General features: G+C 71.7%; 37 protein-coding genes. 18 read left to right on the top strand and 19 right to left on the bottom strand.

All coding sequences use genetic code 11. The annotated features are described in order from the left end of the window. From HMPREF3159_RS07130 to HMPREF3159_RS07140, 3 genes are all read left to right on the top strand, one after another. On the top strand, positions 1 to 220 hold a 220-nt coding region (locus HMPREF3159_RS07130), incomplete at its 5' end, for a DAK2 domain-containing protein (protein WP_141748117.1). A gap of 314 nt (positions 221 to 534) precedes the next feature. Further along, the gene (locus HMPREF3159_RS07135; RefSeq protein WP_168165395.1) at positions 535 to 1200 is read left to right on the top strand and encodes a PIN domain-containing protein; all 666 of its coding nucleotides are present in this window, start codon (positions 535 to 537) and stop codon (positions 1198 to 1200) included. A 119-nt stretch (positions 1201 to 1319) separates the two neighbouring features. Next, the gene (locus HMPREF3159_RS07140) at positions 1320 to 2162 is read left to right on the top strand and encodes a sulfite exporter TauE/SafE family protein (protein WP_070500369.1); all 843 of its coding nucleotides are present in this window, start codon (positions 1320 to 1322) and stop codon (positions 2160 to 2162) included. A gap of 33 nt (positions 2163 to 2195) precedes the next feature. Here HMPREF3159_RS07140 and HMPREF3159_RS07145 read toward each other — a convergent pair whose 3' ends face one another. Together HMPREF3159_RS07145 and HMPREF3159_RS07150 are read right to left on the bottom strand one after the other, a co-directional pair. Beyond that, on the bottom strand, positions 2196 to 2978 hold the full coding sequence (locus HMPREF3159_RS07145; protein WP_070500371.1) for a hypothetical protein: 783 nt from the start codon (positions 2976 to 2978) through the stop codon (positions 2196 to 2198). Positions 2979 to 3223: 245 nt separating this feature from the next. Then, positions 3224 to 4258: a helix-turn-helix transcriptional regulator gene (locus HMPREF3159_RS07150; protein WP_070500373.1), complete on the bottom strand. Its 1035-nt coding sequence runs from the start codon at positions 4256 to 4258 to the stop codon at positions 3224 to 3226. Positions 4259 to 4393: 135 nt separating this feature from the next. Here HMPREF3159_RS07150 and HMPREF3159_RS07155 point away from each other — a divergent pair, with 135 nt between their 5' ends. The 3 genes from HMPREF3159_RS07155 (at position 4394) to mgtE (ending at position 8436) form a co-directional block, all read left to right on the top strand. After that, the gene (locus HMPREF3159_RS07155) at positions 4394 to 4969 is read left to right on the top strand and encodes a mycothiol transferase (protein ID WP_070500375.1); all 576 of its coding nucleotides are present in this window, start codon (positions 4394 to 4396) and stop codon (positions 4967 to 4969) included. A gap of 319 nt (positions 4970 to 5288) precedes the next feature. Next, the gene (locus HMPREF3159_RS07160) at positions 5289 to 7013 is read left to right on the top strand and encodes an MMPL family transporter (protein WP_246821537.1); all 1725 of its coding nucleotides are present in this window, start codon (positions 5289 to 5291) and stop codon (positions 7011 to 7013) included. A gap of 67 nt (positions 7014 to 7080) precedes the next feature. After that, positions 7081 to 8436, top strand: a complete 1356-nt coding sequence (mgtE, locus tag HMPREF3159_RS07165) for a magnesium transporter (RefSeq protein ID WP_070500377.1) — start codon at positions 7081 to 7083, stop codon at positions 8434 to 8436. Positions 8437 to 8445: 9 nt separating this feature from the next. Here the strand turns inward: mgtE and HMPREF3159_RS07170 are convergent, their stop codons facing one another. Continuing rightward, positions 8446 to 9237, bottom strand: coding sequence for an IclR family transcriptional regulator (locus HMPREF3159_RS07170; RefSeq protein ID WP_070500379.1), 792 nt, complete (start codon positions 9235 to 9237; stop codon positions 8446 to 8448). 322 nt (positions 9238 to 9559) lie between these two features. Between HMPREF3159_RS07170 and HMPREF3159_RS07175 the strand changes: the two genes are divergently transcribed. From HMPREF3159_RS07175 to HMPREF3159_RS07195, 5 genes are all read left to right on the top strand, one after another. Next, positions 9560 to 10600: a TRAP transporter substrate-binding protein gene (locus tag HMPREF3159_RS07175; protein ID WP_070500381.1), complete on the top strand. Its 1041-nt coding sequence runs from the start codon at positions 9560 to 9562 to the stop codon at positions 10598 to 10600. Between the two features lie 12 nt (positions 10601 to 10612). After that, positions 10613 to 11116 carry a TRAP transporter small permease gene (locus tag HMPREF3159_RS07180; protein ID WP_070500383.1) on the top strand — a complete coding sequence of 168 codons (504 nt, stop codon included), beginning with the start codon at positions 10613 to 10615 and terminating at the stop codon, positions 11114 to 11116. 8 nt (positions 11117 to 11124) lie between these two features. After that, entirely contained in the window at positions 11125 to 12426 is a 1302-nt protein-coding gene (locus HMPREF3159_RS07185; protein WP_070500385.1) for a TRAP transporter large permease, read from the top strand. 32 nt (positions 12427 to 12458) lie between these two features. Further along, positions 12459 to 13295, top strand: a complete 837-nt coding sequence (gene kduI, locus HMPREF3159_RS07190) for a 5-dehydro-4-deoxy-D-glucuronate isomerase (RefSeq protein ID WP_070500387.1) — start codon at positions 12459 to 12461, stop codon at positions 13293 to 13295. A 72-nt stretch (positions 13296 to 13367) separates the two neighbouring features. Further along, positions 13368 to 14366, top strand: a complete 999-nt coding sequence (locus tag HMPREF3159_RS07195; protein ID WP_070500389.1) for a C-terminal binding protein — start codon at positions 13368 to 13370, stop codon at positions 14364 to 14366. Positions 14367 to 14441: 75 nt separating this feature from the next. On the opposite strand, the gene HMPREF3159_RS07200 is transcribed toward HMPREF3159_RS07195, so the two are convergent. Together HMPREF3159_RS07200 and HMPREF3159_RS07205 are read right to left on the bottom strand one after the other, a co-directional pair. Then, positions 14442 to 15851, bottom strand: coding sequence for a GntP family permease (locus HMPREF3159_RS07200; RefSeq protein WP_070500391.1), 1410 nt, complete (start codon positions 15849 to 15851; stop codon positions 14442 to 14444). A gap of 60 nt (positions 15852 to 15911) precedes the next feature. Next, positions 15912 to 16700 carry an SDR family NAD(P)-dependent oxidoreductase gene (locus tag HMPREF3159_RS07205; RefSeq protein ID WP_070500393.1) on the bottom strand — a complete coding sequence of 263 codons (789 nt, stop codon included), beginning with the start codon at positions 16698 to 16700 and terminating at the stop codon, positions 15912 to 15914. A gap of 105 nt (positions 16701 to 16805) precedes the next feature. Here HMPREF3159_RS07205 and HMPREF3159_RS17040 point away from each other — a divergent pair, with 105 nt between their 5' ends. After that, complete coding sequence (locus HMPREF3159_RS17040) at positions 16806 to 17723, top strand: NAD(P)-dependent oxidoreductase (protein WP_070500395.1); 918 nt, start codon at positions 16806 to 16808, stop codon at positions 17721 to 17723. Then, positions 17713 to 18375, top strand: coding sequence for a GntR family transcriptional regulator (locus HMPREF3159_RS07215; RefSeq protein ID WP_070500397.1), 663 nt, complete (start codon positions 17713 to 17715; stop codon positions 18373 to 18375). Before HMPREF3159_RS17040 ends, HMPREF3159_RS07215 begins: the two co-directional genes overlap by 11 nt. Positions 18376 to 18417: 42 nt before the next feature. Here HMPREF3159_RS07215 and HMPREF3159_RS07220 read toward each other — a convergent pair whose 3' ends face one another. The 6 genes from HMPREF3159_RS07220 to HMPREF3159_RS07245 all read right to left on the bottom strand — a co-directional run bounded on the left by HMPREF3159_RS07220 (position 18418) and on the right by HMPREF3159_RS07245 (position 24734). Then, positions 18418 to 19383 carry a sugar kinase gene (locus HMPREF3159_RS07220; protein WP_070500399.1) on the bottom strand — a complete coding sequence of 322 codons (966 nt, stop codon included), beginning with the start codon at positions 19381 to 19383 and terminating at the stop codon, positions 18418 to 18420. Beyond that, positions 19380 to 20033 carry a bifunctional 4-hydroxy-2-oxoglutarate aldolase/2-dehydro-3-deoxy-phosphogluconate aldolase gene (locus HMPREF3159_RS07225; protein ID WP_070500401.1) on the bottom strand — a complete coding sequence of 218 codons (654 nt, stop codon included), beginning with the start codon at positions 20031 to 20033 and terminating at the stop codon, positions 19380 to 19382. Before HMPREF3159_RS07225 ends, HMPREF3159_RS07220 begins: the two co-directional genes overlap by 4 nt. 38 nt (positions 20034 to 20071) lie before the next feature. Beyond that, on the bottom strand, positions 20072 to 21076 hold the full coding sequence (locus HMPREF3159_RS07230; protein ID WP_070500402.1) for an L-idonate 5-dehydrogenase: 1005 nt from the start codon (positions 21074 to 21076) through the stop codon (positions 20072 to 20074). Then, positions 21076 to 22599 carry a mannitol dehydrogenase family protein gene (locus tag HMPREF3159_RS07235; RefSeq protein ID WP_210388852.1) on the bottom strand — a complete coding sequence of 508 codons (1524 nt, stop codon included), beginning with the start codon at positions 22597 to 22599 and terminating at the stop codon, positions 21076 to 21078. Before HMPREF3159_RS07235 ends, HMPREF3159_RS07230 begins: the two co-directional genes overlap by 1 nt. Positions 22600 to 22862: 263 nt before the next feature. Further along, positions 22863 to 24152 carry an MFS transporter gene (locus HMPREF3159_RS07240; protein ID WP_070500404.1) on the bottom strand — a complete coding sequence of 430 codons (1290 nt, stop codon included), beginning with the start codon at positions 24150 to 24152 and terminating at the stop codon, positions 22863 to 22865. A 48-nt stretch (positions 24153 to 24200) separates the two neighbouring features. Next, entirely contained in the window at positions 24201 to 24734 is a 534-nt protein-coding gene (locus HMPREF3159_RS07245) for a MarR family winged helix-turn-helix transcriptional regulator (protein ID WP_246821539.1), read from the bottom strand. A 325-nt stretch (positions 24735 to 25059) separates the two neighbouring features. On the opposite strand from HMPREF3159_RS07245, the gene HMPREF3159_RS07250 reads away from it, so the two are divergent. After that, positions 25060 to 26634, top strand: a complete 1575-nt coding sequence (locus tag HMPREF3159_RS07250) for an HNH endonuclease signature motif containing protein (RefSeq protein ID WP_070500405.1) — start codon at positions 25060 to 25062, stop codon at positions 26632 to 26634. Positions 26635 to 26874: 240 nt separating this feature from the next. On the opposite strand, the gene HMPREF3159_RS07255 is transcribed toward HMPREF3159_RS07250, so the two are convergent. Continuing rightward, positions 26875 to 27963, bottom strand: coding sequence for a Gfo/Idh/MocA family protein (locus HMPREF3159_RS07255; RefSeq protein ID WP_083305849.1), 1089 nt, complete (start codon positions 27961 to 27963; stop codon positions 26875 to 26877). Positions 27964 to 28251: 288 nt separating this feature from the next. Between HMPREF3159_RS07255 and HMPREF3159_RS07260 the strand changes: the two genes are divergently transcribed. Both HMPREF3159_RS07260 and HMPREF3159_RS07265 read left to right on the top strand, forming a co-directional pair. Continuing rightward, on the top strand, positions 28252 to 29829 hold the full coding sequence (locus HMPREF3159_RS07260) for an aspartate:alanine exchanger family transporter (RefSeq protein ID WP_070500407.1): 1578 nt from the start codon (positions 28252 to 28254) through the stop codon (positions 29827 to 29829). Between the two features lie 9 nt (positions 29830 to 29838). Then, entirely contained in the window at positions 29839 to 30513 is a 675-nt protein-coding gene (locus HMPREF3159_RS07265) for a maleylpyruvate isomerase N-terminal domain-containing protein (protein WP_070500409.1), read from the top strand. A gap of 12 nt (positions 30514 to 30525) precedes the next feature. Here HMPREF3159_RS07265 and HMPREF3159_RS07270 read toward each other — a convergent pair whose 3' ends face one another. From HMPREF3159_RS07270 to HMPREF3159_RS07285, 4 genes are all read right to left on the bottom strand, one after another. After that, complete coding sequence (locus HMPREF3159_RS07270) at positions 30526 to 31614, bottom strand: Gfo/Idh/MocA family protein (RefSeq protein ID WP_070500410.1); 1089 nt, start codon at positions 31612 to 31614, stop codon at positions 30526 to 30528. Beyond that, positions 31611 to 32372 (bottom strand): ThuA domain-containing protein, encoded by a 762-nt coding sequence (locus tag HMPREF3159_RS07275; protein ID WP_070500412.1) that lies wholly within the window; start codon positions 32370 to 32372, stop codon positions 31611 to 31613. Before HMPREF3159_RS07275 ends, HMPREF3159_RS07270 begins: the two co-directional genes overlap by 4 nt. Next, positions 32369 to 33586 (bottom strand): Gfo/Idh/MocA family protein, encoded by a 1218-nt coding sequence (locus tag HMPREF3159_RS07280; protein WP_083305850.1) that lies wholly within the window; start codon positions 33584 to 33586, stop codon positions 32369 to 32371. Before HMPREF3159_RS07280 ends, HMPREF3159_RS07275 begins: the two co-directional genes overlap by 4 nt. Before the next feature lie 101 nt (positions 33587 to 33687). Beyond that, the gene (locus HMPREF3159_RS07285) at positions 33688 to 34854 is read right to left on the bottom strand and encodes an ROK family transcriptional regulator (protein WP_070500413.1); all 1167 of its coding nucleotides are present in this window, start codon (positions 34852 to 34854) and stop codon (positions 33688 to 33690) included. Positions 34855 to 35059: 205 nt separating this feature from the next. On the opposite strand from HMPREF3159_RS07285, the gene xylA reads away from it, so the two are divergent. Continuing rightward, on the top strand, positions 35060 to 36253 hold the full coding sequence (gene xylA, locus HMPREF3159_RS07290; RefSeq protein ID WP_070500415.1) for a xylose isomerase: 1194 nt from the start codon (positions 35060 to 35062) through the stop codon (positions 36251 to 36253). 176 nt (positions 36254 to 36429) lie between these two features. Then, entirely contained in the window at positions 36430 to 37821 is a 1392-nt protein-coding gene (gene xylB / locus HMPREF3159_RS07295; protein WP_070500417.1) for a xylulokinase, read from the top strand. Positions 37822 to 37829: 8 nt separating this feature from the next. Here xylB and HMPREF3159_RS07300 read toward each other — a convergent pair whose 3' ends face one another. The 3 genes from HMPREF3159_RS07300 to HMPREF3159_RS07310 all read right to left on the bottom strand — a co-directional run. Then, entirely contained in the window at positions 37830 to 38678 is an 849-nt protein-coding gene (locus HMPREF3159_RS07300; protein WP_083305851.1) for an endonuclease/exonuclease/phosphatase family protein, read from the bottom strand. 110 nt (positions 38679 to 38788) lie between these two features. Then, positions 38789 to 39691 carry a MurR/RpiR family transcriptional regulator gene (locus HMPREF3159_RS07305; protein ID WP_070500419.1) on the bottom strand — a complete coding sequence of 301 codons (903 nt, stop codon included), beginning with the start codon at positions 39689 to 39691 and terminating at the stop codon, positions 38789 to 38791. Between the two features lie 119 nt (positions 39692 to 39810). After that, the coding region (locus tag HMPREF3159_RS07310; protein WP_210388853.1) for a carbohydrate ABC transporter permease at positions 39811 to 40742 on the bottom strand (932 nt) is incomplete at its 5' end.

Here is a 40742-nt window from a genome sequence, read left to right on the forward strand (position 1 = left end):
CGACGCCGCGCACGCGCTCGGCGCCGCCGAGAAGGCCGCGATCGACGCCGCGAAGGGCACCGCCGAGCTCACCGCCCGCCGCGGCCGCGCCAGCTACGTCGGCGACAGCGCCAAGGGCGTCATGGACCCCGGTGCCTGCGCGATGGCGCTGGTCATCGGCGCGCTTCGCGCCGCGGTCGGGGCCGACGGGGGAGAGGTCCGCGTCGACTGGATCGGGTGAGAGCGACGGAGCGTCACTCGACACCGTGAGGTGACAAGGGGAGCTCTGCACAGCTCTGGGAGGTAGCCCTGGTCGGGCAGACCGTCGTTGTTGATGTTCGAGAACGCCTCCATGCCGATGGGGTCGAGTTCCCGGTCGACGCTGGATCGTGTGAACCTCTGTCCACCCCCGGCGCCGGCGCTTGACAGAGTCGGCGCCGGGCGGGGTACAGTCCAGCCATTGCTCCCCGCCGTCTTCGGATTGGCGGGGTTTTTTTATCCTGAGGAGTGCCGATGCTGTCACCCATGCCAGGTCCGAGGTTTCTTCGAGCCTCGGTGATCATCGACTACCAGAACGTGCACCTGACAGCTCGTGATGTCTTCGCCCCGGGGCAACCCGCCCATGTCGCCGTCATCGATCCGATGAGCTTCGCGCGCCGTGCTGTGAGTGAGAGGAACTCGAAGCAGCGGGAGGGATACCCGCACGCTCGGTGCTCGCGTGTCGTCGTGTATCGAGGGCTTCCTCATGCTGATTACGATCCGGCACAGAACGCGATCTGCATGGCGCAGGCGAAGGAGTGGCGTGCATCTGGCGCGTTCGTCGAGCTCAGGGACCTGAAGTATTCGTTCCAGCGTGGCGCGGACCACCGGCCGGTCCAGGACATCAACGGTAAGAAGATCCCGAACGGACCCGGCAAGGAGAAGGGGATCGATGTGCTCTGCGCCCTAGCTTGCGTGAGGGAGGCTCGACGACCCGACGTGGACCTAGTGATCCTCGCGTCGCGGGACACGGATCTGGTTCCCGCTCTCGACGAGGTCTTCGACATGTCGATCGCGGACCCTGGCAACTGCGCCAAGATCGAGACCGCGACGTGGTACCTGAAAGGCGGGAGAATGTTCGGCAGTCTGCGGCCGACTGGGTCGAGGAAGATCTGGAACACGAATCTGGACCAGTCCTGCTTCGAGGCATCCCTCGACCGTCGGGACTACCGCAGCGGCTGATCCTTGTTCGCCCGCCTTCGCGACCTGGTCGCATCTTGGGCCTGTGACCTTGTCGTCGAGCCGCGTCGTCCCGGACACCTCGCGCACCGCAGACTCGCCCGCTGGTAGGTTCGCTCTTCGTGTCCGACCTCGCCGCCCTGCTCCCCGATCTGAGCACCAGCTCCTGGCTGCTGGTGGTGCTCGGCGCGCTCATCGTCGGCTTCTCCAAGACCGCGCTGCCCGGCGCAGGCACCCTCGCTGCGGGTGCGTTCGCGCTGGCCATGCCCGCGAAGGAGTCGACCGCCGCGCTCCTGCTGCTGCTGATCCTCGGCGACATGACCGCGCTATGGGTCTACCGGCGGGAACCGGACTGGCGCACCCTCGTGCGCCTCCTGCCCAGCGCCATGGTCGGCGTGATCATCGGCGTGTTCTTCTTCGCCGCGGTCGACGACACCGCTGTGCGCGTCACCATCGGCGTGATCCTGCTGGCGCTGGTCACCCTCACCCTCGTCCGCCGCGTTCAGGCCGCCCGGCGCACCGCGGCGGAGCCGGAGGCGTCGGACCACTCTTCGGCCCCCGGGCCCGCGACCGGCGCCGAGTCCGAGGGCGGCAGCCGCAAGGGCGCCGCCGCGACCGCGCAGGGCGTCGGCTACGGCCTGCTCGGCGGCTTCACCACCATGGTCGCCAACGCCGCCGGGCCCGTCATGTCGCTGTACCTGCTGATGATGCGGATGCCGGTGCTGACCTTCCTGGGCACCTCGGCGTGGTTCTTCGCCGCGATCAACCTGTTCAAGCTGCCCTTCTCCGCGGGGCTCGGCCTGTTGACCGCCGAGACCCTCGCGATGGACGCGCTGCTCGTGCCGGTCGTGCTGCTGGCCGCCTTCGCGGGAGCGAAGGTCGCCCGTCGCATCTCCCAGTCGGTCTTCGACAAGCTCGTGCTGGGCCTGACGGTGCTCGCCGCGATCGGCCTGCTCATCCCCTGACCAGGGTCCGGTTGCTCGCGGAGGCCCCGGCCCTCACGGGATCTCGTCGGCCGTCAGGCCGGCGGTGAAGCCCCAGTCCCGCAGGTCCTCGTCGCTCGCCGCGAAGAGCACCTCCCGCACCTCGACCCGCCGCGGCTCCCCGCCGTGCTCCTCGAGCTCCGCCGTCCACACCGGTTCTTCCCGGTTGAAGTAGTGCGTCGCGGTGGTCTGGTCCAGCAGCAGCGCCGAGTCCGGGCCGCAGTGGAGCCAGGACTGCCGGCCCGCGCGGTGCTCGAGGTCGTCGCGCGGCACGGCTCCGCACTGCGTCCCGTCGGCCAGCACCACGACCAGCGGGTTCGGCATCTCCGAGGCGTGGGAGGTGAAGCCGACGAGCATCGAGGAGCGGATCCGGGCCGCAGAGCGGGTGAGCGGATCGCGCACGCACAGCGCCTCCCCGGCCTGCCCTCCCTCGACGGCGCGGCAGACCAGCAGTCGCTTGTCCGCGCTGCCGCAGCGGAAGAAGTCCTCGCCGACCGCCCAATCCGTCGCCCGCGGCAGGCTGCCCGCGCAGGCGTTCCCGGGAAGGTCGACGATCTCCCAGGTCGAATCCGGCCAGACCCCGGCCACCCGGGTGCGGGTCAGCGGCGGGGATTCCGCAGTGGGCCTCAGGCTCGCAGCGGGCTCCTCGTGTTGCCCGGCCGACGGGGTCGTCGGGGACGGGTCGGGGGCGAGCGGCACCTCCTGGGGCGCGTCCTGGCGGACGGCGATCGTCGCCGGGGCGGACGTGGACTCGGTCGCCTCCGGGGCCGCAGGCCCCGCGAGGCACCCTGCGAGCACGGCCCCCAGTAGCAGCGCACCGCTCAGCGCGAGGGCGCGCCCGGCGGCGGCAGGGTGTATGGGGGCGGCCGGGCGTCGGGACGCGGCCGGGCGCCGGGGCGCGGCGGGGGACGGCGAGGAGCGGCACGGGGTCATGGCGCATCGAGTCCGTTCGGAGGGGTCCTCTCCCTCGGGGAAAGGCGATCCGCTGCCGCCCCCGGGGATCATGACCAGGATAGATCGCGCCCGCCGCAGGACACAGGGGCCTACCGCTCGGATACCGGCCCGGTCGCCCCGGGCCCGGTCCCCGACGGCCCTGTCCCTGTCGGCGCGGTCGCTCCCGGCCCGGTCGACCCCGGCCCGGCCGACGCCGCCCAGCGGCCGAGCCGTCGGATCTCCTCCAGCAGCTCGGGAGGGTCGATGACCTCGACCGGCGCGCCGACCCGAGCCAGGTGCAGCGCCACCCAGGTCAGGTCGTCGGCGCCGGTGCGGAGCACGCAGGCGTCCTCCCCGTCGGCCTCGAGCGTGCCGGAGCGTGCCGGGATGTGGGGTGCGATCTCGTCGCACGGGGCCAGGATCCGCACGGTGCAGGCGGTGGGATAGGCGCTGACGGTGATCGACTCCCGCACCGCGGCCTCGATGTCCGGGACGGGGCGGTCGGTGATCGGCAGGGTCGAGGCGCTCACCTCGTGCATGCGGTCCAAGCGGAAGGTGCGCCAGTCCTGCCTCTCCAGGTCCCAGGCGAAGAGGTACCAGCGCCCCTCCATCGACAGCACCCGGCGCGGCTCGAGCCGCCGCTCGAACCGCTCCCCGTCGGCCCGTTCGTAATCCACCCGCACCCGCACCCCGTCCCGCACCGCGGTGACCAGGGACAGCAGCACCTCGGACCGCGCATCGGGGGAGTGGTGGGAGATCACGCCCGTCGCCTGGGTGACCGCGCCGACCTCTGCGCGCACCGGCGCGGGCAGGATCCGGTCCAGCGCCGCCAGCGCCCGCAGCGCCTCCTCGTCCAGCCCCTCGAGGCCCGAGGACGCGGCGAGCCGCAGGCCGACGGCGACCGCGACCGCCTCCGGGGAGCGCAGCAGCAGCGGAGGCAGGGCCCGGCCCGCGCCGAGCTGATACCCGCCGCCGTGCCCGGCCGAGGTCAGCACCGGATAGCCCATCTGCCGCAGCCGATCCACGTCCCGGCGGACGGTCCGCGTGGTCACTCCCATCTCGTCGGCCAGCTCGGGCCCGGTCCACACCGAGCGCGACTGCAGGATCGCCAGCAGACGCAGCGCCCTCGTGGTCACGTCGCTCATCGCGCCTCCTCGTCCCGCGTCGACCGCTGTCCGGTCCTGGTGGTGCACAGTTTGCCCCGCTTCGCGGACAGGATCTGTCCGCATCGGTGCGGAGGGTGGGTCCTGTCAGCATCCGCACCCACCGAGGAGCACCCCATGCCTTTCCTGACCCCGGAGGCCACCGGCGAGAACGACAGCCTCGCCACCTTCGCCCAGCAGCAGATCGAGCAGGTCGCCACCGCTCTCCACGGGCTCGACCAGGAGCAGCTCGCCCTGGTCCCGAGCGCCTCCGGGATGAGCCTCGGTGCGCTCGCCCGCCACGTCCTGCTGATCGCGGGCGGCGCGGCGCTGTCCATCGCCGCCGCCCCCGGACCGGGCGCCGACCCCGAGCGCGCCCCGGAGCAGCTGGAGGCCGAGGGCGGGCTCGCCCCCGACGCCCTGCGCCCCGAGGACACCCCGGAGTCCCTCATCGCGCAGCTGCACCAGGTGGGGGAGGAGCTCGCCGCCGCGATCCGCGCCGCCGACCTCGACATGCTCGCGCCCGTTCCCGACGCGCCCTGGTTCGAGGGGCGCACCCGCTGGAGCCTGCGCTGGTACGCCCTGCACCAGATCGAGGAGAACGCCCGGCACGCCGGCCACGCCGACATCCTGCGCGAGAGCATCGACGGGAAAGGCGCCTACGAGCTCAACGCGCTCGCCGCCGGCCAGGAGCGGCCGCCGGCGGGGTGGTGAGCCCGTCCCCGGACCCGCTCTCCGGCCGGCCCGGGGACGAGGAGGACCTCCAGGTCGCTGCCGGCGAGGCCGAGGGGCCGTGGGCCGGGTACTCGCGCGCCACCCTCGCCGCTATCGGACGCCCTCGGCCGCAAGGAGGTCATACTGACGGGCCTCGCGATCTGCATCGTGGCGATGTTCGGGGCGGTGATCGCCACCGGGCTCGGGCGCTCGTCGCTCTGCGGAGCCTGCAGGGCGTCTGGGGCGGTGCGGCCACGATCGTCTTCCGCGTCGTGGTGCGGGGTCGAAGGTCGGGTCCAGGCCCTTCTTCACCCTCGTGATGAACGCGCTGTTCTCCGGCGCGATCGCCCCGCTGATCACCGGTAGTCTCACCGTGGTGGCGCTCGCCGCGCTCGGCTGCGGGATCGACGGCGTGCTGCTGCTGGTCGCACTCGCGGCGGTGCTGGTCATCCTGGTGCTCGTCTACCGCTCGGTGATCCTCCCCATCGCGGTCCTGCTGACCAGCGTTCTCGCGCTCTCCGCCGCGCTGCTCGCCATCTGGTGGCTCGCGAAGGCCGGAGTCCTCCTCCTCAGCGGACAGACGCAGGGGATCCTGTTCATCCTCGTCATCGGCGCGGCGACCGACTACTCCCTTCTCTACGTCGCACGATATCGCGAGGCTCTGCGGGAGAACCGGAGCAAGCGCATCGCCACCGGCGTCGCGCTCCGCGGCACCATCGAGCCGGTGCTGGCGTCCGGCGGCACCGTGATCGCCGGCCTGCTGTGCCTGCTGCTGAGCGATCTGCGGTCGAACAGCACCCTCGGGCCGGTCGCGGCGATCGGCATCGCGTTCGCGATGCTGGCTGCTCTGACGTTCCTCCCGGCAGTCCTCTACGCGCTGGGGCGGGTCGCGTTCTGGCCGCGGCGCCCGCACTACGATCCCGAGCTGTCCGCCTCCGGCGCCCAGGCCACCGCACGAGGGGTGTGGGCCGCTGTGGCACGCTTCGTGCGCCGCCACCCCCGACCGATCTGGATCATCACGACCCTGCTGCTGGTCGTCGGTGCATCCGGTCTGACGCAGCTGCGCGCCGACGGCGTCCCGCAGTCGGACCTGGTCCTCGGCGACTCCCAGGCGCGAGATGGTCAGGTCGCGCTCGGCGAGCACTTCCCCGGGGGGTCCGGTTCGCCGGTGTACGTCCTCACGCCCGAAGAGGACATGGAGGAGGTGGCGGGGGTGCTCGCCGGGAGCGAGGCGGTCGATGGAGTGTCGATCACGGTCGACGGCTCCTCGTCCACCACTGCGACCCTGAGCGCTGACGGCGGCATCGAGTCGCTCGTCCCCGGCGAATCCCCGGCGGCGAGGGTCTCCCAGGGCGACGTGCTGATCCAGGCCACCCTGGTGGATGCGGCGGACTCCGAGCAGGCCGCGGAGGACGTGCGCGCGCTCCGCGGGCCGCTGCACGAGATCTCCGAGCAGGTGTACGTGGGAGGGGTCACGGCCACCGCGGTCGACATGAACGACGCGGCCGTCCACGACCGCGATCTCATCATCCCGCTGGTCCTCGGAGTGATCTTCGTGATCCTCGTGCTCCTGCTGCGCTCCCTGCTCGCTCCCTTCCTTCTGATCCTCACGACCGTGCTCTCCTTCGGGACGGCGCTGGGCGTCTCGGCGATCGTCTTCAACCAGATCCTCGACTTCCCGGGCGCGGACGCGGCCGTGCCGCTGTACGGCTTCGTCTTCCTGGTGGCGCTGGGCATCGACTACAACATCTTCCTGATGACACGGGTCAGGGAGGAGGCCAAGGCGCACGGCACACGGGATGGGATCACGCGAGGTCTCGCCATCACGGGCGGCGTGATCACGTCGGCCGGGGTCGTGCTGGCCGCCACGTTCTCAGCGCTCGCCGTCATCCCGATCCTGTTCCTCGCGCAGCTCGCCTTCATCGTCGCGTTCGGAGTGCTGCTCGACACCTTCGTCGTGCGCTCCCTCCTGGTCCCGGCGCTGGCCGACGACATCGGCAAGAGGATCTGGTGGCCGTCTCGCCTCGCGCGGGCGGACGACTAGGCGCATCGCACACCGCGCTCGAGGGGGAGCGGGGCCGGCCCTCGGCCACGTCGGACACAATGGCTCCGTGACCTCCACCGCCGCTCTCGACACCGTCCTCGATCTGCTGCGCAGCGATCCGCAGAGCGAGGCCGAGCTCGAGCACCTCGCCCGAGAGGCGCAGCTCCTGCCCACCGCCGAGCTCGGCTACCTCGTCGACACCCGCCCCGCGACCGAAGCCGCCCTGCTCTTTCGCGTGCTGGACAAGGCCCGCGCGCTCGCCGTCTTCGAGGGCCTCAGCCCCGACCACCAGGCCGAGCTGATCTCCGCCCTGCGCACCCCGCAGGTCGCCGAGATCATCGGAGACCTCGACCCCGACGACCGCGCCTCGCTGTTCGACGAGCTGCCCGCCTCCGTCGCCGAGCGCCTCATGCACGGCCTGGACGCCGACGAGCGGGCGATGACCACCGCCGTTCTCGGCTACCCGCGCCACGCCATCGGGCGCTACATGTCCCCGGAGGTGCTCGCGCTGCGCCCCGAGCAGACCGTCGCCGAGGCGCTCGCCGAGGTGCGCGAGCGCGGCGAGGATGCGGAGACCGTGTACCTCCTGCCCGTCGTGGACTCCTCCCGCGTGCTGCTGGGGGTGGTGGGCCTGCGCCGTCTGCTGCTGACCGATCCGGAGGAGCGCGTGGGCGACATCGCCCACGAAGCCGTCCGCGCCCTGGCGACCGACGACCGGGAGGAGGCCGCCCGGCGGTTCTTCGCCGCGAAGCTGCTGGCCATGCCGATCGTCGACGCGGAGGAGCGGCTCGTCGGCGTGCTCACCGTCGACGACGCGGTGGAGATCATCGAGCGGGAGAACGCGGAGGACTCCGCCCGCACCAGCGGCTCCGAGCCGCTGACCCGCTCCTATCTCGCCACCCCGATCCTGCGCGTGGTCCGCTCGCGCATCGTGTGGCTGCTGGTCCTGGCGGTCTCCGCGATCCTCACCGTGCAGGTGCTGGAGATCTTCGAGGACCGGCTCGATCAGGTGGTCGTGCTCGCCCTGTTCATCCCGCTGCTGACCGGCACCGGAGGGAATACCGGCAACCAGGCCGCGACCACGGTCACGCGCGCGCTCGCCGTGGGGGAGGTGCGCGTGCGGGACCTGCCGCGGGTGGTGTGGAAGGAGCTGCGCGTCGGTGCCGTGCTCGGCGCGGTGCTCGGATCCCTCGGCTTCGTGGTCTCCGGGCTCGTCTACGGCCTGTCGATCGGGATCGTGATGGGGCTGACGCTGCTGTCGATCTGCATCATGGCCGCGATCGTCGGCGGGCTGATGCCGCTGCTCGCCAAGCGGATCGGTGCGGACCCGGCCGTGTTCTCCAACCCGTTCATCTCGACCTTCTGCGATGCGACGGGGCTGATCATCTACTTCACGATCGCGACGGTGGTGCTGGGGCTGTGAGACGAGGCGTCAGCCGAGCGTCGCGACGCTGAACCCCGTCGGCGCGAGCGTCGCCAGCTGCTCCCGCAGGAGCGCACCGACCTCCTCGCGCCGCGCCGCATCCATCCGCTCGATCGGGCCGGTCACGCTCACCGCGAGCGAGCGGCCGCCCGGGCGCACCAGTGCGACGCCGACGCAGGCGATCCCCGCCTCGTTCTCCTCGACCTCGGAGGCCCAGCCGCGCTGCTCCGCCTCGGCGATGACCTCGGCGAGGTGTGCGGGGGTCACGGTGCGGCCGCCATCGGCGCCCTCGCTCGCCCGGGCGTAGGACTCCAGCCCCGCACCGCGGACGCCGTCGGCCGTGAGGATCGCCCGGCCCATCGCGGTGCGGGCCGCGGGGGCCCGGCTGCCCACCCGCGACCACACCCGCAGCGCGCGCTCGGGCTCGACCTTGTCGAGGTAGAGCACATGCGGACCGTCCAGCCGGCCCAGGTGCACCAGCTCCTGGACCTCCTGTGAGATCGCGGCAAGGGCCGGCGCCATGAGGACGGGCAGATTCTCCTCCCGCTCGAAGCGGCTGGCGAGCAGCGGGAGCGCGGCACCCAGGCGGTAGGTCTGGTCCGAGGCGGCCTGCTCGGCGAAGCCGCGATGCATCAGCGCGCGCAGCAGACGGTGCGCCGAGGCCTTGTTCAGGCCGCTCTCGGCGGAGATGTCGCGCAGGGTCATCCCCTCGGGCCCCGCCTCGGCGAGGACCTCGAGCAGGGACAGCGCCTTGTCGACGCTGCCGACGGGGGAGGGGGAGTCCTGAGGCGTCGTCGTCATGGGGTCCATTCTCTCCGGGGTTGCCCCCGCTGGCTCGACGTCGAGAGCTGGATCCTCGAGAGTCGTTGCCGACAGGGTTCCGCGCAGTCTATGCTTGTCACGCATGATGAAACTAGCGTTTCGAAGAGCGGAACGCAAAGCGGTGGAAGCCACTCTGACAACTGCGTCGGGCCGGCGCGAAGCCGTTGCGCCCCAATGACCGCCTCAACTACCTAACGGTTCCGGACCTCGTCGCCCCATCGAGGACGTATCTGCTCGATGTTCGGCGGTGCGGAGTGCTGACGGGGGACGTCACGGATGACGTGCCCGCGAAGGAGACACGATGAAGTGCAAGCTGTGGCTGAGCGGTGTGCTCGCTGCCGCGCTCACGACGCTCACGGGCTGTGCGCAGTTCACCCCCGTCGACGAGAGCGCGATCCTCGAAGGTGGCTCGGGCATCGAGGCCGAGACGGTGTATCGCGTGGCCTTCAACCAGCCCGAGAGCCACCCGCAGTACGTGGCTCTCAGTCATCTCGGCGAACGGATGCGCGACGCGACCGGAGGCGCCTGTGCGCTCGAGGTCTTCCCGAACGAGTCGCTCGGCCCGCAGGCCGACACGATCGAGCTCGTCCAGGCGGGGAGCGTCGACTTCTCGATGGTCGCCGGCTCCCTCATGGAGAACTTCAACCCCGACTTCGTCGTCTTCAACCTGCCCTATGTCTTCGACTCCAAGGAGCATCAGCGCGAGGTCCTCGATGACCCGGAGATCACCGGTGAGCTCTTCAGCTCTCTGGAGGACAAGAACATCACGGTCGTCGCGGGGTTCCATGGCGGCATCCGGAACGTCTACAACTCCGTGAAGCCGGTGGAGACACCGGAGGACCTCGCCGGGATGAAGATCCGAGTGATCGAGTCGGACACGAACATCGCGATGCTGCGACTCATGGGCGGCTCGGGCGCGCCGATGGGACAGGGCGAGGTCTACACGGCGATCCAGTCCGGGATCCTCGAGGGCGCGGAGAACAACGAGTCCATCTACGCGAACCTCTCGCACGACGAGGTCGCGCCGTACTACTCGTACACGCAGCACCTGATATTCCCCGACTACCTCATCTCCAGCCCGGGAACGCTCGACCGCATGGAACCGCAGTGCCGCGAGTTCCTCGAGCAGGACATCCTCGCCACCACCGAGGAGGAGGGCGAGCTCTGGGTCGAGGAGATCGAGCGGTCGCATCAGCTCGCCGAGGAGGCGGGAGCCCAGTTCAACGAGGTCGACCTCGACGCCTTCCGCGAAGCGGTCCAGCCGCTGGTCGACGAGAGCCTCGACAACGACGTGACCCGCCGGCTGTACGACGACGTGCGCGCCGTCGCGGAAGAGGACTGAGAGGACGACGTCATGAACATGCTCAAGGAGAAGCTCGACAGAGCACTGGAATGGGTCTGCTTCGGCCTGTTCGTCGTGCTGGTCGCCACCGTCGCCTGGCAGGTCTTCACCCGTCAGATCCTCAACAGCCCCAGCAGCTGGTCCGAGGAGCTCGCGAAGTACGTCTTCGTCTGGCTCGGCCTCTTCGGGGCCGCGCTGGTCTTCGGGGAGCGTGGGCACATCGCGGTCGACTTCCTCGTCCGGAGGCTCCCGGCTGCGCCGCAGAAGGCCGTCGGAATGCTGAGCCATGTCCTCGTCCTCGCGTTCACGGCGCTCGTGCTCGTCTACGGCGGCAGCTCCATCGCCTCGCTCGCGTGGGAGCAGACCATCCCGGCGCTGCCCGTCTCGGCCGGGCAGATGTATCTCGCGATCCCGGTGTCCGGGGTCCTGACCCTCTTCTACTGCGCCCACCACCTCGTCGAGATCGGGGCGGGTCGCATGGATCCTCTCGAGGCCGAGCAGGCAGAAGCTCTCTAGGAGACATCGTGGACATCACCACCCTCATCGGCCTGATCCTCCTCGTCGGGATCTTCCTGCTCCTCGCCGTGGGCGTCCCCATCGCGGTCGCCGTCGGCATCGCCTCCGGGCTCGCCGCGATCGTCGCCATCGGCCTCGACAACGCGATGCTCACCTCCGCGCAGCAGATGTTCCGAGGAGTCGACTCCTTCGCGCTGCTCGCCATACCGTTCTTCGTGCTCGCGGGCGTCATCATGAACAACGGCGGCATCGCGCTCCGGCTCATCAATGCGGCGAAGGTGCTCGTCGGCTGGGCGCCCGGCTCGCTCATGCAGACGAACGTCGCGGCCAACGCCCTGTTCGGCTCGGTCTCCGGCTCCGCGGTCGCCTCGGTGGCGGCGGTCGGTTCGACGATGGCGCCGCTGCAGGCGAAGGAGGGGTACGACCGCAACGTCGCAGCGGCGACGAACATCGCCTCGGCTCCGTCGGGGATGATCATTCCCCCGAGCAATCTGATGATCGTGTACTCGCTGGTCTCCGCCACGTCGATCGCCGGCCTCTTCGTCGGCGGCTACATCCCCGGCATCCTCTGGGCGCTCGTGTGCATGTTCATCGTGTATATCTATGCCCGGAAGCGGCCGGAGCTTCGGGTCCAGGAGAAGATGTCCTGGGGTCGGCGAGGCAAGATCCTGCTCGACGCGGTGCCCGCGCTGCTGCTGATCGTCATCGTCATCGGCGGCATCCTGGTCGGTGTCTTCACCCCCACCGAGGCGTCGTGCATCGCTGTGCTCTACGCGCTGGTCCTGTCCTTCATCTACAAGGCGATCAAGATCTCGGACCTCAAGCCGATCTTCCTCGACGCTGCCCGGACCACCTCGGTCGTGCTCTACCTGATCGCCGTCTCCAGCGTCATGAGCTGGGTCATGTCCTACGCGCGGATCCCCGCGCTGGTCGCCGACGGCCTCTTCGCCATCAGCGAGAACCCGTACGTGATCCTCGGGCTCATCATCGCCGGACTCCTCGTCGTGGGGGCCTTCATGGACGCGACCCCGGCGGTGCTGATCTTCGCCCCGATCCTCCTCCCGGTGGTGACCGCCTTCGGCATGGATCCGCTCCACTTCGGAGTGTTCATGGTGATGGCGCTGTCGATCGGCACGATCACGCCGCCGGTGGGGCCGGTCCTCTTCGTGGGCGTTCGCGTGGCCAATCGCCGGATCGAGGACGTGATCCGCCATCTGGTGCCGTTCTTCATCGCGCTCGTCGTCCTGCTGAGCGTGGTCGCCTACACGCCGTCCCTCTCCACCTGGCTGCCCGGACTGCTGGGCCTCTGACAGCCGTCACCACTCACCACAGGAGCAGAACCATGAACATCGTCGACCAGCGCTACGCGACCCATCCCGGCGACATCCCGCGGATGGACACCTCGGAGCTGCGCGAGAGATACCTGGTGGAAGACCTCTTCGGCCCGGGCGAGGTGCGCGCGGTCTACACCCACCACGACCGTGTGGTGCTCGTGGGCATCGCGCCCACGGACGAGCCGCTGGCCCTGGAGGGGTTCCCGGAGATCCGCTCGGAGGAGTTCTTCGAGCATCGCGAGGCGGGGATCGTGAACGTCGGAGGAGGCGGCACGGTGAAGGTCGACGGCACGACGTACGAGCTCGCCCACGGGGCCTGCCTCTACATCGGGCGCGGCGCCTCCACGGTGACGTTCTCCTCCGGGGCGGCGGCCGACGCGCGCTTCTACGTCTTCTCCGCCCCCGCCCATGCCTCGCACCCGACCACGCTCGTCGCCCCGGGGGAGGGGAACGTTCGCGAGCTCGGTGATCCGCTGACCTCGAACCGTCGCACGCTGAATCAGTACATCCATGAGGGCGGAGTTCAGTCCTGCCAGGTCGTCATGGGCGTGACCACTCTCCATCCCGGCTCGATGTGGAACACCATGCCCGCGCACACGCATGATCGTCGTACCGAGTGCTACCTCTACTTCGACCTCCCCGAGGAGGCGCGCGTCATCCACCTCCTCGGTCGCCCCGACGAGACCCGGCACATGACCGTCGCCGATCAGCAGGCCGTCATCTCCCCGAGCTGGTCCGTGCACTCCGGAGTGGGGACGTCCGCCTACTCGTTCGTCTGGGCGATGGCCGGGGAGAACAAGTCCTTCGACGACATGGACACCTTCCCGGTGTCGGAGATGCGCTGACCGACCTGTGCAGATGGGGCGGGCCCTATGCCTGCTCATGCCCCGCACGAATCACGAGAGAGGAACCTCCACATGACGAACCGCACGGTGGTCATCACCGAGTGCGACCACGATGCCTTCGAGCCCGAGATCACGGTGGCCGCCGAGCGCGGCCTGGAGCTCCGCATCGAGCAGTCGACCCCAGAGATGCTGGTCGGCAACATCCGGGACGCGGACGGGATCCTCGTGCAGTACGCGCAGATCACCGCAGAGGTGATGGACGGAGCCCCGAATCTTCGCGCCATCGGCCGGTACGGGGTGGGCGTCGACACCGTCGACATCGACGCCGCGACCGCCAGAGGCATCGCCGTCACGAACGTGCCCGACTACGGGACCGAGGCCGTCTCCGATCACGCGATCGGGCTCGCGGTCTCGCTGGCTCGGGGCATCCCGCTCCTGGATCGCAGCCTTCGCGCGGGCACCTACGACGTCAACCTGGCGAAGCCGATCTTCGGCATGCGGGATCGCGTGTTCGGCGTGCTCGGACTGGGGCTGATCGGGACCGCGACGGCGCGCAAGGCCGCCGGACTCGGATACGAGGTCATCGGATACGACAGCAGCACAACCCCGGGGGGTCGGAAGAACGGCATCCAGACGGTGTCCTTCGAGGACCTGATCGAGCGGTCCCAGGTGCTCTCCGTCCACGTCCCGCTGACGGACGAGACCCGCGGGCTGATCGGCGCGAAGGAGCTCGCCGCGATGCGGGACGACGCCGTGATCATCAATACGGCTCGTGGCGGCATCATCGACACGGACGCGCTCGTCGAGGCGCTGCGGGACGGTGACATCCTCGGTGCCGGCATCGACTGCCACGAGCAGGAGCCCCTGCCGGCGACGCACCCCATCGCCGCGCTCGACAACGTCGTGCTCACGCCCCATGCCGCCTGGTACACGGAGCAGTCCTACACCGAGCTCAAGCGACGCACCCTGGAGGGCGTCGCCGACGTGCTCGCCGGACGGAGGCCCAGGAACCTCGTGAACCCCGAGGTCCTCGAGCATCCGCGCTTCGCGACGGTGGCCGCGCAGAGCTGAGCCGCTGTCGAGGTGAACGCGCGAAGAGGCGCCCCCGCGGATGTCGCGGAGGCGCCTCTTCTCGTACGGAGCAGGTCAGACGAGGGAGACGATCCCGTAGATGACCAGGACCAGCACGAACCCGGTGAGGGACTCGATGGTCTGCTGCACGGTCCAGGTGCGGAGGGTCGTCTTCACGTCCATTCGAAGGAGCCTGGAGACCAGCCAGAACCCTGAATCGTTGACGTGTCCCGCCAGCACGGAGCCGGCGGCCAGGGCGAGCACGATGCACGCCACCTGCAGCTGACTCAGATCGCTCGCGAGCACTCCGGGCGCGACCAGCGCTGCAGCTGTGGTCAGGGCGACCGTGGCCGATCCCTGGGCGACGCGGATCGCCGCGGCGATGATGTAGGCCGCGAGGATCAGCGGAATGCCGAGCGCCGAGAGCGAGTCGGCGATCGCGTCACCGATCCCGGTGGCTCGCAGCACGCCGCCGAACATGCCTCCCGCGCCGGTGATGAGGATGACCGAGCAGACCGGGCCGAGCGCGTTGTCCAGCGTCCGCTCGATCGCCGTGCCGCTCTGTCCGCGGCGGAAGCCTAGTAGGAGCGTCGTGGCGATGACCGCGATCAGCAGGGCCACCGGGGTCTGGCCGAGCATGCGCAGAGTTTCGACCCAGCTGGCCTCGGCATCCACCACGCCGGCGGTGCCCAGGGCGTCCAGGCCGGTGTTGAGGAGGATCAGGAAGAGCGGGAGCAGCAGGAGGAACACCACGGTCCCCGCCCCCGGGGGATTCTCGATCTCCTCCTCCTCGCCGGTCATCTCGCCGAACACTGCATCCGGGACGTCCACGAAGAAGCGCCGCGCGACGACCTTCCCCCAGAGGTGGCCGGAGACCCACCAGATCGGGAACACGACGAGAAGACCGAGCAGCAGGACGTACCCGAGGTTCGCCTCGACGAACTCCGTCGCGGCGACAGGGCCCGGGTGCGGCGGCAGGAACACGTGCATGGTGGACAGTGCGGCCGCCACCGGGAGCCCGACGGCGAGCAGGTTCATTCCGAGCCGCCGCGCGACGGCGTAGACGATCGGGATCATCAGCACGAAACCGGCATCCATGAAGATGGGGAAGCCGATGAACAGCGAGGCGACGCCGAGGGCGAAGGGGGCGCGGTGCTCGCCGAAGACGTCGATCATCTTCTCGGCAAGGGCCCGCGCTCCCCCTGAGGTCTCCACGAGCGCACCGAGCATCGCTCCGATCGCCACGAGGAGCGCGACGTTCCCGAGGGTGCTGCCGAAGCCGGAGACGAGGGTCTCCACGACGTTGCCGACGGGAATGCCGGCTGCGAGCGCGGTCAGGAGGCTGACGATGATGAGCGCCAGGAAGGCATGCACCTTGAAGCGCATCACCATCAGCAGAAGCAGGAGGACGGCGACGACTGCGACGCCGATGAGGCCGCCGGTGCCGAGCCAGCTCTCCCAGCCGGTCTCTTCTATCCACTCCATCGTGGTTCCTTTCTGTCGGGCATGGCAGAAGCGCCTGCCCAGGTGGGATGGGGAGGTCGGTCAGGCGATGTGGGAGCCGCCGTTGACGTCGTAGGTCACGCCGGTGAGATAGCCGCCCTCACGACCGAGGAGGAAGTTGATGACGCCGGCGACGTCGTCGACGGTGCCGACTCGTCCCACAGGGAGCTCCTTCAGGAGGAACTCCTTGCGCTCGTCGGTCAGTCGGCCGCCCATGATGTCGGTGTCGATCGAGCCGGGGGAGACAGTGTTGGCCGTGATCCCGTAGGGGCCGAGCTCCCGCGCGAGGGTCTTGGCGATCCCCATGAGCGCTGCCTTGGACCCCGAGTACGCCGCGCGGCCGTACACCCCGCCGCCTCGCTGCGCAGAGGCGCTCGCGATGTTCACGATACGACCGAGGGAATGCTCCACCATGATCGGAGCGACGGCGCGGGTCACGTAGAAGGTGCCGTTGACGTTGATGTCGATGACCCGCTTCCACTCCTCCGAGGTGACCTCGAGGAACGGGACGGGCGACGAGACCCCCGCGTTGTTCACGAGGCCGACGATCTGGGGCAGCTCGGCCTCGATGCGGGAGACGGCCTCACCCACCGCCTTCTCGTCGCTGATGTCGACCCCGAGGCCGAGGGTGGGAACGCCGTGCCGATCGGCGACCTCCGCCGCGACGCCCTCGCTGGCCGCCTGGTCGAGATCGATCACCGCGACGGCCCAGCCGTCCTTTGCGAGCCGATGTGCGGTCGCGCGGCCGATGCCGCGCGGGGACGCGGCCCCGGTGACGATCGCCGTGGGGGTGGTGGGGAAATCGGATGCCGGGTAGGGCGTCAGCGCCATCGGGGCTGCCTCCTCGCAGTGGGACGTCTGGTCGGACCAGATAGTACACAATATATAATCAGGCCGGAGTGTTCCCGCAACCATCGACGACAAGGTGTGAATGTCATGGCCAGCACGACAGCGGTCCTCGGGCTCGGCCCGATGGGCGCACCGATCGCTCGGAACCTGGTGCGCGCCGGGATCCCGCTCCAGGTGTGGAACAGGACCCGAGAGATCGCTCGGCCGTTCGCGGACGAGGGCGCCGAGGTCCGCGACGGGCTGGCCAGGATCGACGCGGCCGTGATCCTGTCGGTCCTCCCCGATGTGCCCCACCTGCGCGGGAACCTCACCGAGGAGGTCCTAGAGGCATGGAGCCGCGTCCGCCCGCTCCTGGTGATCATGTCGACGACGTCGCCGGCGCAGGTGGAGGAGCTCGCCTCCGACCTCGCGCCGTGGGGCATCCGCGTGGCCGACGCACCGATGTCCGGCGGGGACCGCGGGGCGCGGGAGGCGACCCTCAGCCTCATGGTCGGTGCCGAGGAGTCGGACTTCGTCGAGCTCGAACCCGTTCTGCGAGCGCTCGGCCGCACGGTCGTCCGCTTCGGGGGTCCCGGCACCGGGTCGCTGGTGAAGCTCGCGAACCAGGTCGTCGTGGCCGGAACGCTGAGCGCGATCGGCGAGGCCATCGCCCTGGCGGAGCGGGCAGAGGTGGACCCGAGGCTGCTCATGGAGGTGTTCGAGGGAGGACTCGCCTCCAGTGCAGTGCTCTCCCTGAAGAAGGAGAAGCTGCTCGACGGCGACTACAGCCTGGGCGGGAGCGCCGCCAATCAGCTCAAGGATCTCGTCTACGCCTCCGACGCCGCCGAGCGGCTCGAGGCACACGCTCCGCTGACGCGCATGCTGCAGGGAGTCTTCGACGAGATCGTGCAGTCCGGAGACGGGGAGCAGGACCACAGCGTCGTGCTCGAGCACTTCCGCCGGGGTGCCGGTCGACGCGGCGAGACAGCAGCTGCTTCCGAAGACGAGGAGAATCATGGTGGATGAGACAGTTGTTCGAGTCCCGCTGACCGATGCGGTCCACGATCGACTCCTGGAGATGATCATGGACGGGTCCCTCGCCCCCGGGGCGCCGCTTCGCGTCCAGGCCCTGGCGGCACGGCTCGGCGTGAGCCAGACCCCGATCAGGGAATCCCTCGGGCGACTTGCCGGATCCCAGCTGGTGGTCCGGGCGCCGATGCGCGGCTACGCGGTCGCGCCCCTCCTCTCCGACAAGGAGGTCGTCGAGCTCATGCATGCGCGGCTGCTCCTCGAATCGGAGATCGCCGCCCAGGCCGCAGGCGCAGAGGGGCTCGACGACGCCCTTCGGGAGAACCTGGAGCGATCGCGCCGAGTGGAGGTCGGCCCGGCCTACGAGAACTATCGCGAGTACCTGGAGCTGAGCGCCGAGTTCCATACCCTCATCGGGCAGGCGTGCGAGAACAGGTTCCTCCGCTCCGCGCTGGAATCGCTGCCCGTCCACGTGCAGCGCTTCCGGCTCTTCGGGCCCGAGGGCGTCGATGACGTCGAGGTGTCCCTCGCCGAACACGACGCGGTGCGGCGCGCGCTCGCCACCGGCGACCCGGAGAGCGCCCGGCGCGCTGTGGGGGAGCACATCCGAGGAGTCGAGGCGAGGTCGAGACACTCGCTCGAGCGCTGACCGGCGCACGGGATCCGGCGTGGAGTCCTCGCGCCGCCCCGCTCACCGCGAGACCGGATCCGCCTCCCCGCCGTGCAGGAACGCCTCCAGCGCCGCGCCGTCGGGCGCCCCCTCCCAGTCCCCGGGAGCGGTGCAGGCCAGCGCCCCGCAGGCGTTCGCGCGCTCGAGCCGGCCCGCCACGTCCTGCCCGTCCAGCCTGGCGCTGAGGTAGCCGGCGACGAAGGCGTCCCCGGCCCCGACCGTGTCGACCACGTCCACGCGATGCCCGGCCGTCTCGTCCAGCCGCCCGTCCACGAGCGCCGCCGCGCCGTCGGGGCCGAGCTTCGCGACCACCTCGCGGCCGGGCCGTGCGAGCGCGGTCAGGAGCGCGCGGGCATCGCTGCCGTCGACCTGCGGGGCCAGCAGCGCGAGCTCCTCGGTGCCGCCGAAGAGGACGTCCACGTGCTCGAGCACGTCCCCCAGCAGCTCGGCGAGATGCTCGGCGGAGCCCAGGCGGGAGCGGTGGTTCACGTCGAGGCTCACCGTGGTGCCCGCCGCGACCGCGCGCTCGACGGCGATGCGCACGGCCTCCCGTGCGGACGGGGACAGCAGCGGGGTGATGCCGCTGACGTGCAGGATCTCCGCCTCCTCGATCAACCCGTCGGGAAGGTCCGTGGGGGAGAGGGCGGAGGCCGCGGAGCCGGCGCGGTAGTAGTCCACACGGGTGGTCGTGCCCGTAGGGCGGGACTTCAGCATCAGCCCCGTCGGCCGCTCGGGATCCACCGCGCAGCGCACCTCGACGCCCTCGCCCCGGATCTCCCGCACCACCCGCGTGCCCAGCGGGTCGGCCCCGACCCGGCTGATCCAGGCGGCCTGCACCCCCAGGCGCTGCAGTCCGATGGCGAGGTTCGACTCGGCGCCGCCCAGGGAGATGTCGACCGACGGGAGATGCGCGAGCGAGCCGATGGTGCTGCTGCGCAGCAGCGCCATGGTCTCGCCGACGGTCACCACGCGGGCGCGTGCGCTCATGCCCCGGCCTCGCGCGTGGTCACGGCGACGAACTGCGCCGCCCGCTCCGCGAGCGCCTCGAGGCTCCCGCCGGAGAGCGCATCGCCCAGCAGCGGCCCGCCGACGGAGACCGCGTCGGCCCCGGCGCGCAGCCAGGCCTGCGCCGCCTCGAGGTCCACGCCGCCCGAGGGCACCACGCGGATCCCCGGGAAGGGGCCGCGCAGGTCCTTCACGTAGCCGGGCCCCACGACGGAGGCGGGGAACACCTTCACCGCCGCCGCCCCCGCGGCCCAGCCCGCGTGCAGCTCGGACGGGGTCAGCCCGCCGGGGACGATCGCGATGCCGGCCTCGGCGGCCGCCTCGAGCAGGTCCGCACGGGTGATCGGGGTGACGATGTAGTGCGCGCCCTGCCGCACGGCCGTGGCGAGGTCCGACGGGTCCGTGACGGTGCCGATCCCGATGTCCATCCGGTCCCCGAAGCGCTCGAGCAGCTCCGGCAGCGTCTCGAGCGTGCCGGGCGTGGACAGCGTCAGCTCGACGGAGCGGATGCCGGCGCCTGCGAGCGTCTCGAGCACCGGGGCGTACTGGTCCGCCTCACGTCCCCGGATCACGACGATCAGGCGGGCGGCGGCGGTGCGCTCGGGGAGCGGGGAGCGGGCGGTGTCGGTCATGCGGGTCTCCTGGGAGGTCGGGCGGGCGGCGGACGGGCTCAGAGGGCCAGCAGCACCTTGGCGGATCGGGAGGCGTCCCGCGCGGTGGCGAAGGCCTCCGCCGCCTTCTCGAGCGGGATCGTCTGGGTGACCACGGCGTCGAAGCGCGCATCGCTCTCGAGCAGCGTGATCGCCTCGTCGATCTCGGTGTCGAAGCGCTGGGTCCCGCGCAGCTGGACCTCCTTGGACACGAGCGCGGCGAGGTTCACCGGGATGTCCGTGTCGGGGAGGATCGCGACCTGCACGATGATCCCCGCGGGCCGCACGGCCTGGACCGCGGAGGACAGCGAGACCGGCGCGGCCGAGCACTCGAGGACCACGTCGTAGGAGTTCGCCTCGGGCGTCTCCTCGGTGACCAGGATCGTGCGCTCCGCGCCGAGGGCGGCTGCGCGCTCGAGCGGCTCCGGGCGCACGTCGGTGACGTGCACGGAGGCGGCGCCTCGGTGCAGCAGCGAGGCGACGGCGAGCAGGCCGATCGGCCCCGCGCCGAGCACGAGGCAGTCCTTGCCTGTCACGTCGCCGGCGATCGTGACCGCGTGCAGGGACACGGCCAGCGGCTCGGCCAGGGCACCCCGCTCCAGCGGCAGCGACTCGGGCAGCACGCGCAGGTTCGCGCGGTCGATCACGAGGAACTCGGCGGCGGCGCCCTGACGGTGCGGGGTCACCGAGGCGCTGCCCAGGTAGTCGCCGCCCGGCCACAGGTGAGGGCGGTCCTCGATGCCCTTGGCGCTGGTGCCGTAGCGGGCCGGGTGCACGGTGACGGGGGTGCCCGGGGCGAGCTCGCCGCTGGGGTCCAGGTCCACCACGGCCGAGAGCTCGTGGCCCGGGATCAGCGGCTCCGTGATGACATAGGCGCCGTTCGCGCCGTTGTAGTAGTAGTGCAGGTCGGAGCCGCAGATGCCGACGTAGGCGACCTTCAGCCGCACCTGCCCCTCCCCGGGCTCGACGGTCGGGACGTCCTCGAGGCGGGCGTCCTCGGCGGCGTGGATGAACAGGGCCTTCATCAGCGGTTCTCCTTCAGGGATGCGTCCATGGCCTCGGCGGCCGCGGCGCGCGGACCCGAGGTGACGAGGGTGGTCAGCAGTGCGCCGACCAGGTCGGTGAACTCCTCGCGGGCGGCGAGCTCCTCGGTGAGGCAGCCGCTCTCGAGCAGGATCCTCGCATGCTCCGCCGGGGAGGTCGCCCGGGCGGCGATCTCCTGCAGACGGGCCTGGGCGGGGTCGGTCATCGTGCGCGCCTGCTCGCCGGGATCGAACCCGCGCGGCGGGACGACGCAGGCGAACCAGGCGGCGACGGTGAGGGCGAGCAGCGCGGGCGTGCGGCCGGCCTCGAGGTGGTGCAGGGCCGGGACGGGGATCCGCTGCGGCAGCCGCATCGACCCGTCGGAGCCGACCTGGCGGGTGCGGTGGCCGAGGTCGTGGTTGTGCCAGCGGTGCGCGAGGTCCTCGAGATAGGCGTCGGGGTCGAATCCCGTGGGCTGGTCGATCGTGGGCAGCATCTCGTCGCGGATCAGGCGCATCGTCGCCTCCGCGATCCAGGCCTGGTCGAAGGACTCGGGGATGATGACCCGGTCGTCGAGCGCCCCGAGATAGGCGATCAGGGAGTGGGGGCCGTTGAGCAGGCGGAGCTTGACCTGCTCGTAGCGTTCGACCTCGGAGGCGTCGGGGGTGAGGATCGCGCCGCCGCGCTCCCAGGCGGGGCGTCCCGCGGCGAAGTCGTCCTCGACCACCCACATCGAGAACCGCTCGGCGCGCACCGGGGCCTCGTCCCGCACGCCCAGCAGCGCGGCGACCTCGTCGCTCGTGGCCGCTGTCGTCGCCGGGACGATCCGGTCCACCATCGCGTCGGGGAAGGAGACGCGCTCCTGCACGTAGCGCAGCACGTCCTCGGGGGCGTTCGAGAGCTCGAGGAACTCCTCGACCATTCGGCGTGCGGTGCGGCCGGCGGCGGAGACGTTGTCGCAGGGCAGCACCGTGAACGGCTCCCCGCCCTCGGCGCGGGCGCCGAGGCCCCGGGCGAGCAGGCCGATCACGGTGCGCGGTGTGCCGGCGCCCTCGAGATCGGCGCGCAGGGCGGGGTCGTCCACATCCAGCCGGCCGGTGCGCGGGGAGACGTAGTAGCCGCCCTCGGAGACGGTGAGGGTCAGCAGGCGGCGGTGCGGGTCCGCGATCTCGCGCACCACCCGGCCCGGTTCCTCGGTCATCACGCCGAAGCCGCGGTGCACGTCCACCAGGTCCGCGCGGGTGCCCGCGTCGGACATCTCGAGGACGGAGTAGATCCCGTCCTGGCGCATCATCGGTTCGATCACCGAGCGCGAACGGTTCGCGAAGCCGATGATGCCCCAGTCGCCCTCCTCCGCGGCGAGGGCGCGGGCGGTGTGCACGGCGGCGTGCGCACGGTGGAAGGCGCCGAGGCCCAGGTGGATGATGCCGGCACGCGCCGGGTCCAGGGGGGCGGAGGCGCCCAGCTGCGGCAGGCCGCCGAGGCGGGAGCGGTTGAGCCGGGGTGCGGGGGCGACGTCGGACACGGGACCTCCTGGTCGATGCGAGATCGCGGGGACGCCGCGATGCGATGTCCCGAGGGTGGCGGGGGTGCCGATCGAGCATCGCACCCTCACCGTGCGTTTCGCATAACAGAACGCATGTTTCGGAACACGCAACAGCTTAACAAGGCGGGCGTCCGACGGGAATCTCCGCGGCCGACGGCCCGACGAGCGGGCCCCGGGACGTCTCCTCGCATCCCGGGGCCCCGCCCGTCGGCCGACCCGCTCGCCGGCCGGCCCGCCGGCTGTCAGACCTCGTCGCCGGCGGTGATCGCCTCGGCCTCCTCGGCGGCGCTCAGGTGGTGCTCCTGGCCGACCGCGGCGAGGTGCCGTCGGCCGATCGTCAGAATGGCCATGCTGAGCGCGAGGGCGAGCGCCGCGAGCAGGTAGGGGGCCCCGGCGGTGGTCGCCGCCGCGAGGGGTCCGGCCACGGCCGGGGCGATCGCGCCGCCCAGGAAGCGCACGCCCGAGTAGGCCGAGCTCGCCACGCCGCGCGGCAGATCGGTGGCCTCCATGACCGTCTCGGTCAGCGCCGTGTTCATGATGCCCAGCAGCAGGCCGCCGATCACGATCAGCACGGTCATCGCGGTCATCGAGGCGTGGACCAGGGCGAGCGCCACCATCAGCACGGTGAGCAGGCCGAGCGTGGTCAGCAGCGTCGGGATCAGGCCCAGGCGTCGCGTCAGCACGGGCGCGGCGAACACCGAGGTGATCGCGAGCGCGAGGCCCCAGCCGAAGAACCCCCCGCCGATGCCCATCGCGCCGAACTCCATGCCGTGCGCGGCCGCGGCGGCCTCGAGCGGGAACGGCGAGTAGGCCAGCAGCGTGAAGAAGCCGAAGTTGTAGAAGATCGCGGTCAGCGCCAGGGTGCGCAGCGCCGGATTCCCCAGCGCCTTAAGCGCCGCGAGCGGCGAGACGTGCGCGGGCTTCGCCTCGCGCTGCAGCAGCACCGCGATCGCGAGCGCGCCGATGCCCATCAGCACCGCGGTGCCGGCGAACGGGGCGCGCCAGGAGATCGAGCCGAGCAGGCCGCCGAGCAGCGGACCGAGAGCCATGCCGATCCCGAGCGCGGTCTCGTAGAGGATGATCGCGCCGCCGCTCGGTCCCGCGGTCGCGCCGACGATCGCGGCGAGGGCGGTCGAGATGAACAGCGCGTTGCCGAGGCCCCAGCCCGCCCGCAGGCCGATGATCTCGTTGACGGACCCGGCGCCTGAGGCGAGCGCCGCGAAGAGCACCACGAGCACGAGGCCGATCATCAGCGTGCGCTTCACGCCGACGGCGGAGGCGAACCAGCTGGTGAAGAACATGGCGATCGCGGTGATGAAGAGATAGCTGGTGAACAGCAGCATCGCCTGCGAGGGGGAGGCGTCCAGCTGCGTGCTGATCGCGGGGAGGATCGGGTCCACCAGGCCGATGCCCATGAAGGACACGGTCGCGGCGAAGGCGATCGCCCACACCGCGCGCGGCTGGTGGAAGGCGTCGCGCAGGGTGGGCGCCGACGGGGCCGCCTGCGCGGCGGCCTGGGGGGTCGTGGTCATGCGGGACTTCTTTCCGGGGAGGGGAAGGGGTGGGCGAGGTGCGGCGGCTCAGCCGTCGTGCGACTCGAGGATCCGGGCCAGGAGCTCGGAGGCGCGGGCGAGGGTCGCCAGGTCCTCCTCGGGCAGGGGCTCGAGGAGGGCGCCGACACCGTTGGCGAGCTGTCCGCGCCAGGCGGCCAGCTGTGCGGAGCCGGCCTCGGTGGTGCTGACCAGGGAGGAGCGGGAGTCGGTCGGGTCCGCCTCGCGGCGCACCAGGCCCTCCTCCTCCAGGCGCTTGATGACGGTGGTCGCGGTGGGGCGGGAGACCCTCTCGCGCTCGGCGATCTCGCTCAGGCGCAGCGGCCCGAGGCGTTCGATCGTCGCCACCACCCGCCAGGACACCGAGCCGACGCCCACCTCCGAGCGGCGTGCGGCGAGCCGGGCGAACTGGCTGCACACGAGCGCGAGGTGCTGGGGCAGCTCGGCGAGGGCGGGATCGGCGGCCGACGGGGTCGCGGCGTCCAGTGCGGCATCGCCCTCCGGCCCCGACGTGGTGCCGGCAGGGGTCTGCGGGGAGGGGGTGGAAGGCGGTGTTCTGGTCACGAGGGTCGATACTAGTTTGCATTGCTAACTATGGCAAGGGGGTGCTCACCGCCTCGCCGCCCCTTGTCGGCCTGAGCACCCTCATCGCCGTTCCGCACCTCGTCCCGTGCCCGCCCCGCGACCCCTCCTCGTGGAGCGCGAAGCCGTCGGCCGTGCGTCTCGGCCTCCTTGCTGTCCGCCTTCTCCTCCTCCGCGCGAACTCGCGCCTGCGCGACCTTTCCTCCACAGCGGGCATCGATCCACATCGGCGCAGGTGGGGATGAACTCCAGGCCTTCCTCGACTGGACTGGAGGACCGCACTCCCGTCACTCGGTCGGAGGACGTCATGACCCTCATCGCCCCACCACCGCCCAGCCCCGACGTCGACCCGCCTTCGCCCGGCTCCGCTCCGCCCCCGCGGCTCGACCGCGAGGACGCCGAGCGGCTCGGCCGACGGATCCAGAACCAGGCCGCGGTGATCGCCCAGGCCACGTGCGAGTTCCTGCTGATGCTCGCGGAGTTCGACACGCGCGAGGGTGTGCGGTTCTACGAGGGGCTGAAGTCGACCGCGCACTGGCTCGGCTGGGCCTGCTCGATGGCCGCTGGCACCGCGCGGGAGCACCTCCGCGTCGCCCGCGCGCTGCCCGCGCTGCCGCTCACCGTCGCCGAGTTCCGTGCAGGGAGGCTCTCCTACTCCAAGGTCCGCGAGATCACCCGCGTCGCGGATCGCGTCGAGGAGGAGGTCCTGGTCGAGATGGCGCGCGCGATGACCGCCTCCCAGCTCGCGCGCACGGTCTCCTCGTTCCGGGCGGTCGACGGCTCCCGGCTCGACCAGGACTCGCGGCGCGAGGCGCGCTGGCATGTGCGGGAGGACGGCATGGTCGAGATCCGCGCGGTCCTGCCCGCGGAGACCGGCGCCGAGCTCCTCACCGCCCTCGAACTGGCGCTGGACCGCGACGGCACGGCCCCGCCCTCGAGCACTGGGACGGCCGCATGCTCCGCCTCATCCTCGCGCGCCGCGGCAGAGCCCGACCACGACGGCTCCTCCGCGATCGCCGAGCGCTGCGCCGAGATCACGACCGAGGCGACCCTCGACCAGCGTCGCGCCGACGCCCTCCACGACCTTGCCCGCACCTATCTCGCCGCCGAGCCAGATGACCGCTCCGGCGAGGATCGCCATCTCGTGGTCGTGCAGGTCGACGCCGAGTCACTCTCCGAACGCGTTCCCGCGGGAACGCTTCCGCGCTGCGGAGTCGCAGGCGGCGGACCCCTCGAGCCCCGTACCGCCGAACGCCTCGCCTGCACCGGGAAGGTCTCGCTCGCCCTCGCCGACGTCCACGGCGAGATCCTCCACCTCGGCCGCGCCCGGCGCCTCGCCTCCCGGGCCCAGCGCCGCGCCCTGCGACTCCGCGACGGGACCTGCGTCTTCCCCGGCTGCCACCAGAGCAAGCACCTCGACGCCCACCACCTCACGCCCTGGTCGGAGGGCGGGCCGACGGATCTCGACGAGCTCGCGCTGCTGTGCCGGCGCCACCACGTGATGGTCCACGAGGGCGGGCTGCGGCTGGTCCGCGCCGCCTCTGCGCCGGGCGGCGTGGGCCCCCGATTCCAGGTGCTCGATGCCGGCGGCCGGCCAGTGCAGGCGCGATGGCCCGCCATGCTCGAGCGGCTGATCCTCCGCCCGGAGGTGACGAGGAGCGTAGAGGCGCCCAGTGCTCAGGGAGGGACCGGCACGACGGCCACCGGCGGGGCCATAGGCGACGGACCGGTCGACGACGACGCCTCGGCGGATGGCAGCGCCCCGGGCACGTCCGACAGCCGCGACCCCGGACGGATCGCGGCCACCACGGGCGGGGCAGGATTCCGCCTTGCCGACTGCGTGCAGGCGATGTGCGAGAGCGTGCTGGCCCGGGCCGCGTGAGCGCGGTGGCGACCTCGTCCTCGTCACCGAAGGTGAACAGGGCAGGCGCCATGAGCACGCGCTGGCCGTGCGCCTCACAGAGGTCGGTGTCCCGCTTGCCGGGATCCGCGCCGGCTCCTCGCGCCGGCCCTCGATCGCCGCGGGGCTCGAGGCGCTGCAGACGGTCGCGGACAGCACACGGCCGGGCTGCGCCGTCCGGCCCCTCGTCCGTGAGGCCAGGCGTGTCCCGGGCGAGCCTGTTCAGGCCGTGCGGCCCGTGAGCTCCTTCGCCGCCCCCTGGGCCTTGAGCGCCAGCTCGACGGCCTTGAAGGCGTGCTCCTGGGTCATCGCGTTCTCGGTCCGATTCAGCACGTCCAGCACCAGCTCGCCGAAGAAGGGGTAGCCCACCTTTCCGTCGGCCTCGAGGCGGTGCTCGCCCTCGGAGTCCACGAGGATGACCTGGTTCGGGCCGTTGTCGGTGGTGACGTCGACGTACTTGCGCAGCTCGAGGTAGCCCTCGGTGCCCACCACGAAGGTGCGGCCGTCGCCCCAGGTGCGCAGGCCCGACGGGGTGAACCAGTCCACGCGGACGAAGCCCGTCGCCCCGGAGGAGAGCGCGACGTGCGCGTCGCCGAAGTCGTCGAGCTCGGGATGCTCGGGGTGGCCGAAGTTGCCGATCGAGGAGGAGAGGATCTCCGCGTCCTCGGAGCCGGTGAAGGTGAGCATCTGCTCGAAGTTGTGCGAGCCGATGTCGGTGAGGATGCCGCCATAGCGGGCCCGCTCGAAGAACCAGTCGGGACGGGTCGAGGGATCGCCCATGCGGTGCGGGCCCATGCCGGTGACCTGCAGGACCTTGCCGATCGCGCCCTTCTGGATGAGCTGGGTGGCGAGCACCGCGGCCTCCACGTGAATGCGCTCGGAGTAGTAGACCATGTACTTCTTCCCGGTCCGCGCGACGGCCGCCTTCGCCTCGGCGAGCTGCTCGAGGGAGATCAGCGGGGTCTTGTCCGTGAAATAGTCCTTCCCGGCCTCCATCACGCGGATGCCGAGCGGGGCCCGGTCCACGGGGACGGCCGCGGCGGCGATCAGGTGCACCTCCGGGTCGGAGAGCACCTCCTCCTCGCTCGTGGCGATGGTGACCTCGGGGAACTGCTCCTTGAACGCGGCGGCGCGCTCGGGCTGCGGGTCGAACACCCACTTCAGCGTGCCGCCCGCACCGAGCAGGCCCTGGGTCATCCCGCCGATGTGGCCGTGGTCGAGATGCATCGCGACGAACACGAACTCGCCGGGCTCGACCACCGGCTTCGGCATCGCGGCGGGGGCGTAGTTGGCACCTTCGGAGACGGCCATCGACAGTCCTTTCGGTCGAGAGTGCGGGCTGGGGCCCGGTCGGAGTCGCCACCAGTGTCGTGCACCACGAGGTGCGATGGCGCGGAGTGCCGGGGGTTGCCAGTCGCGCGGGGCGGCGCCGCCGCGCGGGCCGCGACCTCCGTCGGCCCTCCCTTCCGGCGTGACCTCGGACAACCCCGGCTCGTCGGGCACGGCCGACGGGCCTATCGTGGACCTGAACCCCCACACTGCGGTGCCCGTGCACGAGCGCGCCCGTCCCGCTCGAGGGCGGGCCCGGGAAGGACCCCCGTGATCGACGCCCTCGCGAACAGCCCCCTGCTCACGCTGTTCCTGGTCGTCGCGACCGGGGCCGTGCTCGGAGCCATCCCCTTCGGCCGGATGCGCTTCGGCGCCGCGGGCGCCCTGTTCACGGGCCTGGCGCTGTCCGCGATCGCCCCGCAGCTCGGCGACGGCATGCAGATCGTGCAGACCCTCGGGCTCGCCCTGTTCGTCTACACCGTCGGCATCTCCGCCGGCGCCACCTTCTTCGCCACGCTGAACAAGCAGCTGCCGCTGCTGGGCGCTGCGACCGTCGCCACCGTCATCGCCGCGCTCGCGACGATCCTGCTCGGCCACGCCCTCGGGATCGAGCGGGACCTGGGCCTGGGCCTGTTCACCGGCGCGCTCACCGCCGCCCCCGCGCTCGATGCCGCCTCGCGCCTGACCGGCACGGCGGGACCGTCCGTCGGCTACTCCTTCGGCTATCCGATCGGCGTGATCGTCGGGATCGTGCTGGTCTCCATGGTCGTGGGCCGTGCCTGGCCCGGCCGGGGCGACACCCCCGCGCTCGCCGGGACCAGCCTCGCCTCCACCACCGTGCTCGTCCACCGCACCGTGAATCTGCGCGACGTGCCGCAGTGGTACCAGCAGCGGGTGCGCTTCTCCTACCTGCGCCGGGACGGCACGGTACGCGTGATCGTGCCCGGCGAGGACCTGCTGGCCGGGGACGAGGTGGTCGCCGTCGGAATGCCCGAGGCGGTCGAGGAGGTCGTCGCCGAGCTCGGCGAGCGCTCGACCCGGCACGTCGCCCACGACCGCTCCCTGGTCGAGTTCACGCGCATGACCGTCTCGAACCCGGACCTCGCCTCCCGCTCCATCGCCGAGCTGAACCTGCCCGTCCGCTTCGGCGCCGTGGTCACCCGGGTGCGGCGCGGGGACCTGGAGCTGCTGGCCCGCGACGACCTCATCCTCGAGCCCGGGGACCGCATCGCCGTGGTCGTGGACCGGGCGGAGCTCGACGCCGTGCACCGCTTCCTCGGCGACTCCGACCGCCAGGTGAGCGAGCTGGACGTGCTCTCCCTCGGCCTCGGGCTGATGCTCGGCGTGGGCCTGGGCATGGTCACCGTGCCGATGCCGGGCGGGAGCGCCTTCTCCCTCGGCCCGGCCGCGGGACCGCTGATCGTCGGCATGGCCCTCGGGGCACTGCGCCGCACCGGCCCGATCGTCTGGTCCCTGCCGGGCGGTGCGAACACCACCGTGCGCCAGCTGGGGCTGCTGCTGTTCCTCGCCGCGCTCGGCCTCACCGCCGGGCCCGAGGTCGCCGCCGTCCTCGCCTCGCCGATGGCCTGGCGCGCCGCGCTGCTGTCCGTGGTCGTCTCCGCGCTCTCCTGCGTGGTGCTGCTGCTGGCCGCCCGCTGGGTGCTGGACCTCTCCGCCGCGCGCTCCGCCGGCGCTGTCGCGGGCTTTCTCGGCCAGCCCGCGGTGCTGGACGCCGCGAACTCCCGCAAGGCCGACGAGCGGATCGAGACCGCCTACGCCACCCTCTTCGCCTTCGCGATGGTGGTGAAGATCCTGCTGGTCCCGGTCATCTGGAACGTGCAGGGCTAGCGTTCGACCATGGAACTGTTCACCACGACCTGGGCCGCGCTGCGCCGCGCCGTCCACGAGCTGCCCGAGCACGCCTTCTCCCTGCCCTCGGGATGCCGCGGCTGGCTGGTGCGCGACCTCGTCGGCCACCTCGTGATCGACGCCCAGGACGTGCTGATCACGTTGGCGACCCCGGCGGAGACCGCCCCGACCGCGGACGCGCTGAGCTGCTGGACGCCGACGCCCACCCCGCCCGACGGCACCGATCCGCACGACGCCCTCACCGTGCGCCTCGCCGCCGCGTACGAGGATCCGGGACTGCTTCGGAAACACCTGGAGGATCTCGGCGGGGCCGCCGAGCGGGCCGCGCTGCTCGCGGATCCGGACCTGCCCGTCACCACCCAGGGAATGAGCCTGACCGTGCGGGACTTCCTTCACGCCTATGTGCTCGAGTGGACGCTGCACCACCTGGATTTGATCGCTTGCCTCGACCCCGAGGGCGCCCCCGCCCCTCCGCCAGCCGCCGGACTCGCCGAGGCCCGCGACATGGTCGAGCGCCGGCTTCGGGTGCGGCTGCCTGCGGGATGGTCCGACGCCGACGCGCTGCGCCGAGCGACCGGGCGCGAGAGCCTCACCGATGCGCAGCGGGCCGAGCTCGAGGAGCTCGGCCCGCGCGGGGCGATGCTGCCGCTGTCCTTCGGGTGAGCGGCCCCGTCGTCAGCCGCCGACCACCGCGCCGTCGGCCGCGGTCAGCGGCACCGCCGCCGGGCGCTCGACGGTGCTGGTGATCTCGACGCGCGTGCCCGACGCGGCGGCCTCGAGCACTCCGTTCATCACCTCGAGCACGTGCTGGCCGAGCTCGCCGGAGGCCCGCAGGTCCGCGCCGCGCACGGCCATGTCCTGCAGCCCGATCCCGCGCCCGGCCCGCTCGTAGCCGCCGGTCACGGGGAGGGTCTCCCAGCTCTCGCCGCCGAGCGCGTGCAGGCGCACGTCCCCGTCGAAGCGGTTCGGATCCGGGACGGCGAGGGACCCGGCCGTGCCGTGGATCTCGATCGGGTGGGCGGCGGTCGCGACCGCGTCGAAGCTCATCACGAGCGTGGACAGCACCCCCGACTCGTGCACCAGCACGCCGGTGACGTGCGTGTCCGTGGTGACAGGGATGGTCTCGCCCTCGCGGGGTCCGGAGCCGATGGTGCGCTCGGTGCGCAGCCGGCTCGCCGCACCGATCACGGCCTCGACCGGGCCCAGCAGCGTGACCAGGGCGTGGATGTAGTAGGGGCCCATGTCCAGCAGCGGGCCGCCGCCGGGGACGTAGTAGAAGTCCGGCTGCGGGTGCCAGCGCTCATGCCCCGGGGTGACCATGGTGGCGGTCGCCGCGATCGGGGTGCCGATCACGCCGTCGTCGATCACCGCGCGGGCGGTCTGCGTGCCGGTCCCGAGCACGGTGTCCGGGGCTGAGCCGGTGAGGACGCCCGCCTCGACGGCCGCCTCCAGCACGCGGGTGCCCTCCTCGGTGGTGACGGCGAAGGGCTTCTCCGAGTAGACGTTCTTGCCCGCGGCGATCGCGCGCAGGTCCACCTCGGCGTGCGCGGCGGGGATGGTGAGGTTCAGGACGGTGTCCACCTCGGCGTCGGCGATCAGCTCGTCGACGGTCAGCACCCGCACCCCCTCGCGTCCCTCGGCCGCGGCCTCCGCGCGGGCGCGGTCGAGGTCCGCGACGGCGACCAGCTGCACGTCGGGCAGACGGTCGAAGCTCTCCAGGTACTGGCGCGAGATGACCCCGCAGCCGATCATGCCGACCTTCATCGGGTCGCCTCCTTCGCTCGGGTCCTGCCGTGGTCGCCGTAGGGCATGTCGCTGCCGCGCGCGGCCCAGAGCATGCCGCGCTCTACGAGGGTGCGGACGTTCGGGTCCTCGAGCACCTCGACGCGGTGCCCGGGGGTGGTCACGAAGATGCGGCCCTTGCCCCACAGCCGCGTCCACAGCGCGGGGGAGGTGATCTCGCGGTGCCAGGGATCCCAGTCGCGGACCTTCTGGGTGGTGGTGGCGAGGACGTCGCAGTAGTCGTCGGCCAGCACCCAGTACTGCTCGGTGACCAGGTCGAAGTCGCTGATCCCGGCGGTGATCGGGTGGTCCGCGGCCTCCGGGAGCATGTTCACGGTGTAGGGGACGTAGTTGTCGGCCTGCTCGCCTGTGCGCTCGTCGGGGTGCTTGCCGGGGTGGCAGCCGAACTGCCCGCCGATGAGGGTGAGGTAGTCGGACTCGTTGCGGTAGCTGTCGGCGATCCCGCCGTGCCAGCCGGCCATGCCGGTGCCGGCCTCGATCGCGGCGCGCAGTCCCTCGAACTGGGGCCGCTCGATGGTGCTCATGGTGTTGCACTGGACGATCAGGTCGACCGTGGCCATGTACTCGGCGTCGGCGTAGATCGCCGGGGACTCCTCGATGCGGACGCTGAACCCGTTCTCCTCGAGGAAGGGGAGGAACATGTCGGTCGCCTCGACGGGCTGGTGGCCGTCCCAGCCGCCGCGGACGACGAGGGCGACTCGGGTGGGTGCGGTGCTCATGCGGTGGTCTCCTCGGTGGTGGGGTTTTCGACGGGGGTCCAGCGCGAGCCGTCGGCGTCGCTGGCCTCGACGGCGGCGAGGACGCGCTGGACGTGCAGCGCCTCGGCGAAGGACAGCGAGGGGTCGGTGCCCTCGCCGATCGCGCGGACCAGGTCGGCGATCTCGTGGGTGAAGGTGTGCTCGTAGCCGAGGCCGTGGCCGGTGGGCCACCAGGCCGCGGCGTAGGGGTGCTCCGGCTCGGTGGTGAGCACGCGGGTGAATCCCTGGCGGCCCGCGGGGGCGGTGGCGTCGTAGATCTCCAGCTCGTTCATCCGCTCGAAGTCGAAGGCGATCGAGCCCTTCGCACCGTTGATCTCCACGCGCATCGCGTTCTTGCGGCCCTGCGCCATGCGGGTCGCCTCGAAGGCGCCGAGCACGCTGCCGGCGAAGCGGGCGGAGAACAGGGCGACGTCATCGACCGTGACCTGGCCGCGCTCGCCGGAGGCATCGCCCTTCCCGCCGAGGCCCTGCGCGGTCCCGGCCGCGGGACGGGTGGGGACGACGGTGGCGAGGGTGCCGGAGACCTGTTCGATGTCGAGCCCGGTGAGCCACTGGGTCAGGTCGATGACGTGCGCGCCGATGTCCCCGAGCGCCCCGGAGCCGGCCTTGTCCTTGTCGAGCCGCCAGGTCATCGGGGCGTCGGCGTCGGAGAGCCAGTCCTGCAGGTACTGGGCGCGCACCTGCCGGATCTCGCCGACGAACCCGTCGGCCACCAGCTGGCGCGCGTAGGCGAGCGCCGGGGTGCGGCGGTAGGAGAAGCCGCAGATCGAGCGGATCCCCCGGGCTGCGGCGTCGGCCGCGGCGCGGGCCATCTCCTCGGACTCCGCGACCGAGTTCGCCAGCGGCTTCTCGCACAGCACGTGCTTGCCGGCCGCGAGCGCGGCGAGCGCGATCTCGTGGTGGGTGTCGCCCGGGGTGCAGATGTCGATGACGTCGATCTCCGGGTCCTCGACGAGTTCCTGCCAGCGGGTGGTGTGGCGGGCGAAGCCGTACTGCTCGGCGGCGTCGGCGACCGCGGAGGCGGTGCGGCCCGCGATGGTGTGCAGCATCGGGGAGGCCGGCAGGTCGAAGAAGCGGTGCGCGGTGCGCCAGGCGTGGGAGTGGGCGGCGCCCATGAAGCCGTAGCCGATCAGGCCGACGTTCAGGGGGGTCGAGCGGGCAGGCGTCGAGGTCACGACGGGGACGTCTCCTTCGAGGTCGGGGTCGGAATCACGTGCCGGTGGCCGTGGACATGTTGTTGATCAGAAATCGGCAGGGGACCGGCGGGTCAGGACGATCAAGGGTGCTTCCTCTCGATCCAGGAGACGGGGCGGTCGAACACCGGCTGCAGCGCCGCGCGCGCCGCGCCGTGCAGCGCGGGGTCCGCGAGGCCGTCGGCCCGCTCGATCGCGACAGGGCCGGCCTCGGCGGCCAGGGCGTGGCGGTCCACGGTCTCCTGCACCACCGGGGAGATCTCCTCCGCGATCGGTGCGAGATAGCCGGAGAGCACCACCGTGGACAGGTCCAGCACGTTCAGGGCGTTGGCGATCGCGAGGCCGAGCGAGCGGCCGATCACGCCGATCACCTCGGCACGGCTCGAGCTGCGCGCGAGCTCCTCGACGAGGTCCTCGATCCGCACCTCGTCGGAGAGACCGGCCTGGCGCACCAGAGAGAGGTAGGAGATGTAGGCCTCGAGGCAGCCGCGCCGCCCGCAGCGGCAGCGCCGCCCGTCGGGCGCGACGACCGTGTGCCCGAACTCGCCGGCCCAGCCGTGCGCGCCCTCGAGGATCGCGCCGTCCAGCACCACCGCGCCGCCGACGCCGGTCGAGCCGCGCACGTAGAGGAACGACTCTCCCGGCCTGCGGTCGATCTCGGTGAGCACCGAGAGGCGGTTGTCGTTCTGGGCGCCGACGGGCCAGTCCGCGGGCGCCAGCAGCTCCTGCAGGCGGACGACGACGGGGACGTCCGCCCAGTCCAGGCCCGGGGCGGAGAGGATCCGGCCGTCCTCGGGGGAGAGGCGGCCCGGGATCGCGGCGGTCACGCCGACCACCGGCAGCCCCGGCGCCTGCTCCCGCACCTCGTGGACGAGCTGGGCCGCGAGTGTCAGGGCGTCCTCGGCCGTGCCCTCGGCGACCCGGTGGTAGGTGGTGCGGCGCGCGAGCTCGGCGCCGGGGAGGTCGATGCCGAGGCAGGAGATGTGGTCAGCGGCGATCTCGAGCCCGATCGCGAGCAGCGTCCCGGAGGCGGGGCGCAGCGGCACCATCGGCCGCCCGGCGCCCGCCGCGACCGGCTCGCCCTCGGTCACCAGGCCCGCGCCGATCAGCTCCTCGACGAGCTTGGAGACGGTGGGCTTGGTGAGCTGCGTGAGCGTCGCGAGGCCCGCGCGGGAGGTGGGGGAGGGGGCGGTCTGGAGGGCGCGCAGCACGGCGGAGAGGTTGTGCTCGCGCAGGTGGGTGGACTGCATCGGGTCCGTCCTCTCGTGCTCGTCCGTGCTCGTCGTCGTCGTCGGCGTTCGGGGTTCGTCGGCTCCCCGGGTTGTGCGGGACAGCCTCCCATGCGTAGATTAGTAACGGAAACTTACTAAGGGAAGGGGTGCACCCCGCCACGGTGGACCGCCGCCGTGCGCAGCACCCCCGACGACGCCGTCGACCACCACCGAGGAGCACCCCATGACCGCCCCCACCCCCACCCGTGACGACAAGTTCTCCTTCGGCCTGTGGACCACGGGCTGGCAGGCCCAGGACCAGTTCGGCTCCGCCACCCGCCCGCCGCTCGAGCTCACCGCGCACGTCCGCAAACTCGCCGAGCTCGGCGCCTGGGGCTTCACCTTCCACGACAACGACGTGATCCCCTTCGACGCCACCCCCGAGGAGCGCTCTCGGATCATCGACCAGCTGAAGAAGGTCACCGAGGAGACCGGCCTGGTGATCGAGATGGTCACCACCGACACCTTCGCCCACCCCGTCTTCAAGGACGGCGCCTTCACCTCCAACGACCGCTCCGTGCGCCGCTTCGGCCTGCGCAAGGTGCTCGCCAACGTCGACCTCGCCGCCGAGCTCGGCGCGAGCACCTTCGTGATGTGGGGCGGGCGCGAGGGCTCCGAGTACGACGGCTCCAAGGACCTCCACGCCGCGCTCGAGCGCTACCGCGAGGGCCTCGACACCGTCGCCGGCTACATCAAGGACAAGGGCTACGACCTGCGCATCGGCCTCGAGCCCAAGCCCAACGAGCCCCGCGGCAACATCTTCCTGCCCACCGTCGGCCACGCCCTGGCCTTCATCGAGCAGCTCGAGCACGGCGACATCGTGGGCATCAACCCCGAGACCGGCCACGAGCAGATGGCGACCCTGAACTACACCCACGGCCTCGCCCAGGCGCTGTGGAGCGACAAGCTCTTCCACATCGACCTCAACGGCCAGCACGGCCCGATGTACGACCAGGACCTCGTGTTCGGCCACGGCGACCTGATCAGCGCGTTCTTCACCGTGGACCTGCTCGAGAACGGCTTCCCCTCGAAGCCCGGCGCCTACGAGGGCGCTCGCCACTTCGACTTCAAGCCCTCCCGCACCGAGCACGAGCAGGGCCAGTACGACTCCGCGGCCGCGAACATGGAGATGTACCTGATGCTCAAGGAGCGCGCGATCGCGTTCCGTCAGGACTCCGAGGTGCAGGAGGCCATGGCCTACTCCGGCATCGAGGAGCTCTCCCAGCCCACTCTCGGCGAGGGCGAGACCCTCGCGGACCTCCTCGCGGACCGCTCCACCTTCGAGGACTTCGACGCCGATGCGGCAGGGGAGCGGAATTACGGCTTCGTGCGCCTGCAGCAGCTGGCCATGCAGCACCTCCTCGGCTTCCGCGCCTGACTCGGGCCCGCGCACGCGCCGGCACTGCCCCGGGCCGAGGCCGGCTTCCGGGGCGGCCGGTCGCTCCTCGCCCGTACCCTGGCCTCGTGCGCGGTGCGCGTCCGCGCCCCGCCGGCCGCCTGACAGGCCCCGTCTCACCTGCTCTTCCGTCCCGACCCGCTCGCAAAGGACCCCTCATGGCCCCCCTCGTCCTCGGCATCGACTCCTCCACCCAGTCCACGAAGGCGCTGCTCGTCGACGCCGAGACCGGGCAGGTGCTCGAGGAGCGCCGCGCCTCCCATCCCGACGGCACCGAGGTCGACCCCCGCGCCTGGCTCCGGGCGGTCGACGAGGCGGCGGGCCCCCTGCTCGAGCGGGCCGACGCCCTCGCCGTCGGGGGCCAGCAGCACGGCATGGTGCTGCTCGACGAGGCGGGCGAGGTGGTGCGTGATGCGCTGCTGTGGAACGACACCCGCTCCGCCGACGCCGCGACCACGCTGATCGAGGAGATGGGCGGGCCGCAGGCGAGCGTCGAGGAGATCGGCAGCCTCATGGTCGCCTCCTTCACCGCGTCCAAGCTGCGCTGGGTGCGCGACGAGGAGCCCGAGAACGCGCGGCGTGCTGCGCAGGTGCTGCTCCCGCATGACTTTGTCTCCCTCCACCTCGCCGAGTCCGGCACCGCCCCGTTCACCGACCGCGGCGACGCCTCCGGCACCGGCTACTACTCCACCCGCGAGGAGGCATGGAAGCCCGAGCTCGTCGAGGCCGCGCTCGGGAAGGGCCTCGAGCTGCCGCGCCTGCCCGAAGCCCCGAACGACGTCATGGCCCGCACCGCCTCCGGGGCCGCGATCGCGGCCGGCACCGGCGACAACATGGGCGCCGCGCTCGGCCTGTCGCTGGGCCCCGGCGACGTCTCCGTTTCGATCGGCACCTCCGGGGTGTGCGCGATGGTCAGCGATGCGCGTCCCGGCGATGCCAGCGGCACGGTGACCGGCTTCGCCGACGCGACCGGCCGCTTCCTGCCCATGACCACCACCATCAACGCCTCCCGCATCCTCGAGGCCGGCCGCGCCCTGCTCGGCGTCAGCCACGAGGAGATGGCCGAGCTGGCGCTCGCCTCCGAGCCCGGCGCGCGCGGCGTGACCCTGCTGCCCTACTTCGACGGGGAGCGCACCCCGAACCGGCCCCACGCCCGCGCCACCCTGACCGGCATGAGCACCTCCACCAGTCGCGAGGACGTGGCCCGCGCCTACGTCGAGGCCCTGCTGTGCTCGCTCGCCGACGGGATCGCCGCCCTCGAGGAGCGCACCGGCACGGCCGCCCGTCGCATCACCCTGATCGGCGGCGGCGCCCGCTCCCGCGCCGTCCAGCAGCTCGCGCCCGCGATCTTCGGCCGCGAGGTCACGATCGCGCCCGACGGGGAGTACGTCGCCCTCGGCGCCGCCCGTCAGGCCGCCTGGGCGCTCGCCGGTACCGAGGAGCCCCCGGCCTGGGAGATCAGCGGCTCGCGGATCGTCACGGCCGACGCGACGCCGCAGGTGCTCGAGGCGTACCGGGAGCTGAAGGAGCGCACCGCGGACTGGAGCTGAGGGCCCGCTCAGCTCTCCGTCAGCGGCACCCGCATGCTCGCCTGCACCGGCAGGTGGTCGCTCGGGAACACCCCGCCCGGCCGCTCGGCGTTGATCGAGGCCTCGAGCACCTCCACGCCGGGGCTCGCGAGGATCCAGTCGATGCGGAAGTCGGAGACCTCGACCTCGCCGAAGTGGGGGAAGGTGCCCCAGCCGGGCGTGGTGCGCTCGGCCGCCTCTCGCCAGGTGTCCTGCAGGCCGAACTCCTCGACCAGCACCTCGTAGGCGGGGGAGTCCCCGGCGACAGAGTTGAAGTCGCCGGTGACCAGCGCCGGCAGGTGCAGCAGGTGGAACTGGCGCAGGTGGTCGGCGATGAGCTGGGCGCCCTTGACCTTCGCCTGCGTGATCACATGGTCGAGGTGGGTGTTCAGGTGCACGAGCTCCCCGCCGGTCTCGCGGTCGCGGAAGCGCGCCCACACCGCGACCCGCGGGCCGGCGTTCCCCCAGGTCGCCGAGCCGATCTCGCGCGGCCTGTCCGAGAGCCAGAACTGGTTCCAGGCCACGAGCTCGAGGCGGTCCGTGTCGTAGAGGATCGGGTTGATCAGCCCGTCGCTGCCGCCGCGCGTACCCATGCCGAGGCGCCGGTACGTCGGCCCCAGTCCCCGCTCGACCGGCCCGAAGGTGTGCTCCTGCATCTCCTGCAGTCCCACCAGGTGAGGGCGCTCGGCGGCCAGCAGCGCCTCGATCGCGGGGGCGCGGTGGGGCCAGTGCCCGGGATCGGCCGCGGTGGTCGTGTCGGTCGCGAACAACGCGTTGAAGCTCATCACCCGCAGCGGCGCGAGATCGGCCGACGGGGCGGGCAGGGCGGGACTGGTCATGCAGGAACTCCTGGGTGGGGCGGTGCGAGGGAAGGGTGGACGGGGGCGGCTGTGAGGGGCACCGATGGCCGGACGGTGGGCGGGGACCGTCGGCGTCGGTCCGCCCCCGCTCACCAGTACCGCTCGAGCGCCTCCTCGACGGAGGAGAGCGCCTCGAGGGAGCGCTCGTGATGGCGCACCACCACCCCGCTGGCGAGCACGTCGGCGAGATACATCTCGGCGATCCGGCTGGTCAGCGTGCCGACGCGCAGCGGCGCCCGGTCCTGCACGGCGAGCAGCACGTGATCGGCGATCTCCGCGGCCGGGGAGCTGGACAGCCTCGTGATCAGCACCGTGAGGCAGCCGCGCCGCTTCGCCTCGGCCAGCTGCGGCACGGTCTCGCTCGCCGTGCCCGTCTCCGAGACCGCCACGAACACGTCTCCGGGGCGGGAGGCCGCCAGCCCGATCACGGCCGACGGCGGATCGTGGAAGGTGGTGGCCGGGATGCCGAGGCTGCGCAGCTTGTGCTCGAGGGAGACCGCGACCACGTGCGCGGAGCCGGCGCCCGTGGCGAACACCTGCCGGGCATCCCCGAGGGCCTGCACGATCGTGGCGACCTCGGCCGGGTCCAGCAGACGGGAGGTCTCCTCGATCGAGCCGGTGGAGAGCACGCCGAGGCTGGCGATCAGCTCCGGCAGCGGAGTCTCGGACGTGATGTCCCCGGTGACCCGCGGGCCGCCGCCGGCGGCGGGTCGCTCCGCGGCCAGCACCAGCTCGGTGCGCAGCGTCGTGAACCGCTCGATGCCGAGGGTGCGGCACAGCCGGGTCACCGAGGCGGCAGAGGCGCCGGCGCGCTCGGCGTACTCCGTGATGGTCATCCGCCCCACCTCGGCGGGGGACTCGAGGGCGAGCACCGCCAGGCGCTGCAGCTGCGGAGGCAGCGTCGGCAGCGAGGTGCGCAGCAGCGCGAGGACGGGCGGATGCGCCGTCCCCGGGGCGCCGGAACCCGGTGCGTCGGGTGAGGTCGAGGGCATGGGGCCTTCCTGGTCGTGGGCTCCCGGACGGGGCCGGGCCCGTGTGCTGGGCATCATGGCATGTGGGGCAGGGCGAGCGGCGCGGGCAGGGCGGACGGCCCGGCGTGGGGCCCCGGGTGCTACTTCAGGGCGCCGGCGCTCAGGCCCTCCTGCACCTGCCTCTGGAAGAGGACGTACACGATCAGCACCGGGAGCATCGAGATGATCAGCCCGGCGAACAGCTGCGCCATCGACGTCGGTGAGGTCTCGTAGTTCTCCCCGAGGGCCAGCGCCGCCAGGCCCTGGCTGAGCACGAAGTTCGAGCGCTCCTCGTCCTGCTGCGGGTTCAGCACCTGCGGGAGCAGGAACTGGTTCCACTGCCCCAGCACGTTGAACACCCCGATCGAGATCAGCCCCGGCCGTGCCAGCGGCAGCATGATCCGGAAGAACACCCCGAAGTGCCCGGCGCCGTCGAGGAACGCAGCCTCGGCGAGCTCCTTGGGGAGGGTGCGGAAGAACCCGGTGAGGAAGAAGATCGAGAACGGCAGCGAGAACGCGGCGTAGACGAGCACCAGGCCCAGGTTCGTCGCGAACAGTCCGAGCCCCTGCACGATCCGCACCAGCGGCACGATCGCGAGGAACACCGGGAAGGTCATCCCCGCCAGGTACAGCCAGTACAGCACCCGGCTGCCGGGGAAGGGATAGCGCGCCATCACGTAGGCGGTCATCACCGACAGCAGCATCGTCAGCACCACTCCGCCGCTGACCACGATCACGGTGTTGGTGAAGAAGGCGCCGATGTTCGCCTGCTGCCAGGCGTCGACGTACACGCCCAGTCGCAGCTCGCCCGGCAGGCCGAAGGGGTCGTTGTAGATCTCCTCGTTGGTCTTCAGCGAGGAGGCGAGGATCCAGACCAGGGGTACGAGCACCACGAGCGCCCAGGGCACGAGCATCAGGTGCGGCAGGCCCGAGCCGCGGGGTCGACGGGGTCGATGCGGCCGACGGGGACCGTGCGGCCCGTCGGCCGACGGAGACGCCGTCGTCGCCGACGGGGCGGACCCGCCCGGGGAGT

Source organism: Brachybacterium sp. HMSC06H03 (assembly GCF_001807385.1).
Taxonomy (GTDB): Bacteria; Actinomycetota; Actinomycetes; order Actinomycetales; family Dermabacteraceae; genus Brachybacterium; species Brachybacterium conglomeratum.

Excerpts from the sequence above, each read along its gene's own strand:
- HMPREF3159_RS07150 (WP_070500373.1), bottom strand. The coding sequence starts at position 4,258 with ATGAGCGACGTGACCACGAGGGCGCTGCGTCTGCTGGCGATCCTGCAG.
- HMPREF3159_RS07155 (WP_070500375.1), top strand. The coding sequence starts at position 4,394 with ATGCCTTTCCTGACCCCGGAGGCCACCGGCGAGAACGACAGCCTCGCC.
- HMPREF3159_RS07160 (WP_246821537.1), top strand. The coding sequence starts at position 5,289 with ATGAACGCGCTGTTCTCCGGCGCGATCGCCCCGCTGATCACCGGTAGT.
- HMPREF3159_RS07170 (WP_070500379.1), bottom strand. The coding sequence starts at position 9,237 with ATGACGACGACGCCTCAGGACTCCCCCTCCCCCGTCGGCAGCGTCGAC.
- HMPREF3159_RS07175 (WP_070500381.1), top strand. The coding sequence starts at position 9,560 with ATGAAGTGCAAGCTGTGGCTGAGCGGTGTGCTCGCTGCCGCGCTCACG.
- HMPREF3159_RS07180 (WP_070500383.1), top strand. The coding sequence starts at position 10,613 with ATGAACATGCTCAAGGAGAAGCTCGACAGAGCACTGGAATGGGTCTGC.
- kduI (WP_070500387.1), top strand. The coding sequence starts at position 12,459 with ATGAACATCGTCGACCAGCGCTACGCGACCCATCCCGGCGACATCCCG.
- HMPREF3159_RS07195 (WP_070500389.1), top strand. The coding sequence starts at position 13,368 with ATGACGAACCGCACGGTGGTCATCACCGAGTGCGACCACGATGCCTTC.
- HMPREF3159_RS07200 (WP_070500391.1), bottom strand. The coding sequence starts at position 15,851 with ATGGAGTGGATAGAAGAGACCGGCTGGGAGAGCTGGCTCGGCACCGGC.
- HMPREF3159_RS07205 (WP_070500393.1), bottom strand. The coding sequence starts at position 16,700 with ATGGCGCTGACGCCCTACCCGGCATCCGATTTCCCCACCACCCCCACG.
- HMPREF3159_RS17040 (WP_070500395.1), top strand. The coding sequence starts at position 16,806 with ATGGCCAGCACGACAGCGGTCCTCGGGCTCGGCCCGATGGGCGCACCG.
- HMPREF3159_RS07215 (WP_070500397.1), top strand. The coding sequence starts at position 17,713 with ATGGTGGATGAGACAGTTGTTCGAGTCCCGCTGACCGATGCGGTCCAC.
- HMPREF3159_RS07220 (WP_070500399.1), bottom strand. The coding sequence starts at position 19,383 with ATGAGCGCACGCGCCCGCGTGGTGACCGTCGGCGAGACCATGGCGCTG.
- HMPREF3159_RS07225 (WP_070500401.1), bottom strand. The coding sequence starts at position 20,033 with ATGACCGACACCGCCCGCTCCCCGCTCCCCGAGCGCACCGCCGCCGCC.
- HMPREF3159_RS07230 (WP_070500402.1), bottom strand. The coding sequence starts at position 21,076 with ATGAAGGCCCTGTTCATCCACGCCGCCGAGGACGCCCGCCTCGAGGAC.
- HMPREF3159_RS07240 (WP_070500404.1), bottom strand. The coding sequence starts at position 24,152 with ATGACCACGACCCCCCAGGCCGCCGCGCAGGCGGCCCCGTCGGCGCCC.
- HMPREF3159_RS07250 (WP_070500405.1), top strand. The coding sequence starts at position 25,060 with ATGACCCTCATCGCCCCACCACCGCCCAGCCCCGACGTCGACCCGCCT.
- HMPREF3159_RS07255 (WP_083305849.1), bottom strand. The coding sequence starts at position 27,963 with ATGGCCGTCTCCGAAGGTGCCAACTACGCCCCCGCCGCGATGCCGAAG.
- HMPREF3159_RS07265 (WP_070500409.1), top strand. The coding sequence starts at position 29,839 with ATGGAACTGTTCACCACGACCTGGGCCGCGCTGCGCCGCGCCGTCCAC.
- HMPREF3159_RS07270 (WP_070500410.1), bottom strand. The coding sequence starts at position 31,614 with ATGAAGGTCGGCATGATCGGCTGCGGGGTCATCTCGCGCCAGTACCTG.
- HMPREF3159_RS07275 (WP_070500412.1), bottom strand. The coding sequence starts at position 32,372 with ATGAGCACCGCACCCACCCGAGTCGCCCTCGTCGTCCGCGGCGGCTGG.
- HMPREF3159_RS07285 (WP_070500413.1), bottom strand. The coding sequence starts at position 34,854 with ATGCAGTCCACCCACCTGCGCGAGCACAACCTCTCCGCCGTGCTGCGC.
- xylA (WP_070500415.1), top strand. The coding sequence starts at position 35,060 with ATGACCGCCCCCACCCCCACCCGTGACGACAAGTTCTCCTTCGGCCTG.
- xylB (WP_070500417.1), top strand. The coding sequence starts at position 36,430 with ATGGCCCCCCTCGTCCTCGGCATCGACTCCTCCACCCAGTCCACGAAG.
- HMPREF3159_RS07300 (WP_083305851.1), bottom strand. The coding sequence starts at position 38,678 with ATGACCAGTCCCGCCCTGCCCGCCCCGTCGGCCGATCTCGCGCCGCTG.
- HMPREF3159_RS07305 (WP_070500419.1), bottom strand. The coding sequence starts at position 39,691 with ATGCCCTCGACCTCACCCGACGCACCGGGTTCCGGCGCCCCGGGGACG.